This is a genomic window from Ruegeria atlantica, assembly GCF_013032005.1.
GTDB lineage: Bacteria > Pseudomonadota > Alphaproteobacteria > Rhodobacterales > Rhodobacteraceae > Ruegeria > Ruegeria atlantica_A.
On sequence record NZ_WQBE01000001.1, the window covers coordinates 111620 to 169290 of the forward strand.

Below are 57671 nucleotides of genomic sequence, written 5' to 3' on the forward strand. Positions count from 1 at the left end.
AAACCCGGGCAGGATCGCCGTGTTTGTGTCCGAGTGCACCCTTGCGCTTGGATAACGTGACTTTAATACTGCGAGAGGCGCCAAGCCACCTATTCTGCCGTCTAGAACATAAAGCGCGAAGTCGTTGTGACTGTGAAAGGCATCTTCGATGATCCAGCGGGCAGAAAATATGTCGCCGCCATCATCCGTCATGAACAACAAATTCCAGCGCGCTCGGCTTGCCTTCGTCCCCGTTGACTGGAGTGATATCTTGCGGGCAGGCCGACATCACGGTGTAGACTGGCATCTCAGCTTTGAAGGTCATGCTATCCCCCGGTTTTGACACTGGGGTAGCCCAGGAAAGGCTGCCATCAGGGTGAACTGGTACGTTCATCCACAGATTGAAGGGCGCTGGCACATGCGGTGCTTTTTTCCCGATAGCAAGCAAGGCCTGCCTCAAGTTGTCGGCGCAATTGTCGTGGTAATCAGTGACGCCCAATTGCTTGTACCGGTTGGCATCGCAAGCGGCGATCGTTGTGTCATGAACACCCGGCGATGTGTCTTGGGTCAGCGTCAGAAGAGGATTGCGCAGATTGCTGACCAACCTGTCACCGATCTTTGGGAAAACAGACAGAAGATCCGTATGCACATGCGGCATGGACAAATATTCATTCAGCTCTGCCGCATTGAACGCCCAGAAATCGCAGACTTGCCAGCCGGTCGGATTGGTGATGGTCAAAGTTTGTCCGGCTGTCAAACGCACCGCGACACCACAACGTGCTGGCACTGTATACCGTTCTGCAATGACCGGGACGCCGTCGCTAGAGACCGTGCTGTCGAGAGTTTGATTGAAACCATCGGGTTGGGAAGGGTCAAAACTATGCATGCGCAAGAACTCCTGGTTAGGGGTTCAGAAACGCATGCTTCTCGGCAATTTAGAAATGACAAAAATTCAAGCGACGGATTAGATCGTTGCAGACGCGCTATTCTTCAAAAAACCTTTGACCGACGACGCTGTCGCGAAACTCATCTGCTTGGTCCAATAGCCATTCCCGGAACACACGAACGCGTGCACGATTGGCGTAAGTTTCCGGGCAGACGAGAAAATAGCTCTTGTTCTTCAATGCCGCGTCAAAGGGGGCGACCAGCATATTGCGTTCCAGAAAACGCGCGGCGGCCAAAAGGCTGACCAGGGCCACACCATGACCATCGCTTGCCGTCAGCAAGCAGATGTGTTCCTCGGAATAGGTGACATAGGGCTCGACGTCACTAGTTTGCAAGCCAGCCGCGTCCATCCATCGCTCCCAACTCGGATCCGCATCAGAAAACCCGCTCCATTGGTATTCGATCAGACGAGACTTCAGAAGATCTTCGGGGGAACCCAGTGACTTCGCCTTTTCCACGCTACAGACAGGGGCTACCCAGTCATTCAAGACCCATGCCACATTGCTGTCAGGATAATCGCCAAAGCCATACCGAATGGCCACATCCACATCGCTGGATTTGAAATCCACCAGTTGATCGCTAGACAGAACCCTTACCGAGATCTCCGGGTATTTCTCGTAAAAGCCTCGCAGCCGCGGGCTAAGCCAATTGGCGGCAAAAGACCCGGTTGTTGAGATTGTCAATGTGCCCGCAAGGTCGTCTTCCTCCAGCGCGAGAGAGGCGGCTTCAATGTTCTTGAAGGCTTCAATGATGTGGGGCGCGTAGTTGGCCCCATCCTCCGTCAGTTTCAAGGCGCGGGTCAGCCGGTGAAACAGGGGCACCCCAAGTTGATCCTCCAGCGATTTGATCTGATGGGAAATGGCAGTCGGAGTGACGCATAGTTCATCGGCGGCATCCTTGAAACTCAGATGCCGGCAGGCCGCTTCGAAGGCCTGAATACTTTTCAACGACGGTATCTTCGCCATGACGCGCGGCTTTGCTCTCCTGATGCGATGCTAATTCGTCGCTCCACTCTAACCCGATTGCCAGCTCACATGTGGGCGAAATTCTCAGCTGTGAGGTGAAAACATCTAATTTGAGAAGATAGGGCATTCTCTCTTGAATTTGCGTGAAAGTTGGGAGGTTGTCTTGGATCCATTTTTGAAAGTCACCGGCATCGGCAAGTCGTTTGGCGCCGTTCGTGCATTGCACAATGTCAATCTGCTGGCCTCGAAGGGCGAGTGCATTGCGATTTTGGGCGAGAACGGAGCAGGTAAAACCACGTTCGCAAGCGTTTTGATCGGCCTGTATCAGCCCGATAACGGCGAAATCAAACTGGGCGGAACACCTGTTTCGGTGACCAGCCCAGCAAAAGCTATTGAGCATGGGATCGGCATGATCCACCAGCATTTCAGCCTGGTCGGCGCGATGAACGCCGAAGAGAACATTCTGATCGGCTTGCCCAGCACAAAGCGGGGTGCCGAAGCGCGGGCGCGCATTCGGCAGCTTTGCAACGACTTTGACTTTAACGTCGATTTCGACATCCGTGTCACGGAAATGCCTGTGGGCATGAAGCAAAGGGTGGAAATCCTTAAGGCGCTGTTTCGCGATGTATCGATCCTGATATTGGATGAACCCACCAGCGTTCTTGCCCCGACCGAAGTCGCGCCATTTCTCAAAGGAGTGCGCAAGTTGGTGGCCAACGGCTGCCTTGTCTTTTTCATCAGCCACAAGCTCGATGAAATCCGCGAAATTGCCGATCGCGTCATGATAATGCGCCATGGGCGTGTCGAGGGAGTTCTTCCGGTTGCGACCACGCCCATGGCGCAGATGTCAGCGCTTATGATGGGAGACAAGCCGACCGGCGAAACGGTCGAGACGCTCAAGGCCAAAAAGGCGCGCAATGACACCAGCTCAGCACCGGACGCTCTGGTTGTCTCTGATGTCTGCCTGATCGATCCAGGCGGGGCGGAAATCCTGCAGGATCTGACCCTCTCCGTGAAGGCTGGCGAAATTCTTGGAATCGCTGGGATCGACGGCAATGGCCAGACGGAGTTGAGCGAGGTGATCACCGGCCTCAAAAGGCAAACCAGCGGCGCCATCCACCTTAATGGCACGGAGATATCAAGCGCCTCCATCGCTTCGCGCATAGCAGATGGCATAGGCTTCGTGCCCGAGGACCGCCATGCCGAAGGCTTGGTCCTGTCACTCAGTGTCGAAGAAAATATGGCCTTTCGATCGATTGGCGAAGACAGGTTCATGTCTGGCGGTCTGATTTCCCGGCGCGCGATGCACGAGATCGCAAGCAACGTGGTCGCGGCCTTTGACATTAGGCCCCCTGACCCAAAATTGAACGCTTCGGCTCTATCCGGTGGCAATCAACAAAAAATCGTTTTGGCCCGTGAAGTGGCCCGGGCGCGCAATCTTTTGGTCGTCGTACAGCCGACTAAAGGGCTTGATGTCGGCGCAACGGAATTTGTTCAGAACCAGATCCGCGCCGTCGCCCAAAGCGGCGTGGGGGTTCTCTATATCTCCACTGAACTTGAACATGTGCTCGACATCTCTGACCGCGTCGCCGTGATGGCCTTTGGGCGGATCACGGGTGTTGTCGATCCAGAAAACACAACTCTTCAAGACATTGGGCTCTTGATGACCGCAGCGCCGGAGGAGGTAAAATGAACAGATTTACCATGCAACGCCGGATTGCGATTGCTTTACTTTTAGCGCTGAGCGTTGGCGGCGTGCTGATCCTGCTCGACGGGCACAACCCGTTTGAGGCCTATAAGGTTCTGTTTCTGGAATCCTTCCTGAATTACTGGGGTTTCTCCAATACGCTGGTCAAAGCCTCACCGATGCTTCTGGCGGGGCTGGCCGTAATCATTCCGATGCGCGCCGGTGTGTTCAACATCGGTGGCGAGGGGCAGATCTATATTGGTGGGTTGTTCGGCGCCGTCTTCGCTTTGGCGATCCCCGATCTGCCCGGTCTATTTGGCGTGCCGCTGATATTTGTCGCCGCCGCCGCCGGCGGGGCGTTCTGGGCGGCAATTCCTGCGTATCTCAAAGCCTATCGGGGCACGAATGAGGTCATTGTCACGCTGCTGATGAACTTCATTGCAATCCACATAGTCAGCTACGCCGTGGCAGGGCCGCTATTGGCCGAAGGCGCGCCATATCCTTATTCGGAGGAAGTCTCAGAAGCCTATCGCCTGCCTATTCTGATGTCGCGATCTGATACCCATGTGGGCTTTGTATTCGGGCTGGCCATGACGGTCATCTTGTATTTCTGGCTGCGCTTCACGCCATCGGGCTTCCAACTGGACCTTGTGGGGCGCAATGCCCGCGCTGCGGCCTATGCCGGTGTGGACCAGAAAAAGACCGTCATCCGCGCCATGTTGATTGGCGGCAGCCTTGCAGGCATGGCCGGCGCAATCGAGGTGATCGGGTTGAAGTACCGCCTGTTCCACTTGTTTAGCGATGGCTACGGCTATGACGGAATTGTCGTCGCCTTCCTTGCGGCTCTTAACCCAATTGTCGCGCCTTTGACCGCGCTGTTCCTTGCCGGGCTTTCTGCCGGCGCGGGAACGATGCAACGTGCCGTCGGGGTCGACAGTTCCGTCATCGAAGTGGTCGAGGGGCTTGTTGTGGTTCTGGTCGCCGCCGCCCTCGTGACACCGCGAATCAGGTCAACATCCGTTCTGAAACCCCTGGCAAAAAACCTGCGGCTGCGCCGCCAAACACAACGCCAAAAGAAAGAGGCATAGGCTATGATTGATCTTGTTTTGCTGGGCGACGTCCTTGCCGGAACCGCCCGATTGGGTACGCCAATTGCCTTTGCTGCCCTTGGCGGGGTGATTGCAGAACGTGGCGGGCTGTACAACATCGGCCTCGAAGGTCAGATCCTCGCCGGTGCGCTTGGCGCCGCTGCTGGTTCTTTCGCAACGGGCTCCGCCATGATCGGGCTCGGATGCGGGATCATTTGCGGCCTGATCTCAGGCCTGCTGCTTGGGTATATGTCGATCCGGCTGCGCATCAACCAGCTGGTTGGCGGTATCGCGCTCAACCTGCTGCTGGCTGGACTCACAGCTTTTCTGTCCCGTCAGATATTTGGAGCTCAGGCCGGAGGGGCGCGGGTAAACGGGTTCTCGCAGATCGATATTCCCTACTTGTCAGATCTTCCCGTAGTTGGCCCGTCCCTGTTTGCCCAGGATCCGCTGTTCTACCTTTTGATCGGATTGGCAATAGCCGCCTGGTTCTGGCTGATGAAATCCCACAAGGGTCTGGACCTTCGCGCCGTTGGCGAAAACCCGAAGGCCGCGGACTTGGCTGGGGTTCCTGTCTTTCGCATGCAATATCTCTCAATTGCAGTCAGCGGTGCCCTCGCGGCACTTGCTGGGGTGCATCTGGTCTTATCGCAAGTCTATGTGTTTGCGGAAGGCATGAGTGCGGGCAAAGGCTTCATTGCGCTTGCGGCAATCATCTTAGGACGTTGGTCGCCCATCGGCGCGATCTGCGCGGCGCTTTTCTTCGGCTTCTGTGATGCGGTGCAATTCAAACTGCAATTCACCTCGCCAGAGGTTCCCTATCAGCTCTTCCTGATCTTGCCTTACCTCGCATCGCTCATCGCACTTGTGGTCCTCGGCGCCAAGGCCAGCGCACCTGCAAGCGTTGGACTCCCCTACGACCGGGAGCATCGATAAATCTCAGCCGTGACGTGAGAAACCATCGTTTTTCACGTCGCGATCCTCCCGTCACCCTGACAACACATATCCAATATGGGAGAACAACAATGCAATTGAAGTCCAAACTATTGGCGGGGCTTGCGGCACTGATGTTGGCCGGGCCTGCGGTCGCTGACGGGATCGAACGCGCCGCGATCGTTATGCCCGGATCGATTTCTGATAATGGCTGGAACCAAGCCGGATTCGAAGGTCTCACCAAGGCAGGTGAAGTGCTTGGCTTTGAAGCCGCTTTTTCCGAAAGCGTGCATCAGCCGGAACAAATCGAAGTCCTGAGCGACTACGCACGCAGGGGGTATGACCTTGTGATCGGTCACGGCGGAGAATTCCAGGACGCAGTGGAACGCGTCGCAGCACGCTTCCCGGAAACCATGTTCATGGTGAACAACGGATTGGGCACAAAAGACAACATTGCCAACGCGGATTTCTACTTCAGCCAAATCGCTTATCTAATGGGCTACGTCGCGGGCGCCATGTCAGACACAGGCACCATCGGCATCATCGCGGCGCAACAGTTCAAATTCACGACCGACACGGTTGCTGGATATGAAGCGGGGGCCAAAGCGGCCAATCCGGACATCAGAGTTTTGGTTACCTGGACCGGCGACTGGGATGACATCGCCAAGGGCAAAGAAGCTGCTTTGAACCAAATTTCCCAAGGCGCCGATGTCGTCTGGCCGACAATGGACAGCGCGACGCTGGGCTCCATGCAGGCCGTTCAGGAAAAAGGCGTCTATGGCATCGGCATCTATCGTGATGCGATCAACGAATGGCCGGAAATCCTACAGTCCGCTATTCTGGATGTCCGAGGCAACATGCGGTCCTACCTGGAACTGGCAGCTGCTGGCAAACTGGAAGGTGCGCTCTACCGGGCGGATATGGGCAATGAACTGGCCATGCGGATCGGGTCGTTCCACCCAGACATCCCAGTGGACGTTGTCGATGAAGTTAACAAACTGATCGACGCCATGAATTCCGGTACTTTGGTTGTGAATCCACAATAAGGCATCTCTTGTAATCGCTCCTCTTATAACTCTCGCCCCCAAGTCTGGGGGCATTTTTTATTGTTAGAGAAATCAATGATTGAAGCCTTTCGCTTGTACCGCGTGGGATTGCGTTACCCCCAATTTCGCCGGATTCGCTATGCTTTCTATTCCTGTTTATTAGGTCGACAACACCCGAAAATGAACAAATCCAGGACTGCCTAAGATCCAACCATGCAAAACGCTCAATCAACATCATCCTTGCAAAATCTATGACCAGACATCTATGCGCATTGCAGCATCGGTCGAACTGGGCTCACGGCAGACACTGGATCGATTTGATTTATCGCTTAAACAAGGTCTCTTGCGACTGCTTGTCACGATTATCTCCACGCAATTCGGCATGCAGTGCGCGACCGGCTTGGACGCCGGGACGGGCACTGACCGTCTCCAGCCAGCGGGTAAAGTGCGGCTTGTCCTCTAACACCTGCTGCTGGCCTTCCCATAGGCTGGCCCAGCCCCAGATTGACATGTCGGCAATGGAATAGAAGTCGCCCGCGACATATTCGTTGTCGGCCAGCCGTCGATCCAGCACGCCGTACAAACGCCCGACCTCGGTGCGGTAGCGGTCTTTTGCATAGGGCAGGTCCTGCGGTGGGTCCATGTAGGGTGCGTATTTCAGGAAGTGATGCGCCTGACCGGCCATCGGGCCAACGCCGCCCATCTGCCACATCAGCCATTCTTCGACCGCGATCCGGTCACGCTCGGTATTGCCATAAAACCGCCCGGTTTTGCGAGCCAGATACATCAGGATTGCCCCGCTTTCGAACACGGAAACCGGCGCGCCGTCGGGCCCGTCAGGGTCAAAGATTGCAGGCATACGGTTGTTGGGCGAAATCTTCAGGAACTCGGGGTCGAACTGATCGCCCTTGCCGATGTTGATCAGATGCGTGGAATAGGGCAACTCCATCTCTTCTAACGCGATGGATACCTTCCACCCGTTGGGGGTAGGCCAAAAATACAGATCAATCGGGTCCGCCATATGCCCTCCTTTTGTTGAATGGATCATGCGGGTTTCTGACGGGGCGGCAAGGGCCGATTACGCAACCGTGACCGGGGGAACGCCGGGCTTGACGGCAAACCGCCCGAAGCGTATTGCCTCTCGCAGAGCTACGTGGCGATTTGTTACCGGATTGCGGGCCACGCTAAACAACACCGCTAAAAGGTCAGGATGAAAGGCCCCTTTCGCTTGACCGCGTCTGGGGTTTTTTTGATGCCTTTGCCGGGCAAAGGTCGAGAGGAATGACATGAGCGAAAGCTGGAACAAACGCACTCAAGCCGTCCATGGCGGCATCCGCCGCAGCCAATACAATGAGGTTAGCGAGGCGATCTTTCTAACCCAGGGGTTCGTCTATGAGAATGCCGAACAGGCCGAGGCCCGTTTTCTGGAATGTGGCCCGGATGAGTTCATCTATGCCCGCTATGGCAACCCCACCGTGTCGATGTTCGAGCAGCGTATCGCGGCGCTTGAGGGGGGCGAGGATGCTTTCGCCACAGCTTCGGGCATGGCGGCTGTCAACGGCGCGCTGACCTCGATGCTGAAGGCAGGCGACCACATCGTTTCGGCTAAGGCGCTGTTCGGCTCATGCTTGTATATTGTCGAGAATATCCTGACCCGGTTTGGTGTAGATGTAACTTTCGTAGACGGCACCAATCTGGACGAATGGAAAGCGGCGATCCGGCCCGACACAAAGGCTGTGTTCTTTGAATCCATGTCGAACCCGACGCTTGAGGTGATCGACATCTCGGCCGTAGCCGAACTGGCCCACGCAGTTGGTGCGATGGTGGTCGTGGACAATGTGTTCTCGACCCCAGTGTTTTCGCGTGCGATCGAGCAGGGTGCGGATGTTGTGATCTATTCGGCGACCAAACATATCGACGGGCAGGGGCGTGCGCTGGGCGGCGTAATCATCGGCACCAAGGACTTCATCCGCGGCACCGTTGAGCCTTATCTGAAGCACACCGGTGGGGCGCTGAGCCCGTTTAACGCCTGGATCATGTTGAAAGGTCTGGAAACGATGACCCTGCGTGTCAATGCTCAGGCTGAGACGGCCCAGATCGTGGCTGAGGCACTGGAGGGTCACGCCGCGTTGGAACGCACATTGTATCCGGGGCTAAAGACGCATCCGCAGAATGCGCTGGTTCAATCACAGTTGGGCGGTAAGGGCGGCACCGTTCTGTCGCTGGATATCAAGGGCGGAAAGGAGGCTGCGTTTGCGTTCCTCAACGCGATGACGATTCCGGTGATTTCGAACAACCTGGGCGACGCCAAGTCGATTGCGACCCATCCGGCGACCACGACCCACCAACGGCTGAGCGATGAGCAGAAAGACGAGTTGGGCATTACTCCCGGCCTGATCCGCCTGTCCATCGGTCTGGAGGATGCGGGCGACCTGCTTGCCGATATTAAGCGCGCTTTGGACGTTTCTCAGCGCTAACTACGCTCTATATCCTGTTATGCCTTGGGTGAAACTGCGTAAACGCGGCGTAACTCCCGCGATGTTTGCGGATTTTCATCCGGGCCGTACTTTAATGCGTATACGGTTAAACTGGAAAAAGCGTCGAACCTGTATATAGTCCGGCGACCAACCGAGGAACCCCGTTCGATGAATGTGTACCCCCGCACCATTGAAGACGCACCTGACAATGAAGACGCCGCCGCCGCGCTTAGAACGCTGCGCAAATGGGCCGAGTCCGCGAGTGAAGCTGAGATCAGCCAGCTTGATCCTGCAATTGCGCGCCTCGTGCCTGGACTGGTTCCGGTGAATTATCCTTCGCTGTCGCGAGAATATGCCGAAGACTTCACAGTTGACGCGGCCTATCGGGCATCGTTGCCGGACCTTCAAAACGGACCGTCCAGTCTGATCCGCGGGGCCATGCAACAAATTCAGCATGTGGGCATTTCTAATTTCCGTTTGCCGATTCGGTTCCACCGTAAACATGGTGAGGATCTCACGCTTGAAACCTCGGTCACCGGAACGGTCAGCCTTGATGCCGAAAAGAAGGGCATCAACATGTCCCGCATCATGCGCTCGTTCTACAAACATGCCGAGCGTACGTTCAGTTTTGAGGTCATGGAGGCTGCGCTGGACGATTATATGACCGATCTGGACAGTTTCGATGCGCGTATCCAGATGCGGTTTTCCTACCCGGACCGGGTGGAAAGCCTGCGATCGGGTTTGCAAGGGTATCAGTATTATGACATCGCGTTGGAACTGGTCGAACAAAACGGCGTACGTCAGAAGATCATCCATCTGGACTATGTCTATTCGTCCACCTGTCCATGTTCGCTTGAGCTGAGCGAACATGCGCGGTCCACACGGGGGCAACTGGCGACACCGCATTCCCAACGTTCTGTTGCGCGGATTTCCGTTGTTGTTGATTGCAAAGCAGATTGCCTGTGGTTCGAAGATCTGATTGCCCTGTGCCGCCGCGCCGTACCGACCGAAACGCAAGTGATGGTCAAGCGCGAGGACGAACAGGCCTTTGCCGAGTTGAATGCCGCGAACCCAATCTTTGTCGAAGACGCCGCGCGCTTGTTTTGTGCCGAGCTTCTGGCCGATCATCATGTCGGTGATTTCCGTGTTGTGGCCAGCCATCAGGAAAGCCTGCACAGCCACGACGCAGTGTCGGTGCTGACCGAAGGGCCAACCTTTGTTTCCGCCAGCTTGGATCCACGCTTGTTCTCGACCCTGTTTCACATCGGGTAGCTCGAAAAGAGCCTCCTGTTGTCTCATTTTGATCCAATTGGCGAAAAATTGCCGCATTGCAGCAATATTTCTGCACGAGCAGTGTGTTTCGCGTTAAACTATCCGTGAACGCAGCCATGGTGTGAGGGCGTGTCAGCCCTCGGGCCACTCTGAAAAGGAAGCCGCGACGTGCGATGTCCGGGGATTTCAGGCCTTGGTCACTCGCCCCTAATACCGGGGTGGGGCAGAGCGGTTCTTTTCTTGGAAGGTTGCTTCGTTTTTACAGGAGAAATGACTAATGAATCCGATTACCCAACCGCTTGAGTTTCAGGCGGCGGCCATTCGACTGGCCGGTTATGCAGTCAGCAACCAACTGAAGATCATGCAGATTTTGGCGAATTCGGCCATGGAGCTGCCTTTCGTTCCTGTTCACGCTCTGCACGCGTCTTCGTCGGTTCCTGCACCTGCCAAAAAGAAACCGGAATTCAAATCCAAGGCGGCAGCTGCCAAGCCTGTAGCCAAGGTCAAAACGACCGCCGCACCAAAGTCCAAGCCGCGCGTTCGGGCCAAGATGGCAGCGACCCCAAAAGCCGAATCACCTAAACCGGTTGTGGCAAATGCGGCCTCCCAGCCAGCAGTGGCCAAGGTTGCAGCGCCTAAACCTGCGGCCGTCAAGCCCGAGGCAAAGCCCGCCGCACCCAAACCTGCCGCAAAACGCGTGGCTCCAAAGGCAGTAGCGAAACCTGCGGCACCCAAGGCCACAGCCAAGCCAGCCGCGCCCAAAGTGCAGGCGGCGAAATCGGTCACGGCAAAACCAACGGCTGCACCTGCTGCCAAGCCTGTGGCCCCCAAAGCCGAAGCGAAGCCTGTGGCGCCCCTGGCGAATACAGCCAAGTCTGCGGCACCTCAGAACCGGACGCGCGCGCCTTCAAAACCGCCCGCAATGCCCACACCCGTCAGCAAAACCGACGAGTAAACGGGACATCCGCTTGACACAGTCGTGCAGGCGCGCCAACGCTGCGCCTCATGACGGATATGCGCCCGGTTGGATATGTGATTGGCCTGTTGGTCGCCATTCTTGGGGCGACCATGATGCTTCCCATGCTTGCGGATTTCATCGAAGGCCGGGGCGAATGGCCTGTTTTTCTGGGAAGCGGCGTCATCACCATGCTGACGGGCGTTATCCTGTCCATCAGTTGTTCGAACGGAGTGGGCGAAGGTCTGACGATCCGTCAGACCTTTTTGCTGACCACCGGCGTTTGGGTGGCGCTGCCCTTTTTCGGCGCAATCCCGTTTTTATTCGGCGAGACCGAGCTGCGCTTTGTCGATGCTTATTTTGAGGCAATGTCGGGGCTGACCACTACTGGTTCGACTGTCATTTCCGGGCTTGATAATCTGCCACAGGGTTTGCTGTTGTGGCGCGGATTGCTGCAATGGTTGGGCGGCATTGGGATTATTGTAGTCGCCATGGTGTTCCTGCCCGAACTTCGCGTGGGGGGGATGCAGATCTTCCGCTCGGAAGGGTTTGAAACCATGGGGAAAATCCTACCGCGCGCGCAAGAGATCGCAGGGCAGATTTCCCTGATCTATGTCTTTTTGACCTTTGTCTGCGCGCTTGTCTACGCCGGTTTGGGGATGGGTTTTTTCGATGCCGTCGTGCATGCGATGACAACCATCGCGACCGGAGGGTTCTCGAACTACGACACGTCCTTCGGCAGTTTCTCGGGGCCGACCGAGTATGCGGCTGCGGTCTTTATGATCCTCGCGGCGCTGCCCTTCGTGCGCTATGTTCAATTCGCCAATGGTAACACGAACTCACTGTGGCAGGACAGCCAGATACAGACATTCCTGGCGACAATCCTGGTGCTGGTCGTGGTCATGGCGGTGTTCCTAACCGTAGTCTTTCCACATCATTGGGAACAAGCGTTCCGGGAATCGCTGTTCAACATCACCTCGATCATTTCGGGTACGGGTTATGCCAGCGTTGATTACATGACGTGGGGCAGTTTCCCGGTCATGCTGTTCTTTCTGATCGGTCTGATCGGCGGATGCGCGGGCTCGACCGCCTGTTCGATCAAGATTTTCCGGTATCAGCTGCTGTTTGCGTCGATCAAAACGCAAATTCGCCGTATCCGCTCACCGCATGGCGTTTTTGCCCCGCGATATGGCGGGCGCACGATCGGGACGGATGTCCTGACTTCGGTGATGAGTTTTTTCATGTTCTTCGTGCTGTCGCTGGGTGTGCTGGCCTGGGCGTTGGCGCTGACGGGGTTGGACTTCATCACTTCGGTCTCGGGGGCTGCGACCGCACTGGCCAATGTGGGGCCGGGACTGGGCAGCCAGATCGGTCCGGCAGGAAATTTCGCCGGGCTGAATGACACCGCCAAATGGTTGTTGTCCATCGGCATGTTGGTCGGGCGGCTGGAACTGCTGGCCGTCTACGCGTTGTTCACCGTCCAATTCTGGAGAAACTGATGAAAAGACCCTTGGGGGCCCAGATTTCGCATATGTTGAAAGATCGGGGCGTTGACGTGATTTTTGGCATTCCGGGTGTTCACAATCAGGAAATGTATCGCGGCATCGAAGAAGCTGGCATCACACATGTGTTAGCCCGGCATGAACAGGGGGCCGGGTTCATGGCCGATGGCTATGCCCGCGCGACCGGCAGGCCGGGCGTGGCCTATGTGATCACCGGGCCGGGGCTGTGCAATATCATGACACCGATGGGGCAGGCCTATACGGATTCGGTGCCACTGCTGGTGATGTCTTCTTGTCTGGATGAAACGCAAGCGGTGCATGGGCAATTGCATCAGATGAAGGATCAGCTTGGGGCGGCTGAAACCGTGACTGACTGGTCGCGGCAGGCCAATTCCGCACAGGCCGCCTATGGTCTGGTCGAGCGTGCTTTTGAAGAGTTCGAACTGTCCCGACCGCGCCCCAAACATATTCAGGTGCCGATTGCCCAGCTTGAGGCCGATGCCGACCCCGCGCCGTTTCCCAATCAGCCGGGGCTGCGCACCAAGGTTTTGCCGCCCGATATTGCTCCGGTCATGTCTTTGTTGAATATCGCGCGCAGGCCGTTGTTCATTTTGGGCGGTGGCGCGCGGTCTAATCTGTGGCGGCAGATATTGACGGAACTGGGAGCGGCCTGCTTCACAACTTTTGCTGGGCGTGGGATGGCCGGGCAGGGCTATGCGTTGGACTTTGGTGCCATGCTGACACGCCCTGGCAGCGCCGAGGTGATTGGGTCCGCTGACCTTGTTGTCGCCGTAGGTACCGAACTGGGCGAGGTCGATCTGTGGCGCGACAACCTGGGGCACAGCGCTCATCTGGTGCGGGTCGATCTTGATCCCAGGGTTCTGTCCGATCAGCATCGTGCGGGCGTCAAGCTGCAGGCTGATGGGGAAAGCTTTGCGCATGCCTTATGGGGTGCGATTGACAAGGTGAAACCTGCAACGGGTTGGACGCCGGAAGAAATCACAGAGGCGCGCAGGCGCTGGCGCGCCGAGGTCGATGCCGAGCGGCCGGGGATCGTTCCGGTGCTTGATGCTCTGCGCGATGCCATGCCAGCGGATACGATGATCTATTCCGACATGACCCAAATCGCCTATGCCGGGAAAGAGGTCTGGGATATGGCCTATCCCTATCACTGGCATCACCCGACCGGCTTTGGCACGCTGGGATATGGCTTGCCGGCTGGTATTGGCGGTGCGGTTGCGCGTCGGGGCAAACCAACAGCCGTGATCGCCGGGGATTACGGGTTTCACTATACGATGATGGAACTTGGGGTAGCGGTCGAGCTGGGCCTTTCACTGCCCATTATCCTATGGGACAACGGCAAGCTGAAAGAGATCGAGGACAGTATGGTCCGAGGTCAGATCGCGCCGAACGCGGTGATCGCCCACAACCCGGATTTCTGCAAACTGGCTGAGGCTTTTGGGGCCCTGTCTGCCGCGCCCACTAGCTTGGCGGAGATGCAGACTGCAGTGCGCGCGGCCTTTGACGCGCCGGTTCCAACCTTGATCCGCGTAACGCCTGATATCGTGTAAACAAAAAAAACGCCGCCCAAAGGGGCGGCGTTCCACATTTGGGGATCAAATTAATCCCAACAATGCACCAGAACAGTCATTCCATTGGCTCTGCGGCTAAGTTCGTTGGGTGAGATCTCGGCAGTCGATTGACCCGGTTGGCCCGAGACGCCTGCCTGTTCAAGCGCCGCGTTCAACCGCTCAGCCGTGGCTGCCAGACTGACCGAGGCGGGTAGGGTGCGCCCATCGGACGGAGTGGGTAGCAACATGCCGACAACCTGACCGGCGTCATCGAAAACAGGTCCGCCAGCATCGCCCGGCTGGGCGGCCATCGCCAGACGTTTCACTCCGTCTTCTCCGTTCAGGCCGCGCACGTCAGTAATCTGGCCATAGGTCAGCGTCGGCGCCCCCAATGCGCCCTGATACGAAAAGCCCGACACTGCGACCTCGGATTGGATGCGCGGTTGATCGGTGCCGAATTCCGCGACGCTGATCGGCGCAAGGTTGTTCCGGGGCCGCAGAACGGCCACACCCAGATCAGCATCGGCCCAGGCGACCTGAACTTCCTGATCGTCGTTCAGGGTGATCCGGGTGCAGCTGTCGGTGGCCTCGGATACCGTCAGGATTGTACCGCTAGCATCGGTGAAAAAGCCGGACCGGGACAGGCGCGGCTTGCGGATTTGCAGGCCGGAAACAAGATCGATCCGTTGCTCGGCATTTGCACCGGCCCCTGCGTCTAGAACGGCGCTGTTTGTGGTGAAGCTGGCCTTGAGCGCGGCCAGAACCCGTGCCCGGCGGGCTTCATCCCCTTCGGGCCAGACCAGCGTGAAGCCTTTGATCTGGCCGTCCTTCAGCGCGGCCTGGGTGTACGAGACAACCCCGTTCCCGCGACCTTCCAGTGTAAAGCGATCACCGCGCAATTGTCGGGGGCCGTCCAGTGGGACGATCTCTAGCGACTGCATCACCTCGTAGAGCGCGCGCAGGGTGGCCTTGTCGCCTTTCTGACTGATCAGCAGCGCCTTAGCATCCAAGTCAGTGGTGCCTTTGAAATGCGCAAATGGGGCCTCATAGCGATCAAAGGCAATAGCATCCAATGGCAGATCCAGATCAATCCCGGCCTGCGGGTCTGAATAACGCGCCATGCCGACGCTGATCAGCGGCGCGTTATAGTCATCCATCAGCGACTTGCGCTGCGCTGTGGTCAGAACGCCGGTGGCTTCAAAACCGTTGAATCGTTGCCAGTCACCCATCGATCGGCGCGTGCCTTGACCAAACGCGCCGTCGATAGTGGCGTTGTAAAACCCTGCGGCCTGCAAGGCTGTCTGCAGATCCCGACGCTCTTGCGCAGTGAGCAGGCGTTCGGACTGTAGGGCTTGCGAGCGGGTTTCATCTGCGGGCTCAGCCGACAACCCCGAAACGGTCGCTTCCGGTTGTGGAGTGTTTTCGACGGGCGGTGTCACCACGCCCCGGTTCAGGATATTCGCACCGACTGGCCAGAACTGCTGACCCAGAGAGCTGGTGAAGGCTATGTAACTGTCAGCTGGTATCTGCCTTTCGGCCCGGTAAACGTCCAGAACCTGTTCAGCGTCACTGCGCAAATAAGGCCCGATAACAATGGCATACCAGCCAGAGTTCAGGCGAAACCCGTTTACGTCTGGCAAGAGGCTTGAATAAGCCTGCGCGCGCTCTTGTGCCTCGCGCAGCGAAGGGCGCGCCTCGACCTGGACCCAAACGCCGGCGTCTTGTTGCGCTGATACGGCACTTGCGCCCATTGAAAATAGAAACAGAATTGCAGTGAATATGCGTGTCATTGTCTGCCCGTGTTCGCAGTGTTTTAGCTTTGCGGCAGACTACGCGAATTGAACCGCAGAAAGCCATGCCTGGAATACGGGGAATTTCCAGTGTGGCGGTGCAGTGACAGCCCAACCCGATTGGCCCGTTGACGCCCCTTGGCCCCTTGCATAGGAAGGACAAAACCGACCGGAACCGGGCGCAGGGGCGTCCAAAGGGAATGTCATGACCGAACCGTCCAGCGCACCACGTTCTTTTCAGGAAATTATCCTGCGACTTCAGACCTATTGGGCCTCGAAAGGCTGCGCGATCCTGCAGCCCTATGACATGGAGGTCGGTGCAGGTACGTTCCACCCGGCCACCACGCTGCGCGCTTTGGGGTCAAAGCCGTGGGCGGCGGCCTATGTGCAACCCTCGCGCCGTCCAACCGACGGGCGATACGGTGAAAACCCCAACCGGTTGCAGCACTATTACCAGTATCAGGTGCTGATCAAACCCAGCCCGCCGGATCTACAAGAGCTGTATCTGGGCAGCCTACAGGCCATCGGTATAGATATGGACCTGCATGACATCCGCTTTGTTGAAGATGACTGGGAAAGCCCCACACTGGGCGCCTGGGGTCTGGGTTGGGAGGTCTGGTGTGACGGCATGGAAGTCAGCCAATTCACCTATTTTCAGCAAGTCGGCGGCCATGACTGCACACCCGTTTCGGGCGAACTGACCTATGGTCTGGAGCGTCTGGCAATGTATGTGCTGGGCATTGATCACGTGATGGACATGCCCTTTAATGATCCGCAATCACCCAGCCCGCTGACCTATGGCGACATCTTCAAACAGACCGAAGAGGAATACGCCCGCTGGAACTTTGACGTTGCCAATACCGAAGTTCTGCTGCGTCATTTTGAAGAGGCCGAGGCCGAATGCGCCGCCATTCTGGCGCAGGAGCATGACGACCCAAAAACCGGCAAGCGTATCATCATGGCGCACCCGGCCTATGATCAGTGCATCAAGGCCAGCCACATGTTCAACTTATTGGACGCACGGGGGGTGATCTCGGTCACGGAACGGCAGGCCTATATTGGTCGCGTGCGGGCGCTGGCCAAGCAATGTGCCGATGCGTTTGTACAGACCGGGGCAGCCGGGTTCGAGGCCTGATGGCGCGCTCAGGCCAATCCCGGCAACAGCACTTTCAGGCCATCCGCGATCATGCTGATCGCGATGGCCGACAGGATCATGCCCATGAAACGGCTCATGATTACGCGCGCGTTGTCGGACAGGCGTTTGGCCAGGGCCGAAGCGTTCCAGAAGGTGATGAACAACAAAAACAGAACCACCAGAAACACGCCCGCATAGATGATGGCGTCCATGGGCTTGGAAATATGGTGAGCGTACAGGATCAACGTTGTGATCGTGCCGGGCCCGACCAGAATGGGGAAGGCCAGCGGGTAAAACGCCACCGTCGCGGGTTCGGGGTAGGCTTGCTTTTCCCCCTTGGTTCCGTGGTGCGAGGTGCTTTCGTTGCCGTTCAGCATGTTCAGGCCAATCATAAGAACGACCAGACCACCCGCGACACGCAGATCGTCGACACTGATCCCAAACAGGCCAAGCGTCTGGTTGCCGATAGCTGCGAAGGCGCCGCCCAGGATCAGGCAATACGTGGCTGTTTTCGCCGCGACTTTGCGCTGATCAGCGGGCGTCAGGCCGTCGGTAACGCTCAGGAAGACGGGCAGATTTGTAATCGGGTTCATGATCGCAAACAGCGCGCCGAAGAACCCAACGGCAAGGGTCATGTCCATTCGAATAGCCTCGTTCCGACCTGTATCAGTTTGGAAACTGGCCTATTTTCCGCCAAGTTGAAAGAGGCCGCGTGATCGGGATGTTGAGAAGATGACCGGAAAACTGCTTGCAATCATCCTTATTGTTTCTGCGGCTTTGGCCGGGGTGGGCATGTATTACCTTCAGGTGTACGGGTTCTACTATGACGTCGCGCCCCAGCCAGGGAAGGACGTGGAATTGCTTGTAGAGGGGGCAGAGGAACCCCAGCCGATCCCGTACACGGCGTTTCAGGCGATTGATGCGGACAGCTCTCCGATCCGATACCGGGCGTGTTTTGAGACCGAGATGACGAGCGATGATCTTGCGGCTTTTCAGCCGGTCGAAAACCCCGAACCGCTGACCGCGCCGGGCTGGTTTGACTGCTACGACGCGGTTGCCATTGCCGAGGCTCTAAAGTCTGGACAGGCGCAAGCTTTTATGGGGGCCAAGAACATACACTATGGCGTGGATCGTATCGTCGCGGTGACCACTGACGGCAAGGGCTATGTCTGGCACGCGCTGAACAATTGCGGTGAAAAGGCATATGACGGAACGGTGGTGGGCGAGGAATGCCCGCCACGGCCGGGGGACTGAGATGCCCGAAGTCGAGGAAATGCTTCACATTCCCAATTTTCTGACCGCCACGCTTGGCATTGCGGTCTATCTGATTGGGGCCGAGATCAACTCTCGGGTCGCTCCGCTGCGTCAATTCAATATCCCTGAGCCTGTCACCGGCGGGTTGCTGGCGTCTCTTGTATTGCTGATTCTGTATGTCGTGGCAGGGCTTGAGCTGACGTTCGACCTTGCCTCGCGGGATTTTCTGCTGATCGTGTTCTTTGCCGGAATTGGGTTGAATGCGCGGCTTGCCGATTTGATTTCCGGCGGCAAGCCGTTGTTCCTGCTGCTCATTCTGACGTTGGTGACAATCGTTGCCCAGAATGCCGTCGGTGCCGCCGGAGCAGTTGCCTTTGGCTATCCGGCCCAAGCTGGGGTTCTCTTTGGCTCTGCGTCTCTGATTGGTGGGCATGGTACCGCCATCGCGTGGGCCCCCGAGGTTGGCACAGTCACCGGGCTTGAGGGCGCGACTGAACTCGGCGTGGCCGTGGCGACGCTTGGCCTTGTGTTGGCTGCGCTGGTGGGCGGGCCGATTGCCCGTCTATTGGTCGAAGGCAAGAAGTTGACCCCGGAACGCCCGGACGAAGAACACACAGTTGGGCTGCCGGATGATGCCACCGAGGCCGAGACCATGATCGACCACCTGACCATCATGCGCGTGTTGCTCTATCTGAATCTGGCGATCATCTTCGGATATTTTTTGAGCGAGGCAATCGCGGCTACCGGGTTGAAACTGCCCTTGTTCGTGCCCTGCCTGATCATGGGGATCGTCATTGCCAATGTTCGCGCAGCTCTGGCCCCCAACGCGCCGCCGGTGTCCCGGACTCCCTCGCTGGCGCTGATATCCGAGTTTTCGCTGGGCGCGTTTCTGGCCATGTCGCTGATGAGCCTTCAGCTTTGGACCATTGCCGAACTGGGGTTGGCCATTGTCGTTATCATGGGTGCGCAGACCCTGTTTGCCGTGGCGTTCGTGATCTGGGTGTTGTTCCCGGTGATGGGCGGCAACTATCGCGCCGCCGTACTGTCTGCGGGGTTTGGCGGTTTTGCACTGGGCGCGACCCCGACCGCTATCGCCAATATGACCGCAGTTACCAAACGATATGGCCCGTCGCCTATTGCCTTTATCGTGCTGCCCCTTGTATCCGCCTTCTTTGTGGATATCGCCAATGCCATCGTCATTCAGACGATCGTTAATTTCTAAGGACCGAAAATGCCCGACCTGCTGATCGAACTGTTTTCCGAGGAAATCCCCGCCCGCATGCAGACCCGCGCCGGTGAGGACCTGAAAAAACGGATGACCGACGGTTTGGTTGAGGCCGGTCTGACCTATGCCGGGGCTGCCGCCCTGACCACGCCGCGTCGCCTGACGCTGGCGATCGAAGGTCTTCTGACTGAGAGCCCAACGATCCGCGAAGAGCGCAAAGGGCCGAAAGTCGGCGCACCGGACAAAGCCATCGAAGGCTTCCTGCGCGGTGCGGGCCTGACCCGCGATCAGTTGGAAGAACGCGATACACCCAAAGGCGCGGTCTATTTCGCGACTATCGAAAAAGCCGGACGCCCCGCGGCCGAGATTGTGGCCGAGGTGCTTGAAACCACCATTCGAAACTTTCCCTGGCCCAAGTCTATGCGCTGGGGCGGCGGTTCGCTGCGCTGGGTGCGCCCGTTGCACTCAATCTTGTGCATTCTGTCCGATGAGGCTGGCGCGCAAGTCGTGCCGCTTGAGGTCGAAGGGATCAAAGCGGGCGACACCACTGCGGGTCACCGCTTTATGGCGCCAGATCGCTTCGCGGTCACGTCGTTCGATGACTACGCTGCCAAACTGAAACGCGCCTTTGTGGTGCTGAACCCCTCTGACCGCGCTGAACATATCTGGAACGACGCCCAGAACATGGCCTTTGCCGCCGGTCTGGAAGTGGTCGATGACAAGGGCCTGCTGGCCGAGGTCGCTGGTCTGGTCGAATGGCCCGTGGTGCTGATGGGCAAGATTAATCAGGAATTCCTCGACCTGCCGCCCGAGGTGCTGCAGACCTCTATGAAGGAACACCAGAAATTCTTCTCGGTTCGCAATCCGAAAACGGGCCGGATCGAGCGGTTCATTACCGTCGCCAACCGCGAAACCGCCGACAATGGCGCGACCATTCTGGCGGGGAACCAAAAGGTGCTGTCGGCGCGTCTGGCGGATGCCAAGTTCTTCTGGGAAAACGACCTGCGCGTCGCCAAATCGGACATCGCCCAATGGACCCGCGCGCTGGAGAATGTGACCTTCCACAACAAGCTGGGCACACAGGCCGAGCGGATCGACCGCATCGCGGCATTGGCTCGCGAACTGTCCCCGGTGACGGGCGCGGATGCGGATCAGGCTGAGAAAGCCGCGCGTCTGGCCAAGGCTGATCTGAACTCGGAAATGGTTTATGAATTCCCCGAACTTCAGGGGCTTATGGGGCGGTATTACATCGAAGCCGCAGGCGAAGACGCCGCCGTTGCCGCCGTGGCGCAAGAGCATTACTCACCGCTTGGTCCGTCAGATGACGTGCCGACCGCGCCGCTGTCGGTGGCCGTGGCACTGGCCGACAAGCTGGACACGCTGACCGGGTTCTGGGCGATTGATGAGAAGCCGACCGGGTCGAAAGATCCGTTTGCCCTGCGCCGTGCGGCGTTGGGGGTTATTCGGTTGGTCTTGGAGAATGATCTGCGTTTGCCGATTAACGGTGTCGTAGACCGCCAATTGCTGTCATATGAACTTGAGGGTCTTCGGGTATCTGGCGATGAACAAGACCTATTCACACTTGAAAGTACGCTTCAGGAGATCGCTAAGTACGGGGTATTTCAGGCGGCGTTCAAATCAGTGATTGGGCAAATTCCTGAAAGCGCCGATAATCCATTTGAACCGGATGTGAGTGATGGTTCCATCCTTCAAGGAATCTCGAAGAAGATTAGCAACGCGTCGTCCTCCATCCTCTCCTTCTTCCACGACCGCCTCAAAGTCTTCCTGCGCGACGAGGGTATCCGTCACGACATCATCGACGCCTGTATCGCAATGGACGGCAATGATGACCTGAACCTGCTGGTCAAACGCGCCCGTGCGCTGAATGCGGTGATTGCGACCGAGGATGGCGAGAACCTTGTGCAGGGCTTCAAGCGCGCCAACAACATCCTGACGCAGGCCGAGGAAAAGGACGGCGTCGAATACTCTTATGGCGCGGATGTGAAATTCGCGGAGACGGACAGCGAAAAGGCTCTGTTTGCCGCTTTGGATCAGGCGCAGGGCAAGATCGAACCGGCGCTCAAGGCCGAAGATTTCCCCAAGGCGATGACGACAATGGCTGAGCTGCGTGGGCCGGTCGATGCTTTTTTTGACGAAGTTCAGGTGAATACGGACAACGACATTTTGCGCCGCAACCGTCTGAACCTGTTGAGCCAAATCCGTCAGGTCTGCTCCTCCGTGGCGGACCTCAGCAAGATCGAAGGTTAATCCAGAACGCCCTTGCGCCATTGGTGCAAGGGCTTATGCTGCGGTGAAACCAAAAGGTGCTGCAGTGCAGAATAATCCGCATACCACTCTGATAACGACCGAAGCGCCCGTGGCCGCCAATACACACGGCGGGCGAGCGAAATGTCTGCAACGTCTAGTCCGTTTGGACCTTCCGGTGCCGCGAACGGTGGCGCTGTCCTTTGACGCGGTACATCGGATTGCCGAAGGGCAGGTACCGGATATCGCCGCAGTTCTGGAGCAGTTTGAACAGACGGCGTTGCTGTGCGTCCGGCCTAGTTCCGAAGACCCCGATTGGGGTGGCCCCGGTGCGATCTTGAACATCGGTATGAACGACGCGCGCTATGTGGACCTGTCGGATTCGATGGGCGCCGAGGCCGCCGCCGCGCTGTACCTGCGCTTTGTTCAAAGCTACGCTATTCATGTGGCCCGTTTGGACGCGGATGTTTTCGACGATATCAGCGCGGATGGCAGCGAAGGGCTGAGCCAATCCTTGCGCGCTTATGAGGATGAAACGGACGAGGCATTTCCCCAAGACCGGGGCGAGCAGCTGATTGCCGTCCTACGATCGATGGCGCGGGCGTGGGATGGAACCTCGGCCCGGTTGCTGCGACAGGCCAAGGGGGCGCCGGCGGATGCCGGGTTGGGCTTGGTCATTCAGGAAATGATCCCCGGCGTGGGGCAGGGCGAGTGCGGCTCGGGTGTGTTGCAACTGATTGATCCTGCAACTGGGTTGCCGCAAATCACCGGTCGTTATCTCAGTCAAAGCCAAGGCCGCGATGCGCTGGGTGCGGATGTGGCAGCGCTGTATCTGGAAAAAGACCCGCGCGGGAAATCACTGGAAGAAGTCGCCCCAAAGGCATTTGCCGAACTCAAGGCCCACGCAGCCTTGATGCGCGCCAAGCTGCGCGAGGAAATGCAGGTCGAGTTCGTGATCGAGAATGGCCACGTGCATATTCTGGACGGCGTCCGCGTACAGCGTAGCGCACGGGCGGCGATGCGGATCGCGGTTCGATTGGCCGAAGATGGCATCATTCCGCCTCAAGAAGCGGTGATGCGGGTCGATCCGCATTCCCTGAATGAGATGCTGCACCGGCAGGTTCACCCCGAAGCAGAGCGGGATGTTCTGACCACCGGTATTGCCGCCAGCCCGGGGGCTGCGACCGGCAAAATCGTGTTCACCGCCGCCGAGGCTCAGGCCAGCGCTGCGCGGGGTGAGCCGTGTATTCTGGTGCGCCGCGAAACCTCGCCCGAAGATGTGCGCGGGATGCATGCAGCGGTTGCCGTACTGACCGAAAAGGGCGGTATGACCAGCCACGCCGCTGTGATCGGCCGCGGGTTGGGTTTGCCCTGCATCGTCGGCGCGTCCGAGATGCGGTTTCAGACCAAGAAACGGCTGCTGTCTGCCCCCGATGGGCGGGTGTTCAAGACCGGCGACGTTTTAACGATCGACGGGTCCTCGGGTCAGGTTCTGGCCGGACAGCCCGCGATGCTTGAGGCGGCTTTGGACGATTGTTTTCAAACGCTTATGGGCTGGGCGGATGATGAACGCGACATCGCCATCCGCGCCAACGCGGATACACCGGCCGACGCTCAGACGGCTCGGAACTTTCTGGCGCAGGGGATCGGCCTGTGTCGGACCGAGCATATGTTCTTTGATCCCGGTCGCCTGATCGTGATGCGCGAGATGATTTTTGCGCAAACTTCATCGGGTCGCGCGGCGGTTCTGGAGCGTCTGCTGCCCATGCAGCGCGAGGATTTCGTTCAGCTGTTCCGTATCATGGAAGGTCAGCCCGTCTGTATCCGCCTGTTCGACCCGCCTTTGCACGAATTTTTGCCGACCACGCGCAGTGGACAGCGCGAGCTGGCCGAGGCGCTGGATTTGCCTGTGTCGGATGTCGAACGGCGTGTTGCGGCGATGACTGAATACAACCCGATGCTGGGTCTGCGCGGTGTGCGTTTGGGGGTGACAGTGCCCGAAATCTACGACATGCAGGCCCGCGCTATCTTTGAAGCGACGCTTGAGGCCAGCAAGGACGGCGCCCCCGTCGTGCCCGAGGTGATGATCCCGTTGGTTTCGGCCAAGCGCGAAGTTGAGCTGGTCAAATCCCGCATCGATACGGTCGCGGCCTCGGTTGCAACCGAACAAGGGCAAGAGTTCGAATACCGCCTGGGTGTCATGGTTGAAACGCCTCGGGCTTGTCTGCGAGCGGATGAAATTGCACCTCAGACCGCGTTCTTGAGTTTTGGTACCAACGACCTGACACAAATGACCTATGGCCTGTCCCGCGATGATGCGGGTCGGTTCATGTCTGACTATGTTCGTCAGGGCGTTTTTGTCGAGGACCCGTTCCATGTGCTTGACCCCGACGGGGTCGGGGAATTGCTGAAACTCGGCGCGGAACGTGGACGTCAGGCCCAGCCGGATGTTACCCTTTCAGTATGCGGCGAGCATGGCGGCAACCCCGAATCAATCGCCATCTGCCGCGATCTGGGGTTTGACTATGTGTCATGCTCTCCGTTCCGGGTGCCTGTCGCTCGGCTGGCTTCCGCTCAGCTGGCGATTTCGTCCAGACTTGGGGGTTGACACAGGCTGTTTGCCCTAGGATTAGTGCTTTTTAAGCAACCTTGTGGCAGAATTAATTTTCGCCACGGGCGATTTTCCACTTGCGTTTTCTTCTGATCTGGACGTCTGCGCCGGACTGCGCTAAATGCCTCGTCGCGCCCGCCGGGGGAGGGTACGGCGCGATATGTGCCTGTGCGAGGTTATCTGATGCTACGATACATACTGGCTGCTGCCACGTTGGCGGCAACCATGCTGCCAAGTGTGTCTTTCGCTGAAAAGAAAGCCACCGATACTGCCGAACGCGAGCTTGTCACCCGGACCGAAGTGCCTGGGCAGAATTTTCGCGACTATCTGACTCTGTTCAAGCCCCGAAAAGAGCTTGAGCCTCAAAAAATGTCGTACTCGAAGGATTGGCTGGACCAACAGCCCAAGGCAACCGGGGACGAAAATTTTAAGTGTCTAGCTGAGGCGCTGTACTTTGAAGCACGTGGTGAAAGCGTGCGCGGACAGTTTGCCGTGGCCGAGGTTATCCTGAATCGCGTGGACAGTGGCCGGTTCCCGGACTCGCTGTGCGGCGTGATCAAGCAGGGAACCGGTAAGAAATACCAGTGCCAGTTCACTTACACCTGTGATGGCCAAAAGGAAGTGATCCGAGAAAAGAAGGCGTATGAGCGCGTAGCTAAAGTTGCGCGTGCGGCCATCGACGGTGTCACCAAAGAGCTGACCGAAGGTGCCACACACTATCACACCACGGCGGTTCGTCCGTCCTGGTCGCGTGTGTATAAAGAAACCGCGCGGATCGGAGTTCATATTTTCTACAGGCATAATTATCGAACAGCGAGCAACTGATTGACGCACCCGCGCTGGAACCTTGCTGGCGCGGGGCGTTTTATAACCTATGTTGCGGGCCAGGAGGCCCGCAATGACGTTTACACGCAGACAATTTCTGCAATCAGCAGCCGCACTGGCGGTACTGCCACACTCGGCCCGCGCATCAAGCTCTGATCTGATCGCACAGACCGCGATGCAGCAGATCGCCCCGAATGGTTTTCCCCAAACGCCTGTTTGGTCCTATGGCGGTGGTGTACCTGGTGCCGAAATCCGTTTGCCTCAGGGCGCGCGGGTTCAGCGCAGGTTGGTGAACGAGCTGCCTCAGCCAACAACAGTGCACTGGCATGGCATCCGGATCGACAACGCGATGGACGGTGTGCCGGGCCTGACGCAAGATGTGATCGCACCGGGCGAGGGGTTCGATTATGACTTTGTCGTCCCGGACGCGGGAACCTATTGGTATCACGCGCATAACCGCTCGGTCGAGCAGGTGGCGCGCGGCTTATACGGCCCGCTGATCGTTGAAGAGGCTACAGGGCCAGATGTCGACCAAGACCTGACACTGATGCTGGACGATTGGCGACTGGACCCAGACACCGGACATATCGTTGAGGATTTCGACAACGGTCATGATCAAAGCCATGCCGGGCGGTTGGGGAACTTGATCTCGGTCAACGGCCAGTTTGATCCTGTTTTTCCCGCGCGCCGCCACGAGCGTTTGCGCCTGCGGCTGATCAATGCCTCCAACGCGCGAATCTACGATCTGGCTCTGGATGGGGTGGCAGGATGGATCGTTGCGCTGGACGGAATGCCGCTTGAAAGCCCGTTAGAGGTTGAGGACGGTTTTCCACTCGCCCCGGCTCAACGCGCGGACTTGATTGTGGACGTAACAGCGGAATCTGACACCGTCGCCGGGCTGATCAGTCGCGAGCGGGACGGGGGCTTTGGTCTGGTGCGGTTCCCGGTTTCCGGTAATTCGGCAACGACTGCCCGGTCAGGCGTTGTGCCCTTGCCCGCGAATCCATTGGCACAGGTGGTGTTGGACGGCGCCTCGGTTCATCGGATGACGTTGCAGGGTGGTGCGATGCGGTGGCTGGAATCCGCGCAGCTTGGCGACACGCAGCTTTCTGGCCGCGAATTGGCGCAACTGGGCCGGTTCTGGGCTTTGAACGGGTATGCTGAACGCCCGTTGGACCCTTTTCTGGATGCGCAGCGCGGTAGTGCCCATCGGATCGAATTCGTCAACGAAACCGCTTTTCCGCATGCTATGCACCTACATGGGCACCATTTTCGGCTAATCCTGCCCGACGGCAGCCTTGGCCCATGGCGCGATACGGTGCTGGTGGAGCGCGGACAAACCCGTGAAATTGTCCTAGTGGCCGACAATCCGGGCGACTGGTTGCTGCATTGCCATATGCTGGGGCACGCCGCATCCGGGATGATGAGCTGGTTTCGCGTAACCTGACGCCGCAATCAACGACTAGAATGGCGTTTGTTGCGATGCTATATGCGCGCGCATCCTATAAATTTGGTAGACTAGTTTACCAAGCCCGAAAAGGTTCGCCGAATGAGCTCTGAAATCCGCCTTGCCTTTGCGCACCCGTCTGAACGGTCAGAAGCGACCGCGACGCGCGGCCCGCTGGATCGCATCTCGCTCAGGGATCATACCGTTGAAGTTGAGATCGGTGCCTTTCAGGCCGAACGTGGCACCACACAGCGTATCTGCTTCAACATTGTTGTAGAGGTTCGGCCGCTGACCGATCCGATTGACGATGATGTTGATCGCATTCTGTCATACGACCGAGTGACCGAGGCGATTGCCCATGAACTGGCCGCTGAACGTCTGAACCTGCTTGAGACGTTGGCGGATCGCGTGGCAGAGCGCATTTTGCTTGAGCCTCAGGCTGTAAGAGCTTTTGTTCGCATCGAAAAACTTGATCGTGGACCGGGCGCGCTGGGTGTCGAAATCGTGCGCGGCAAGGACACGCTCCACCACGATGTGGTCGAAGAAGAACGCCCCCATCCGCGGTTGGTATTCCTGTCGAACGAGGCCATTTCATCCGCCAACCTGACGGGTTGGATTGATCAGTTGGAGAACCGTCAGCGCCCGCTGATCCTGTGTGTTGGCGCATCGGAACTGACGCTGCCACAGACTGGTCACGCGATGACCCAACGCCGGATTGATCTGCTGGCTATCGAGCAAAACGCCTGGGTTCTGGCCGCACGGGATCATCGCTGTGTGGTGGTGTCGACGCGGACGGAATTGGATTGGGCAATGAAGAATGGGCAGATTTGTGTCTGGGCTCCGTCCAAGATTGTGCTGGATGCGGTTGATGGCCCTTCGGCGGCGCCTTCGGACGCTGTAGCCTTGGCAGCCTGGTTTGCGGCCACTTTTGAAGCCAGCGAAATGATGGTGATCGGCGGTGCCTTGCCGAACGCTCCAAAGACGCCTCTGCGCGCTATTCCAGTGGATCAGGCGCAACTGTGACTGCGTATTTTCGACCGCTGGTGCAGCACGGGTCTGCACGCCCGGACGGGGCGGTTTCTCTTGCCGGGCAGGAATTGTGGTTCACACATGCAGAACGGCTGTCCCGCACGGATGCGCCGACGATTGTCACGGCGCGGGATATTCCAGCCGATGCACTGAACCGTCTGACGCGCCCACGCGCAGAGATTGCTGGTGTGGCGATGGATCGCCCGCAGATCATGGGAATTCTCAACGCCACGCCCGATAGCTTCTCGGACGGCGGGGCGCACAACTCGGTTGAAACGGCAGTGTCCGCTGCTGAGCGGATGGTGGAGCATGGTGCCAGTATTCTGGATATCGGCGGTGAATCGACCCGACCGGGGGCTACCTATGTGCCAGAGGATGAGGAAATCGCCCGGACGAAACCCCTGATCGAAGCCATTCGCGCCAAGACGAGCGCCCTGATTTCCATCGATACCCGCAAGGCCAGCGTGGCGCGGGCTGCGTGGACGACGGGTGCGGGGCTGATCAATGACGTATCGGGCTTTACCTTTGATCCGCAGCTCGCGCCGTTCTGCGCCGAGGTTAACGCGCCTGTCTGTGTGATGCATATGCAGGGCGATCCAACTGTGATGCAGGACGATCCGCAATATGATGACGTGTCGCTGGACGTTTATGATTTCCTTGAAGGTCAGGTTGAAAAGCTGGAGCAGATTGGGCTGAGCCGCGATCAGATCTTGGTCGATCCGGGTATCGGGTTCGGTAAAACCCAGGCGCATAATTTGACATTGTTGAAAAATCTTAGCCTTTTCCATGGCTTGGGATGCCCGGTTCTGCTGGGCGTCTCGCGCAAGGGCTTTATCGGGCAAATCGGGCAAGAGCCGCGCAAGGATGCCCGCGCGCCGGGATCAATCGCTGTAGCGCTGGCCGGATTGTCGCAAGGCATGCAGATCGTGCGTGTTCATGACGTGGCTCAAACCGCTCAGGCCTTGCGTCTGTGGGCCGCCGTCCGGTAATCCCGTCCTAGACGAGTAACTACGGAGTTAGACAATGCGCAAGCTGTTCGGAACCGATGGGGTGCGGGGTACCGCCAATACTCATCCGATTACGGCCGAAATGGCCCTGCGCATTGGGGCTGCCGTGGGGCGGTATTTCCGTCGCGATCGATCCGGTGCGCACCGGGTTGTGATCGGCAAGGATACGCGCTTGTCCGGGTATATGCTGGAAAACGCGCTGACTGCTGGGTTGACCTCGACAGGGATGAACGTGCTGCTGTTGGGTCCTGTACCGACACCGGCGGTAGGGTTGATGACCCGCTCGATGCGCGCGGATCTGGGGGTGATGATCTCGGCCAGCCACAACCCGGCTGAGGATAACGGTATCAAGTTCTTTGGCCCCGACGGGTACAAGCTGTCCGATCAGGCTGAGCTGGAGATTGAACGTCTGATCGAAGAGGGTGTCAAACCGGCGCAAGCACAGAACATTGGCCGTGCCCGGCGGGTGGATGATGCACGGTTCCGATATGGTGAGCGGGTAAAATCCTCGCTGTCCCGCGATCTGCGTCTGGACGGGCTGAAAGTAGTGGTCGATTGCGCCAACGGTGCGGCCCACCGCACGGCGCCCGAGGTTTTGTGGGAGCTTGGCGCAGATGTCATTCCGGTCGGAATCGCGCCGAACGGTAAGAATATCAACCTGAATTGCGGCTCGACCAAACCTCAGCTGGCGGCCGAGACGGTTGTCGCGCACGGCGCGGATGTGGGTATCTGTCTGGACGGTGACGCCGACCGCGTGGTGATGGTTGACGAAAACGGGCAGGTGGCTGACGGAGATCAGCTAATGGCGTTGCTGGCGACCTGTTGGGCCAAGGCGGATCGTCTTGAAGGTGGCGCGCTGGTTGCGACGGTCATGTCGAACCTTGGGTTGGAACGGCACCTTGCCGCGCAAGGGCTGCGTCTGGAACGAACAGCCGTTGGTGACCGCTATGTCGTCGAAAGGATGCGCGAAGGCGGGTTCAACTTGGGCGGTGAGCAGTCAGGCCACATCGTCATGAGCGATTATGCCACCACCGGTGACGGCCTGATGGCCGGTCTGCATTTCCTGGCCGAGATGGTGCATTCTGGTCGCAAGGCGTCCGAGCTGTCGGTCCAATTCGAAACCGTTCCACAACTGCTTAAAAACGTGCGTTACGGCGAGGGGCAAACCCCACTGGAAACCAGTGCCGTGAAAGCGGCCATTGCGGATGCCGAGGCGCGCCTGAACGGGCAAGGCCGGCTGCTGATCCGCAAGTCGGGGACGGAACCCCTGATTCGCGTGATGGCAGAATGCGAGGATGATGCCCTGTTGACACAAGTCGTCGACGGTATCGTGGCCGAGGTCGAGGCGGTCGCCGGTTAACGCCCGATCAGCATCTTGCGCAGGCTGAACCATTGGCTGATGGCCAGCCCGGTCAGAATCATGGTTAGCGCGATGTAAAAGCGCAGGGGCAGGGCCTCGGACAAGATCCAGGCGCCGAAAACCATCGACCAGATTGGCACCTGATAATTGACCAGCGTCAGAAAGACGGACCCGGCGCTGCGAATGATCGATACGCGCAGCAAGGTGGCAAAGGCGGTCGGCACCAGCCCTAGCGCCACAATGGCTAGACCGGGGCGCGTTCCTTCCCAACGTGGAAGGCCTTCGGTCACCAGCATGATGGGTAACAAAAGAACGGCGCCCACCACCAAGGACAGCGCCGCCAGCACCACAGGATCAATCGGCGGGCAACGCCGTGTGAAGATAGACGCGCAGGAGTAACACAAAGCCGCGCCGATGCAGGCCAGCTGCGCCAACGGCTCAGCCCCTTGTCCGATCTGCGCCAAACCCGGCCCGATCAACACCAATGCACCGCAAAATCCCAGTGAGACTCCAAGGAACCTGCGGGCATTCAGCGGCTCGTCTGAAAAGAAATGGGCCAATGGCAGAACCATCAGCGGAATTGCCGCCATCGACAGCCCGGCAAAGGCCGAGGCCACATATTGTTGCCCCCAGCTGAGCAACATGAAGGGCAGGGCGGTAGACAGCAGACCGATAATGGCGATGAACACCCACAAGTTCAGATCGCCCGTCGGCAGCTTGCGACCCGTCAACGCCATCATCCCAAGTAATGTCACGGCACCCAGCGTCGTGCGCGCCGTAGCGACTGTCACTGGCCCGTATCCCTCAAGCGCCATTGCGACGACCATAAACGTGCCGCCCCATATGAGGCCCAGAGCGATCACGCCGCTCCAATCGCGGGACGTGGGTTGGTCAATCATATAGCGCCTTGGGGTCAAAAGCGGTTGTGACGAAAAAGGGCGGCCACTTGGCCGCCCCTTCGATTAGAACAGTCAGGATCAGTTCTTTTCCTGATCTACCAGCTTGCCAGCAGAAATCCACGGCATCATGTCGCGCAGTTTCTTACCAACCTGCTCGATCTGATGTTCGTCATTGTGGCGGCGTGCCGCTTTGATGGTTGGCTGACCAACCGCGTTTTCCAGCATGAAGTCACGCACAAACTTACCGGTTTGGATGTCCGACAGGGTCTCTTTCATCGCCTTCTTGGTCTGCTCATAGGGCAGAATGCGCGGGCCGGTGACGTACTGACCGTATTCGGCAGTGTTCGAGATCGAGTAATCCATATTGGCGATGCCGCCTTCATAGATCAGGTCAACGATCAGCTTGGTCTCGTGCAGACATTCGAAATAGGCCATTTCAGGCGCATAGCCCGCTTCGACCAGAGTCTCAAAACCGCAGCGGATCAGCTCAACGATACCGCCGCACAGAACGGCCTGCTCGCCGAACAGGTCGGTTTCGCACTCTTCGCGGAAGTTGGTCTCAATGATGCCCGAACGGCCGCCACCGATGGCCGAGCAATAGGACAGGCCGATTTCCAGCGCCTTGCCGGTTGCGTCGCTATCCACGGCCACCAGGCAGGGTACGCCGCCGCCTTTGACGTATTCGCCACGCACGGTGTGGCCGGGGCCTTTTGGGGCCATCATGATGACGTCGACACCTTCTTTCGGCTCGATCAGGCCAAAGTGGACGTTGAGGCCGTGGGCAAAGGCAATGGCCGAGCCCGGCTTGATGTTGTCATGCACGTATTTCTTGTAGGTTTCGGCCTGCAGTTCGTCGGGCATGGTGAACATGATGACGTCACACCAGGCCGCCGCTTCGGCGATGCCCATGACGGTCAGGCCTTCGGCTTCTGCTTTCTTGGCGGATGCCGACCCTTCGCGCAGAGCGACAACCAGGTTCTTGGCGCCCGAGTCGCGCAGGTTCAGCGCATGAGCGTGACCTTGCGAGCCATAGCCCAGGATCGCTACTTTTTTGTCTTTGATCAGGTTGATGTCGCAATCGCGATCGTAATAGACGCGCATGTTTTAGGTCCTTTCATATGCGGTTGCTGCGGTTCTAATAGGGTCCAAAGCTATTGGCGAGCGCTTTACAATCGACTATTGAAGCGAAATGCGAAAATTTATGCGCGATATCTGACTTAACCGGAAAAATCATGCTGGATGATATGGACAGGCGCATTCTGCGTCACTTACAGGCCGAACCGACCCTGACCATGGCCGAATTGGCCGAGCGTTGCGGGATCAGTCAGGGAGTGTGCTGGCGCCGGGTTGAAAAGATGCAGGCCTCGGGTGTCATTCTAGGGCAAGAGGTTGTTATTGATTGGCCGGCGATGGGATATGCGGTCGAGGTTTCACTGCGCGTGACGCTGGACAAAACCCAGCCGCGCGCGTTTGACGAATTCACTGTTGCCGCGCGAAGTGTTTCGGAAGCTATTGAAATTCAGACGTTTTTGGGGCGTGTGGACGTGAGGTTGTCGGTGATTGCACGCGACATGACGCACTATCAGCAAATCTATCGCGATCGTATTCTAACCCTGCCGCACATAGCCGATATCGAAGCGCTGATGCATATCGCGCGGGTCAAGCGGAACGAGGTGTTGCCGGTATGATCGAACTGGACGAAACCGACCGGACCATCCTGCGTGCGCTGGTACAGGATGCCACGCAAAGCGCCGGGGCGTTGGGGCGCAAGCTGGGTCTGTCCCAACCGGCAACCTGGCGGCGCATCCGCCGGCTGGAATCAGCAGGGGTCATCAAGGGCCGTCGCCTGCGTCTTAATGCCGAGGCGTTGGGGTTCGGCGTGACCGTGTTTCTGGGCGTCAAGCTGGCGCGCAAGGGACAGGTCAGCCTTGAGGACTTTGAGCGCGCCGTCAGCGCCATCCCCGAGGTGCAGACGGTCGAACATGTGTTGGGTCTTTACGACTATCGCCTGAGGGTAGTTGCACGTGATCTGTCCGATTTCGAACGAGTGCTGCGACGGCGGATCATGACCTTACCCGGCGCGGGTGAGGTCGAGGCAAACGTATTGCTGAGCGAAGAGCGCTTGCCCGGCCCAATCGGCTAAGCCGGGTCAATATTTGGTACGGATGCAATAGCCGGGGTGATGCGTCATCCGGGCAAAGGTCATCGGAACACCATCTTTCCAAGTAGTGCGTTCCAATTGAATCATCGACGTTCCGGCAGTGGTGCCCATGAATTCTGCCAGCCTCCCGTCGGCGGAAATTGCGCAGAATGCAACCTCAGCCTCGGTAAAGGGGGCAACGTTCAGCAGCCACTCGTGGGGACCCCGCGTGTTGAGATCCGCATGCTCAACGTCAGGTACTGTGTCGATGTTGATCCAGCGCTCCTCTAGCTGAAAGGGGCGGTTGTCCGCATAGTGCATGCAGATCACATGCAGCACCCGCGCGTCGGGCGAAACGCTGAGTTGCGAGGCCAGCCAACCGGGGCTGGATACGACATTCCGTTCAACAAGTGCATAGCGATAGATTGAGTTTTGATTCTCAACCGATTGACGGGCCAGAGAAAACTCCAGCTTGGCGTGTTTGCTGGGCTCCTTTTTTACCCGCGTGCCGCTTTTGCGTTTGCGTTCTACGAACCCTTGCTCGGCGAGCTCGCGCAGGGCGCGGTTTACCGTTGCACGCGCGCAATTGAATTCTTCAGCAAGCTGCGTTTCTGTCGGCAGCAGAGATCCTTGTGGCCAAATCCGGCTTTCAATACGCCGCTTAACTTCGTCACGTACGACCTGAAAACTGATCCGCTTTTGAGCAGTCACGAGAAGCAATACCTTTCTTGTACAAAGTGTATGTATCTGTTCAGAAACACCTCTGGGTGTAAAGGGGTGGTGACACTATTTGGCGTCAGCGAGTTGTTCAATTAGAGGTTTTCGTGGTTAATTTTTTGTTAGGATTTTGACTTCCGTTGCGTCAATTATCAGCACGAGACTGGGGCTGTACCATTCTCGAAAAAGGCCTCAAAATTCTGAAGGACAGTTTGAAAGGACACATCATGCCCGCGCTTTTGGAAAGTATCGACCCGAACGGGCTCGAAGAGTTTTCGGTTGTTTTTACGGATCGGTCGCTGAACCACATGTCAGCCCGGTTTCAGACTGTCATGCGCGATGTTTCGTCCATCTTGTGTGATGTTTACAACGCCGATGGCGTTGCGGTGATCCCTGGTGGCGGTACTTATGGGATGGAAGCTGTGGCGCGCCAATTCGCGCGTAACGCCAACGTTCTGGTCGTGCGCAACGGGTGGTTTTCTTATCGTTGGAGCCAGATAATCGAATCTGCGGATTTGACGGCATCGGCGACCGTACTCAAGGCGCGGCAAACCGGAAACTCCAGCCCATCTCCATTTGCGCCGGCACCGATTGAAGAGGTGGTGTCAACAATTCGCGAGCAACGCCCCGATGTTGTATTTGCACCGCATGTGGAAACATCCGCAGGCCTCATATTGCCGAACGATTACGTGACTGCCATGGCGGAGGCCGCGCATGAGGTTGGCGCATTGATGGTGCTGGATTGCATCGCTTCGGGCTGTGCCTGGATTGATATGAAGGCCACCGGCGTGGATGTTCTGATATCGGCCCCTCAGAAAGGGTGGAGCGCCTCGCCTTGCGCCGGTCTGGTCATGCTGTCCGAACGAGCCGAAGCGCGGCTGGAGGAGACAACGTCTGACAGTTTCGCTGTAGATCTGAAGAAATGGCGACAGATTATGCAGGCGTATGAGAACGGGGGGCACGCGTATCACGCGACCATGCCAACCGACGCGCTGCAAGCGTTCCGGGATACCATGGTTGAAACCCGTGATTACGGTTTTGAAAAGTTGCGGGACGCTCAGTGGGCCTTGGGCAACGGGGTGCGAGCGATGCTGAAAGACAAAGGGCTGATCTCGGTCGCGGCCGACGGGTTCGGCGCGCCGGGGGTTGTGGTCACTTACACGTCGGACCCCGAAGTTCAGAATGGCAAGAAATTCGCCGCTTTGGGTATGCAGATCGCGGCAGGTGTTCCGCTGCAATGTGATGAGCCCGAAGGGTTCAGCACGTTCCGGTTGGGTCTGTTCGGGTTGGACAAGCTTTATGACGTTGATGGCACAATCGCGCGGCTCAAGCGTGTGCTGGATCAGGTTCTTTGATTGCGGAGCCTCAGCGTACGCCGAGGCCCATCTGCATCAATGTCTTTCGTACGGGCGGTAGGGAATAGAGCGCGCTCAACCCCATCGCCCGTGCATCCCGCAGTGGACGCGCCTCGATCATCGAGGCGCGGTTCAGCAGGTCGATACCTTTGACACGCATCTCGATTTCGGTGTGGCGGGCCTTGTGATAAGCGTCCAACATCTGAGCATCGCCCAGACTTTCGGGTCGTGCTTGTGCCAGATCCAGCAAGGTACGCAGATCACCCAGTGACATGTTCAATCCCTGCGCGCCGATGGGGGGCACCACATGGGCAGCCTCGGCCATTAGGGCAACCCTTTCGCCCGCTAGCCGTTCTGCCGACTGGCTGATGATTGGCCAGATGGTCCGGCGTGAGGCCAATTTCAGGGGCCCGAACAACCCGCAAGAGCGCTCGGTCATCAGCGTCTCGAACGCCTCGGGGTCGGTGTTCAGCAACTCGACCGCCCGTGGGCCGCGCTCCATCCACACAATCGCCGATGAGGGCTGCCCTTGCCAGTCCGGCAGGGGGACCAGAGTGAACGGCCCGCCGGAACGGTGAATCTCGGTAGAGACATTGTCGTGCGGAATCGGATGTGTGACGGCAAAGGCCAGTGCTTTTTGGCCATACCGGGTGGTGTGGACGTTGATTCCCGCGGCCTCGCGCATCGGGGAATTGCGCCCGTCTGCGGCGATCACCAGCTTGCAGCGTATACGGCTGCCATCGCTCAGCCCCACACGGGCTTCGGCGGTGCGCGTAAACAGGCTGACGGTACCGGTGCCGGGGCGGAAATCGACATTGGGAAGTTCGGCCAGGCGGGTCACCATCTCGCGCCGAAGCAACCAGTTGGGCAGGTTCCAACCAAAGGGTTGGTCCGAAATATCGACAGCGTTGAAATCGCGCACTACGCGGGGTTCGGGAACATCGCCTCCTGCATCCACGATTCGCATGATCTGAAGGGGTGCCGCGTATTCGTCCAGCCGTTGCCACAGCCCGCATTGCGCCAACAACCCATGCGCAGGTTGCAAAAAGGCGGTGGTCCGCAGGTCGGATCCGTCCACATCTCGTTCGGTAATCGGTGGCGCGGGGTCGACGCAAACCACGTCGAACCCGGCAGTTCCAAAGACCGCCGCAACGGTCAGTCCGGCGATTCCTCCGCCAGAAATCAGGATATCACAGCTGTCAGTCATGGCTTTGGTCTCCGAGTCTTGGGTAGAACCTAGTTCGGTTCCAAGGCCGGTGCCAAGTGACATCCTGTCCCGTGTGTCAGCCGCGCGAGATCAGGATGAGCAGGATGAACATCATCGGCACCATCATGACGGCCGGGATGTAAAGCCCAGGCAGGCCGAAGAGCAGCGCCGAACATCCCCACATGCTGAAAATGGCGGCTGCCGTGTAATACCAATCCTCGGCCGTTCCATTGGCGGCATCGCGGGCCAGCCAGCCGAAAACGGGGATTGCAAACAACAGGCGCTGCCAAATAGGCAGGCGCCGAGGCATCTCGATCGCGCTCATGGGGTCTCCGATTCTGTTCGTCGCTGAGGCGCATATAGGATCGATTTCGCACCTGCAGAATGTGCGGATCGTCGCAGTGTGACAGCCTATCGCAGGCGAGCCAGAAAGGCGGTCAAATCGTCGGTGTGATGGTGGATATGGTCCGCCTCGTGCGGCTCGGGCGCGACGTGGACGGTGCGCATTCCCATTGCATGCGGGGCGGCCAGATTGCGCGGGTCATCCTCGAACATGGCGGCCTGCGCAGCATCGATTCCGTCTTGCGCAAAGATAGCCTCAAACGCTGCCTGTTCGGGCTTGGGGCGATAACCGGCGTGTTCGACCCCGTAGATCGCATCGAACAGACCGTTCAGGCCGCGCGCCTCAAGTACACGTTCCGCATAGGGCGCGCTGCCGTTGGTATACACGATCCGACGACCGGGCAGGGATTGGATGTGATCGGCCAGTTCGGCATCGGGGTCCATGTGGCTCATGTCGACCTGATGGACGGCGTGCAGATAGGGATCGGGATCCAGATCATGCTCGGCCATCAGCCCAGCCAGCGTAGTTCCGTATTGCCGCCAGTAATGTGAGCGCAGCCGATCCGCTTCGGCCCGGTCAACGCCGATAGCCTGTACCACGTAATCCGTCATCAACACCTCGATCTGATCGAACAGGCGCATATGCGGCGGGTAGAGCGTGTTGTCGAGGTCGAACACCCATTGGGTGACGTGAGCAAAAGCTGGTTTGACCATGGGGTTTGTTTAGGCCGCAAAGGCACGGTTTTCAATGCTGCTCTTGATCCACAGGGCAAGTGACGGATAGACATATCCGAACGAGGAGACAAACCACCATATGCCCCAGTCCAGACAGCCGTCCAAAGACGCCTATAGCCTAATTCTCGAAGCGATCGACGTAGGCGTTTACAAGCCTGGCGACCGTCTGGTCGAAAGCGAGCTTGCCGAACGGTTCGGTGTATCGCGCACACCTATTCGCGAAGCTCTGCAGCGACTTGAAACGCAATCCCTCTTGGAGCGGGACGGGCGGTCACTGATCGTGGCCTCGCTGAACCACAACCAGATGGCCGAGTTGTACGTCGTACGACGCGAGTTGGAAGGGTTAGCGGCCAAGCTGGCCGCAAAGCACGCCACCGAAGAAGAAATCAAAGTGCTGCAGGAAATGGTGACCGAGGATGACGCGCTGGTCGACGACCCTCAGGCTTTGTCTCGGGCGAACCGCCGGTTTCACGAGCAGATACATCTGGCCTCGCACAACCGCTATCTGGTGCAGCAGCTGGATCTTGTGCATCGCACCATGGCGCTGATGGCCACGACGTCGCTGGCGGTGCAAGGGCGCGGTGAGATTGCGCAGAGCGAACATAAGGGAATTGTCGAAGCCATCGCTGCGCGCGACGAAGAGGCCGCGGCACGCGCGCTCAAGGATCACATTTCTGTGGCGTTCATGACGCGGCTGAAACAGGACGCGGTTCTGCGCGAGAACTGATCACGCGGGCGGCAGGCTTTCTTCACTGGCCTGCCCATGTTGCGTTTTGTCCCAGAAGAACGGGTTCAGCACCAATTCCCATAAAGCTTTATAGGCCGCCAGAACACCCAATGGGAAATACAGCGGCATGGTCGGCACCCATGGCAATAGAAACCGTCTTTCACGCGCTGAAACGGCGATGGTGCCAACTGCAATATTGGTGATCTCGGCGCTTAGAAAAAGGCCGATCAGTGCTGCCAGAACGGCGTCAGAGAGAATAGAGTCTAATGGGCTGGCCAAGCCAAAGCTTGACAGCCAGAACAGCCACAGAACCGGTGCCAGCAGGAATTGCCCGACAGTTCCCAGGAAAAAGGCCTGCACGCCTAAAAACCGAAATAGCCCCAGATCTTGAAGCAGCCCCGTGGGGGCCCGCATGTGAACCAAGTAGGTCACCATGAACCCTTTTAGCCACCGTGATCTTTGTCGTACCCAGGGCCAAGCGCGGAAATTGGCCTCTTCATAGGTGGCGGTGTCCACCATTTCGGTGCGATAGCCCGCGCGCGAAAGGCGCACACCAAGATCGGCGTCCTCGGTGACGTTGTGGGCGTCCCAGCCGCCCAACTCCAACAGCTTGTCGCGGCGGAAAAAGAACGTGGTTCCGCCCAAGGGCACAACAAGCCCAAGCCGCGCGACGCCCTGAAGGACGACCCGAAACCAGCTGTTGTATTCAATGGTAAAACAGCGGGACCGCCAATTGGTGCGAGGGTTGTAGTAGTCCAATACGCCCTGCAAGCAGACAACATCTTCGTCCGTCTGCGCGAAATGGCGGACGACACGTTCGATCTGATCAGGCTGCGGCGCGTCCTCGGCATCCCAGACACCCAGAATATCGCCGCGGCAGAAATCCAGCGCATAGTTCATGGCGCGGGGTTTGGTGGTCAGACCGTTCAGCTCGGGCACTTCGACGGTTCTGATCCAACTGGGCAGAGCAACCTGGGCAAGAGTGGCGCGTGTTACCTCGTCGGTTTCCTCAAGTACCAGAATAATATCCAGTAGCGCCTTGGGGTAAGTAAGCCGTTGCAACCGATGAATGAGCGCATCGGCGACTTCACGTTCCTTATAAAGCGGCACCATGATCGACACACAAGGCAACGCTTGTGGCGGGGCTGCAGGGTTTGCCCTGGGCCGGTGTTTTGCCGAATGCCAGACAAAGGCCAGCAGCCCGGCAAGGCGCAGGCACAAAAAAAGGACCAGGCTGATCACGGCGGCGGCGACTAGAACGGTCAGCCCTGTCGTGGGGAAAGCAGCAAACAGCCCCGTAAGCCCTGTTAGGGCAAGGGCGGGTCCTATATGAGATTTCGGGGTCCATGATCGGCAACTTTGATCCAGCTCCACGCGCGTCTCGGCCGATTGGGCAAGCGGAGAGGCGTAAATGCGCGCGATGGTGTTGTCGATCTGATCGGCACCGGCGAGTACCGGCATGACGGTGTAACCGGCATCCTCAAACCCGCGGCGCACGGCGGGGAACAGATCGGGTCGCGCAGTTGCCACAAGCAGGATTGGACCCAGGCGGCGCCAGGGAATGACGTTATGTTTCAGCCAGAATTCAACTGGTTTAAATTGACACAGTTCCAGGGGCGGGGGCGAACTGTTGATATCGGCAATCTGTAGACCGGTTTGTTCGGACAGCGCGTAGAGAATATCCTGACGGGTGACCCAATCTTCGGCCACCAGAATTTCGCCCAGCGGTGCCTGTTGCCAGGATTGCAGAAACAACGCCTCGTCCAGTTGTGACCGGGTGATCAGACCTCGATCAATCAGACACGCCCCCAATGGCTTACGGTCTTGCGCAGGGATCGGTGCGGCCCGCGCGAAATTCTGCAGGTTTAATTCGACCATAATGAAACAACCCTGACGCGGTTACCAGACGTCAGGGTTGCGCAATTTAGGTTAACACCAGGTTAACCATGATCGAACTGGCGATTATGCCTGTGCTTTCTGGGCTGCCATTGCCTCAGCAAAGCGTTCAAACAGATAATAACTGTCCTGTGGGCCGGGCGAGGCCTCGGGGTGGTGCTGTACCGAATAAACCGGACGGTCGGTCATGCGGATACCGCAGTTTGACCCGTCAAACAGCGAGCGGTGCGTTTCCACCACGCCGTCGGGCAAGGATTGTGCATCCACCGCAAAGCCATGGTTCATCGAGGTGATCTCGACCTTGCCAGTGTCCATATCCTTGACCGGGTGGTTGGCGCCGTGGTGGCCGTGGTTCATCTTGACGGTCTGACCACCAAGGGCCAGCGCCAGCATCTGGTGGCCAAGGCAGATGCCAAAGACCGGCAGTTCGGTGGTGTCCAGAACCTCTTTGATCATTGGTACGGCGTATTCGCCCGTTGCAGCAGGGTCGCCGGGGCCGTTGGACAGGAATACTCCGTCAGGATTGTGGGCCAGTACCTCGGCCGCTGTCGCGGTGGCGGGCAATACGGTTACATCGCATCCAGCCGACGCCAGGCAACGCAAGATGTTGCGCTTGGCACCGTAATCGATGGCGACAACCTTGTGCACGGGGGCTTCCTGACGGGTGTATCCGTCGGGCCAGGCCCAACGCATCTCATCCCAGCGATAGCTTTGGGCGCAGGTGACCTCTTTGGCCAAATCCATGCCTTCAAGCCCAGCAAAACCCCGCGCAGCGGCAATCAGCGCAGCGATGTCGAAATTGCCCTCGGGGTCATGGGCCAGCGCCACATGCGGCGCGCCTTGCTGCCGGATGGCGCGCGTCAGGCGGCGGGTGTCCACACCGCCGATAGCGATGCGGCCACGGCTGGCCAGCCAGGTCTTCAACTCTTCAGTTGCGCGCCAGTTGGACGCATCGGTCGGGTCCCATTTGACCACCATCCCGGCAGCAACCGGATCGCCGGTTTCGTCATCCTCGGGGTTTACACCGACGTTGCCGATATGGGGGAAAGTAAAGGTCACGATCTGACCGGCATAAGAGGGATCGGTCATGATCTCCTGATATCCGGTCATGGCAGTGTTAAAGCACAACTCGGCCACGGTTTGGCCGGTGGCACCGAAGCCCATCCCGTAGAACAATGTTCCGTCGGCCAAAGCCAGACATGCGGTGGGCTTGGACGGGGCGTTCTGGGCCATGGGGCGACTCTCCTGCTGGGTAAATCGGCGCATACCTAAGGGGGTTGTGGCGCTGGGTCAAGTCTGTTCAAAATTTGGGCTATTGTGAAAAATCAATTACTTAGCGATATTCACCCCCTGTTGTATCACGCTTTTTGTTTCGATATGGTCAGGGTTCCTTTTCCATGGGGATGGACAGAACATATGGATATGCGATCACGGGTGAACTCAGCCCTGAAGCAAGCAATGAAAGACAAGAATGCCGAGCGTCTGTCGACGCTGCGCTTGATCAATGCCGCAATCAAGGACCGCGATATTGCCTCGCGGGCTGCAGAAAACGAAGAGGCCAAGGGCTGCGGCGATACCGAGGTCCTTGAAATTCTTGGTAAAATGACCAAACAGCGCAAGGAAAGCGCGCGCGCCTATGAAGAAGGCGGACGGCTGGACTTGGCCGAGCGCGAGTTGCGTGAGGTTGAAGTCATCGAGGAGTTTCTGCCCAAGCAATTGGACGATGACGAGGTTTCCAAGGCCATTCAAACGGCAATCACTGCGACAGGTGCGGGTTCGATCCGCGACATGGGCAAAGTGATGGGAGAACTTAAGACCCGGTACACCGGCCAGATGGATTTTGGCAAAGTCGGGCCGATGGTCAAAGATCAGCTTTGCGCGGCAACAGGCGGCGGTTGCTGATCCTTCTTTCAGTCTGAAACGGCTTTTACTGCGCGACCGGTTCGCGCAGTTTTTGTATCAGGTCGTCGTATAGCGCGATGCGTTCTTCCTCGGACAGAAATGACCCGATTTCAACTTCGCGCCCATCTCCGGTCAGCGTCACGTAATTCGGGACCGGCCCACCGCGTTTATGCATTTCGGGGCGGGCCCAATAACGGTTGCAGGTCCATTCCTGCTGGCCGCTGCGCGGGTCATGGTGGACGAGGTGCGCCCGTGTGCCGGTCAGTGTCAGAATCTCGAACACGCTGCGCGCGCGATAGTTGGTCTGGATCGCCAGCCACAGTCCCAGAACGGTTATCAGCAGGAAAGGCAAAAGCCCCCAAAGGATGATCGACCCAAGCACTGCCAACAGGGGGATCAGTCCAAACAGAAACACGGACAGAATCACGATCATCGCCCCGCGTGGAGGCAGTGAATTATGCGGCCAGAGGCGCAATTCCTGTTCAGTTTCAGACGTTTTTGTCCATCGGTAGGGCATGGCTGATATGTAGCGCAATGCTGTGGCGTTTCGAAGGGAAATGATTACGCAACGTGGCCAACACGCACCCAGGACAGCGCGTCGTCCAGTCGGTCATCTCCCCAGAAAACCTCGCCGCGGACGACAAGGCTGGGGGCGCCGAAAACACCCAGCTTGGCGGCCCGTTCGGTTTCCGCTTCAAGTGCGGCCACGGTATCAGGGCTGCGAGCGCGGGACAGTACCAGGCGCGGGTCCTGCTGGCATCTGTGCAGCGCTTCTGAGATCGCGGTTTCGCTGCCGGCTTCGATATTTTCTTCGAACCAAATGCGATACAGGGCCAACGTGAAATTCTTACCCCAGCCATCGCCCATACCCAGCAAGGCAACCTGATTGGCAAGCGCCAGGTCCGAGATCGGGTAGGGTACAGGCAGCTTGGCGTGGATGTGATATTTTGCGGCCCGACGTTCGATATCGCGCCACATATATGCGGACTTCACCGGTTTACCTGCAAAGGGAATATTCTTCTGATCCGCCATGACCGTGCGTACGTTGAAGGGCCGCCAAGTTACGGCAACGTCATGTTCGTCGCACCAATCATCCAGCCGCATGATCGTCAGGAAGCTGTAGGTGCTGCCAATGGAATACCAAAAATCAATTTCGGGCATGTAATCACTCCGATCTCAGAGTTCCTTCACCTATCATACCCTAAAATGGTCGGATTTTCGAATTTTGCCTGAAACACGCGGTTCACCAGCGTGGTGGCACGTTGTTCAAAACAGGGCTTTTTCGACAGGTTGCGCGGGTTGGGGCGCAACACCGCAGCCGGTCATCTGACGCATATCAATCTCGATTGTTCGGCACAGCGCCGAGATTGGCACGTCGGTGACATCCCCTTCGAACGGATCCTCCATCGAGGCACTGACGCGCTCGGTCACAAAGAAGATCCAGCAAACCAGCGCGCCGACAGGGGCAAAGGTCATCCAGTCGAACAGCACTGTTCTTATCATCGAGGCATCGGTGCCCACCATGATGGAACGTTCGTCGTTGAAGGCCAGAGGCAACAGGAAAATGAATATCCAGCTGAACAGGCGGCCGACCTCGGCAACCTGACGCGGGAATGGAGTGTTTTTGATCCGCTCGCACTGGCCTTGCGCCGTCGTAAACCGGGATAAGCGATCCATCAGCGCCACGTGCCAGAAGGGGTCGATCTTTCCCTGTTGCGCCATATCTGACAAACGACGGGCCTGCAGGTTGATAAGACAGGCCGCGCGGTTGGTCTTGTCCTCTAACAGCGGCAAATCCGCCTCAAGTTGACTACTCCGCCAGCTTTCGGGATTTTGATGCAGGTCTTCGTGGCCTGATACGGGCTTGTGGCCGAACATCCATGGCCTGCGTTTGCGACCGGTAATTGCAGGTTGGCGCAGCTGATAGGCCAGCATGTTTATCCAGGCGATGTGCCGCTCGATCAGTTCATCGCGCAGGTCTTCTTCAATCACTGAGCCATTTGGTTGAACCAAGGTACTGATCGTATTGCCCCAGTCCCGGCTTGTATTGGCGATATCACCCCAAACCCCGCGGGCTTCGGTCCAGCGGCCATAGGTGGAAGTGTTCTTGAAGCCCAGAAAAAACGCCACTGCCAAACCCAACATCGCTACTGGTGGGCTGGGATTCGAAATCAGGTCAATCGGCGTCAGTTCATCGATCACCTGAACCAGTAAAATCCAGGCCAGAACGATACCGATAAAACCGACCGAACCTTTGAGCAGTTTTCTAATCGAAATGCCATCATGAAGTATCATGGTTTGCGTGTCTTCCGCCGGGGCGCCCTGAATTCCTGTTTTTGAATACTATTCCCATGGTGCTGGATGTGTCTATGCACGTGCCGGACAGGGTGCAGAGACCGGACACAAAAAAAAGCCCCGCTCAAGGCGGGGCTTTAATGGGTTTATCGGACTGCGGGATCAGTGCGCGTGGCCTTTGTCCCAGTCTTCCTGCTTTGGCAGCTGCTCGAACGTATGCTCAGGCGGCGGCGAGGGCAGGGTCCATTCCAGCGTGTCCGCGTATTCGTTCCAAGGGTTCGGACGGGTCTCTTTCGCGCCACGCAGCAGGGCATAGATCACGATGCCGAAGAACAGCAGGAACGAAGCGAAGGAAATAAACGCACCAATCGACGATACAAAGTTCCACTGGGCGAAAGCCTCAGGATAGTCGATGTAGCGGCGGGGCATGCCCTGACGGCCCAGGAAGTGCTGCGGGAAGAAGGTCAGGTTGGCGCCGATGAAGAACAGCCAGAAGTGAACCTTGCCCCAGAACTCTGAGTACTGACGACCAGTCATCTTTGAGAAGTAGAAGTAGACACCGGCAAAGATTGCAAAAACAGCACCCAGCGACATTACATAGTGGAAGTGCGCAACGACATAGTAGGTGTCATGATAGGCGCGGTCGATACCTGCCTGCGACAGTACAACGCCGGTCACACCACCAACGGTGAACAGGAACAGGAAGCCGAAGGCAAACAGCATCGGCGTCTTGAACTCGATGGAACCGCCCCACATTGTGGCAATCCATGAGAAGACCTTGACGCCTGTCGGCACCGCGATGACCATTGTGGCCAACATGAAGTACGCCTGCTGACGCAGCGACATGCCAACGGTGTACATGTGGTGCGCCCATACGACGAAGCCCAGAACGCCAATTGCGATAATCGCCCAGACCATTGGCAGGTAACCGAAGATCGGCTTGCGTGCGAAGGTCGCAATCACGTGGCTGATGATGCCGAAGCCGGGCAGGATCACGATGTACACTTCCGGGTGGCCAAAGAACCACAGGATGTGCTGATACAGGATCGGGTCACCGCCACCTGCCGGGTCAAAGAAGGTGAAGCCAAAGTTGCGGTCCATCAGCAACATGGTGATCGCGCCGGCCAGAACCGGCAGCGACAGAAGAATCAGCCACGAAGTGACGAAGATCGACCAACTGAATAGCGGCACCTTAAACAGCGTCATGCCAGGGGCACGCATGTTCAGGAAGGTGGTGATCATGTTGATCGCGCCGAGGATCGAGGAGGCGCCCGATACGTGTACGGCGAAGATCGCAAGGTCCATGGACATGCCGCCCTCGGTCGTGGACAGCGGCGGGTATAGAACCCATCCGACACCCGAACCAAGCTGGTCGTTCCCACCGGGGCTCAGCAACGAAGCCACGCCCAGCGAGGTACCGGCGACGTACAGCCAGAAGGACAGGTTGTTCATCCGCGGGAACGCCATATCCGGCGCGCCGATCTGCAACGGCATGAAATAGTTGCCAAATCCGCCGAAAAGAGCCGGGATGACAACGAAGAACATCATCAGAACACCATGGTAGGTGATCATCACGTTCCACAGGTGTCCGTTCGGGGTACACGGGTCGGCCATGAAGCCTTCCAGGCACATGAACTGCACACCGGGGTGCATCAGCTCGAGCCGCATGTAAACGGTCATCAGAACCGAGATCAGACCGGCTAGTGCCGAGACGATCAGGTACAGAATCCCGATGTCCTTGTGGTTGGTCGACATGAACCAGCGGGTAAAGAATCCGCGATTATCTTCATGCTCGTGACCATGAATGGCTGCGTCTGCCATTTAGGTGCCTCCTGTTGCAACTGCACCGCGCAGCCAGACCTCTCTGGCGCGCGGGATTCCTGCTGGTTTTAGAGGGCGAAGGGGGCACCTTCAATGGCCGAGTTTGATCTGGATCAAGAATAATTGTCGCGGGTGGGAGGAAATCCCGCGAATTCTTGGTCTCAGTCAGGCCCTATCTGGCGATGGCTGTCAAAATTTCAAGGGTCCGCTTCTGCCCATTCGTGCGGCGTGGCAGAGTTCCGCCTTGACCCCCGGTTGTGTGGGTCGCAGTACTATCCCCAATTCCCGAAACCGGAGACAAGATATGGCCGCTTACGATCCCGACAACATCTTTGCCAAGATCCTGCGCGGGGAAATTCCCGCGACCCGCGTGTACGAGGATGACGAAACGCTGGCTTTTATGGATATCATGCCGCGGTCCGACGGGCATCTGTTGGTGATCCCCAAAACACCCTGCCGGAACCTGCTGGACGCATCACCTGCGCAACTGGCTGCCGTGACGGCAACCGTGCAGAAGCTGGCGAACGCTGTGGTCAAGGCGTTTGACGCAGACGGGGTCACCGTTCAGCAATTTAACGAGGCCGCAGGCGGACAAGAGGTGTTTCACCTGCATGTCCACATCCTGCCGCGTCAGGAAGGTGTTGCCATGCGGCCTCCGGGCAAGATGGGTGACTTCGACCTGATCGCCCAGCATGCGGACAAGATCAAAGCAGCGCTGGTCTGATCACCCCTTGCCGTCGTGCGGCCCAAGGCACGCGCTGTGGTCGCCGAACGTGTGGAGCACGGCGCAAACATGGTCGTGCCCACCGTCACAAGCCGAGGCGATACGGGTCAGTTCCGCCTCAAGCCTGACCAATTGGGCGACACGCTCGCGTACATCCGCCAATTGACGTTCGGCGATTTCATGTGCCCGGTTCAAATCATCGCCATGCGCGCCTTCCAAGGATAACAGTGCCTCAATATCGCTCAAAGGCAGGCCAAGGTCTCGCCCGTGGCGAATGAACTGCAACCGATTTAATACGGTAGTGACATACCGGCGCTGATTTCCAGCCGTTCTTTCCGGCTTTGGCAGCAACCCTTTGTCTTCGTAGAACCGGATTGTGGGCACTTTGACGCCGGTTCGCCGGGAAAGCTCTCCGATCGAGTACATTTTTCGGCTTTCCTCTCTTGAACCTTTAGTGACTAGAGGAATTACATGTGCCGTGCAGCCAAAACAAGGAACACCGGCACCATGGCACATCATCACGGCCACGAGGGACATAACCATCACCATATCGACCCGGACGCAGGCGATATGCGCGTCGCAGGGGCGATAGGGGTGAACATGCTGCTGACCCTGGCGCAAGTCATCGGCGGCATCCTTTCCGGGTCTCTGGCACTGATTGCAGACGCATTGCACAATTTTTCGGACGCTATCGCCCTGATCATCGCTTTTTTCGCACGTAAGATTGCCCGTCGCCCCGCCGATCCGCGTATGAGTTTTGGCTATGGCCGGGCTGAGGTGGTCGCGGCGCTGGTCAATTACACCACACTGATCGTGTTGTCGGTGTATCTGTTGTACGAAGGTGTCATGCGGTTTTTCCAGCCCGAGCCTGTCAACGGCTGGATGGTTGTCTGGATCGCCGCGCTTGCCTTGGTCGTCGACCTTATCACCGCTGCGCTGACCTATTCGATGTCGAAGGACAGCATGAACATCCGTGCGGCCTTTATCCACAATGTCGCTGACGCCCTTGGATCGGTTGCCGTCATTGTCGCAGGTGCGGCCGTCATACTGTTTGGCTGGACCTGGGTCGACCCTGCGGTGACGATCCTGATCTCGGTCTACATCCTGTGGCACGTGAAATCTGAGATCGGAGAAACGATCCGGGTGCTGATGCTGGGCGCGCCGCCCAATCTGTCGCCCGAGGATGTGGCCACCGCGATCGAAGCCACTGAAGGAGTGGCCGGTGTCCACCATATCCACCTTTGGAGCATGCAGGAGCAGGAACCAGCCCTGACCGCGCATCTTGAGATCGACGCCCAAAGCTGGACAGACGCGGAAACCATAAGATTGTTGGTGAAAGAAACCCTGAGGTCGCGGTTCGCAATCGGGCATGTCACATTGGAGTTAGAGCGCGCGGGCAAAACGCATGCAGCATTGCCCCGGTTTGGACATGACAATTTGCAAGGGTCCTGAAAAGGAATTGCCGTTCCGATTTTGGGGTCGGAACGGCAGACTCGTAAACAAACACTTTTTCCGACACCCAGGTCTTCCGGGATCACCGGTTTAACACACCACTCACTCTAGAACGGTAAAGTTAGACTACCCGTTAACGCGCAATTTGTATCGTTCTGAGTGAGCTTTCCGCCAAATAAACTCAAAATTAACGGGCTAAATGGCAGATTGCATACGGGTTCGGAAACAAAGAGAATTCTGGGGGGGAATTGTCAATTCGCCTTGCCGCGTTTGGCGATTCGAATTCAGGCTATGCGATGGCCGTTTCGAAACTATCTGCAAAGGTTTTTTGCAAGGCAGCGTCCACGTCGGCCATCGTTACAGGCAAGCCTAGATCGACCAGAGACGTCACACCATGCTCGCTGATTCCACAGGGGACGATGCCGGAAAAATGCTCAAGATCAGGTTCAACATTGATTGAGATACCGTGAAAGCTGACCCATTTGCGCAGGCGCAATCCAATGGCTGCGATCTTGTCTTCGGCTGGCTGGCCGGTCACCGTAAGCGGCTTGTCATCACGTTGCACCCACACGCCGACACGGCCGTCGCGAATTTCGCCTTTAACGTTGAACTCGGCCAAGGCTGCGATCACCCAAGTCTCAAGCTTTTTGACAAAGCCCCGCACGTCCTTACCGCGTTTGTTCAGGTCCAGCATGACATAAGCCACGCGCTGACCGGGGCCGTGATAAGTATACTCTCCACCACGCTTTGCTTCATAGACCGGAAAGCGATCTGGATCCGTCAGATCCTCGGACCGGGCCGAGGTGCCTGCCGTATAGAGCGGCGGGTGTTCCAGCAGCCAGACACACTCGTCCGCCTCGCCCGCAGCGATGGCCGCGACGCGCGCCTCCATAAAGGCGACGGCTTCAGTGTAATCAGTTAACCCGTCGGTGATCTTCCATTCCATGGCGGTTCCATATCGCGCAGGTGCGGCAAGGGGAAGGGGTCAGGCGGCCTCGGCCAGGCACCTTTGCAGAATCTTGGCATAGGTGTCTGTACCCTGTGCCCCAGTCACCAGATATTTGCCGCCGAACACCATCGACGGGACACCGGAAATACTCCGGCTGGTCCAGAACTCTTGCTTCTTACGTACTGCGGCGACATGCGCACCGGATTCCAGCGCAGATCGCGCCGCATCAACGGGCAGACCGGCCTCGGCAACCGCTTCAAGCAACACATCAACCTTCGACACATCCTTCTGGTCGGTGAAATACGCCTTGAACAGGGCCAGTTTCAGCGGATGCTGGCGGCCCTGAGCTTCGGCCCAGTCCAACAGTTGGTGGGCCGCAAAGGTGTTCACCATTCGGCTGTCTTCATTGAAATTGAACGCAAACCCCAGTTCGACTCCAAGCTGCGTCAGCCGATCTCGATTCTGTTGGCTTTGTTCCGCGGTCGAGCCGTATTTCTCCATGATATGCTCGCGTAGGTTCTGACCATCGGGCGGCATATTGGGGTTCAGTTCAAACGGATGCCATCTGAGGCGCGCCAGAACATTTTCCTGCTTCAAGGCCAGATCAAGCTGTTGAAATCCAACAATACACCAGGGGCAGACAATGTCTGAAATGATGTTGATCTGAAGCACGGGGCGGGGATCTGCGGTAGTCATGTTCAGACTCCTGAGCGGAAGATGAAGGATACGTTGACGATACAGATATGAATGCAGGCGGGGAATTCAAACTGGCGTGTTTTTGTCTCTTCACATCCTGATCATCTGCGTCTATACGCGCCTCTACCAAGTCACTGGCAGTGCGGTCGTGGCGGAATTGGTAGACGCGCAGCGTTGAGGTCGCTGTGGGGTAACACCCGTGGAAGTTCGAGTCTTCTCGACCGCACCATACAATTCATCTCGTTGTGTAATTTCAATTTATCATGTTGGCGTGAACGATCTTGGTCCACCTAAAGGCTTGTGATTTGGTCATCGGCGCAACGTAGTCGCTTTCGCTGCTTCTGCACGCGTGCGCTGATGCCTCCGATCGTCGAGTAGAGTGCCCGACAACCGATCAAGTACATCAATGGCTTCCACCAACTACTGTTTATCGAGGGTGAATCTCCACTGCTGGTTAAAAGGCTGTATGAGTGCGTCAACGTAATTAGCTGCCGCACCTGTGAAGGCTGATTAGCCGCGAATATAGAAGTAAACGTGCAATACGGGCTTAAGAACTGTGACGACCATACAATCAGAGTTGGGCGTCAAAACTTGAGTGAATTAGTTCAAATAGAGTGCGCCCAATCGATGAAGAAGCTGAATATGTTGACAGTCCGGCGGTCATTGGCTTTTTTGTTTCCGGTTTACATCAGTTAGAACAACTAAAACGAACAAAACACGAGAATTTCTCGGTGCTTGGACAGCTCATCCCTTATGATGTTCGTTGAAATATCGCGGCCTGCAAGTAGTAGGCCTATTTGCCGAAAGTTGTGAATCTACTGCATCTTCGGAATTGTACCTGGTAACGAGTTTGCTGTTCCGATCTCATGACCGGAACAGCATTTTCTTTTTTTGGAGTTGCATTGGCAATATGCAGGCTCCCTCATTTTACCGCAGGCGGTTTCGAGCTTGTCATGAGGTCATGTAGTTTTGGCGTTAACTTTACTGCGAAGAATCCGCTCTGAAACCATGGGATTCCTTCGAAAAAGCATGGTGACCTGCTTAGTGGGATTCGGCTAAAGTTGCTTGGATTGCACGGCGCAGGGTAGTGAGGTGTGCTCGGCTCCGGCGGAACCTACCTCGTGCCCGCTTATCGCGGGAAACATAACAAAGAACTCTGTGCCTTCACCAAGTTTGCTTCTGTAGTCTATTGTACCGCCAAAATGCTCAACAATTTCCTTTGAAATGTGCATCCCGAGTCCGGTACCGCCTGCGTGACGTTCATCGGAGGAGTCTATCTGGGAAAAGCGATCGAAAACTTTGTCATGGAACCCCTCAGGTATCCCGATGCCATGGTCTTTGACGAAGAGGCGAATATTCCCGCCGACTTTCTCGCATCCGACGGTTATCTCGCCTCCATCAAGGGAGAATTTAGCTGCGTTGGAGATAATGTTGGCCAACACCTGAAGAAGGCGGGAGGCATCACCTTTAACGTACAGATCATTGTTTCCCCTTAAGTCTTCTACAATTTCTACGTTGTGAGCACTGGTGTATCCCATGTTACAGGCAATCGCTTCCTGAATCAGCGCATGTACATCAACAGTTCCTTCACGGTAGTTCATCTCGCCCGCTTCCATTTTTTGAATGTCCAGCACATCATTGATTAGGGATGCGAGCCGTTCGCAGTTTTTACCTGCTAAATGAATGAGGCTTTGCATTGATTCTGGAGCTTCACCCAATGCGCCTGTGTTGATTAGGTCAAGTGATCCCTTGATCGAAGTGAGAGGCGTACGCAGTTCATGGCTAACTGTCGATATGAACTGAGTTTTCGCAATGTAGGCCGCTTTTGTCCTTTCGTGCTCTGCTTTGAGCTTTTCGAGTTGTTCCAAATTCCTGCGGTAGAGCTTCAGAAACACCATCGAACAGTCAATCAGAAAGTACATTACAAAGATAACGGTGAAGAAGTGCAGCCAGAGTTCAGATGAAAGCTCGGGGCGTTCGGTCCAGATATCTTTGACGACAATCAACATGAACGATACGCCGTACATGGTCAGACGGACAATCATTGCCCACAGAAACTGATGGTTGTTCATTGCAGCAAACAACGCGGCAGCAAACAAGAAGAACATTGGAGTAAAGTGACCGCCGGCGGGTTGTGCGAAAGCAACTGAAACAGCATACAGGCAGATTGCGGTTGAGCTGAGGATCGTGTTCAACAGAATCCAAGCAACCATCATACTAATTGCTTTGTGCTGGTCTGGCTTTAAGCGCGGTACGCGTTTGGCCAGCAATAAGTCTTGCGCTTCGCATATGAGGATCGTCCCATAGAACAGCATGGCGTTAACGGGATCGAAGAAGAACGCAGTCAAAATGGTCGTGGCCAGATAAATAGCCTGCCGCTGCCACAGAAGCGCAAAGCTCATGGCAGTATAATCTATTATGTTTTGCAGAAGCCGGTTTTCCGTTTCACCAGAATCCCGGTCCGGCAGATTGGCGTCGATGGCTGTCATCTAGATGTCTTCGTTTTTCGCGCTTGGACAGTACCATTAGCGGCATAATGAGGACTTAGTTGGTCTGAATTGGGTTCACAGTTTGGCGCTAATCCTTTGAAGGCCACCGTGATTGTTGGCGTTTCACGCAAGATTCTGATGTGAGAGGTTGAAAAATTTTTGTTGCGCAAATGCAGTGTGGGGCGCCCAGAATTGACGATCTCGTTGCTAAGTGCAATTTTTTTTATCTTAATGTGCCATAAAGAAGGAGAAAATCTAAAAGGGTTGGGGTTTGACTGCAGTTGAATTTACGAAGTTGGGGCAGGGCGCTGTCGCTCCTGTTTCGGCTAGGCTTGCAAAAAAGCCGGTGACACTGCTTCAGTTTGCAAGGTCCGCTGGTCGAAACATGTTTGAAGTCATCCCGGCCGAAACTCTGCGTGAAACTTATGTTCGTGGGCCTTTAAACATACACTATATCTGCGATCCTGAAATAATAACCGAGCTACTTGTCGGGCAGGGCCGTTCGTTTCCCAAAGCCAAGTTCACTAAAGACATTATTGGATCGGCTGTAGGCAACGGGTTGATACTCTCTGAAGGGGAAAAATGGCGTCAGCAGCGGCGTAGGTATTCTCCACTATTCGCCGCCAGGAACCTCCCGGTTCTGGCTCGGCATTTTGCAGAGACTGGTGTCGAGATTGCAGATTCATTGGCGGAACACGAAGGCCCCGTAGATGTTGCACAAATTGCACCTGCATCAACGTTGACGAATATTTCCAGGGTGATTTTTTCGGGTAACAAGAAAGTCAGTTCAGAGCAAATACGCGTGGGGCTGATCAAGTATTTTGAGTACATTTCTGATTTGTCTCTTTTCGATTTAATGGGTTTGCCAAAGTGGGTGCCGCGCAAGAATTGGCTACGCAGCCTGGCCCCGGTGACTAATATGCGGAACCTTGCCAGACAGGTTATTGATCAGCGTCGCTCCGAATGCCGCAGCGAGCCACAGGATTTCCTCGATTTCATGATTGAGGCGTTGAAAACAGATTTCGAGGATGAAGCGACAACCGTTGACAACCTTTTAACCTTTGTCGTCGCTGGTCATGAAACTTCCGCCAACGCTCTGGCCTGGGGGTATTATCTGCTGGCGTTGCACCAAGATATGCAAGCTAAGGTTAGACAAGAAATTCGGTCGGTTCGCCCCAAAGGTCCAATGGAGTTTTCTGACCTGGAGGCAATGCCACTCCTGCGCGCCCATGTAAAAGAGACGCTGCGGCTTTACCCTTCAGCCTCGTTCTTTGCTAGAGACGCAACTGCCGACCTTGAAATCAAAGGGGTAAAGATTGCAAATGGTGACGCGCTGTTCTTCCCAGTTTACTCTTTGCACAGAAACGAAAAACTATGGGATGCTCCTGACCACTATCGACCGGAACGGTTCTTGGGATCTACACTACCTCGAGGTCAGTACATTCCATTTGGAGATGGTCCCAGAATCTGCATTGGTGCTCAGTACGCTGAAACTGAAATCATGGTACTTATGGCTTCGGTGCTCCGTCGAATAAATTTTTCGATTACAGAGTCTGAATTACCGGAACCAGTTTTGACATTCACCATGCGTACCAGTGGCCCACTCATCCTCAATGCCGAACGGGTTCGCGAATAAAGTTGATATCTAAACTCCAGGGCCTGACCTTTGATCGACGTCAGGCCTAGCGATAGAATTAGCTTACTGCCGGCGAGTGAGGTAAGTGTTATCGCCGTACAGCTCACGCAAGACTACATCAAACAATCTATCGTTGACCATTTCTTTGCGATGCGGTGTGGGCTCTGAAAATGTGGAAGAGGTTGTAACCAGACCCTTTCTGAGATTGGCCTCACGATGATTCACTTTTTTGATAGCCATGTCCAAAGAGGCGAATGCTCCAACCTTCGTAAAAGAACGAAGCGATACCGGTGTACCTTTCACCACTTTAAGATGGACAGATGCGCAGCGGTTGCTGAGAACAGTCCCTAGTTCTTGGTTTAGGAAAGCTTCGGTCGGAATATTCAGGGTGCGTTCCCGCCCATGTGTAACAACGAGAAATGCGCCACTCCCGCGATAGGAATAGATTCCTCCAGCAGCCTGTGTTGTTCTTTCAATGCAGAATCCAATGTCGGAAACAGATCGCCGAAAATCACCAAAATTCTTCAGATCAAAGTGATACTCGGCGTCACGAAATTTGATTGCGGTGACCCAGGTGTCAAATCGACGCCTCCGTGAAAGCTGCTCGACATAGTTATCGAATTCGACATACCCCAAGCATTGTTCCTGCTCGTCGATAGACAAAGGATCCTTGAAATTGAATTTCTGGTTGAAATCCAATTCACTGCGAAGATTTTCTATCGACGCCGATGAGGATTGGGTTTTCCTTCTTTCCATCATCAGAAGGTGAGCAGCGTTCATACGGCTGCGCAATTCAAAGAAGTCGAAGGGTTTAGTTACATAATCAAACGCGCCTTCTAAAAATGCCTTCTCGATGTTGTGCCTGTCATCCAGTGCAGTCAGCATTATGACAGGTGTTTCCAGATTCTCCGGCAGGTTTCGGATTTGTGAAAGCAACTCTATCCCTGAGGTTCCAGGCATCTGAATGTCAACAAGCAGACAGTCGAACGGGGATTCTGCTGCTTCTATCATCCCAAGCGCTTCATCAGCTGAACTGGCAGCAGCCACATTGCAGTTTTCGAGTTCAGGAAGTGCTGACTGGAGCATTTTCAAAATGTCAGGATCATCATCAACCGCCAGTACAGTAAGTGCGGTCTTTCTTTGCGCTCGATGCTCTAAATTTCTTTGGAACCGATCACTGCCAAATGTGGAATGTCTCATAACTGGTGAACCGTCGATATCCTCATAACGGGATAAACTTATGAGGAGAGTGGGCCGAAACAGCGGCAAAAATGGAGAAAGTCTTCGTAGAAAGGGGCTTTTTCTTGACCTTTATTTGGCGCCAACGGCCTCAATAACGAATTGCCAGTTATTGTTGTGAACTAGCGTCGCTTTCTCTTAACGTTATTTTTTCGGCAATCTGTTGGCGCTAAAGGGCAGTCTACGATCGCAAAACTACGGAAATGAACAACGGTTGGAAGTCTAAGCACCGACTCTGGAAACCCCACGAAAATGCAATACAGCCGAGTTTTCCCAATAGTCTTAAAATCAACCTTAGTTGCAATGAAATATGCGTCGGGCGTCCAAGAGTAAATAAGACAATCTAGTGGGTGAGGTGTTCCATTTACTTGTGGATGTTGAATAAAACCGACTGACTGATGGTGCCATCGATGGAAAACTTTGCGCCGACAGGCGAGGCATTGATGCCCAGTCGCCGTGACCACCGTGCCCAGACTGAGGGGACGATGCCCAGGATGCTGGTCGCACCACCTTCCATCGCGACAGTAGTCATCTGGTGAAACAACTCCTGTTGAACCGAAAGCCTGCGCGACGATGCAACATCCTTTGCCACGAAGAAACGGGATGCTTCCCAAACAGAGCGCTTTACCGGGGCGTCAATAAATAGAACGTCAGTTGGTATTCCTTTAAGGATACCTCTTTGCGCGTCGCGCAGCATATAACTGTATACCCCGCACTCTGCAGTCGTGGGTAGAAGTCGCACACCTCCTAAGACCTCACCGAATTCATGCAACACAACCCATCGACAGGCTGGCGTGTCGTATTGGTCAAATTCCATCCCGTCAGCTTCACCAACTTGCCACTTTAACTGGTCAATGAAAATTGACTTTCTGGTTTCAAGGTATTTTGTCAGAAGGGTGCCATGCTCGGAAATATTGCGAAAATTAAGTGTAGTCGCGCGAATATGGCCAATGTTGCCACGTGGCATTGGCGGACTGCTATTGGCAGCAAATATTTCTAGTCGCGCCAAAGTATTTGGTGCGCCTGAAGTGCCGTTAGCAGGTGTCAGTTCCGGAAGCTCCTCCGGGACCGGGTATGTCTGCTTATACCTGAGTGGTTGGTCCATATTTTACTCATATTTCTGACACACTTATGGCAAGATTCAACTCAGCAAGTCCACAACCCTATGCGGTAGTTGCCCGAATAGATGGATAGGTGTGTCTAAATCTCCTCCCTTCCTTTGGTTACCTTCGCTAATTGACCAAAAACTTTAGAAAGTTCTTGGCTTCTATTTTCTCCCGCAGGTTCCACTTTTTTCCCCATGTCTGGCAACATTTTGAAAAAATTAGCTTCTCTTATGTATTCCTTTCAAATTCTCGATGGATCAGGTGCGGTTTCGCTATCCGATAGTGTTTCGAGGCGGTCGTGACGGCTGATAGGAGCAAAGTTAAAATGGCATCAAGAATTGGAGGGATTTGCTTTTCAGTATGCGCTCTAGCACGGGAAGAATTGCGCAAGTTAAAAAAAATGCACAGACATAAGGAAGCCCACCTTGTGTCACCGTTTTGCCGTCTTCGTAAGAGAGGATGAGAAAACCCTGAGTGTATCATGCGCGAGCCAACCGTTGCCTGAAGTCTGCAATGCCCAACGTTTGGTGAGGTGTAAAAGGTTGGTGAAAAGTTATGCGTATTCTTGCTGTAGACGACGATCCTAGCATCCTGGAGTTGCTAGATAGAGTTCTAGACGCGTTCGGTTATAAAGACGTCGTCACCGCCAGAAGTGGGCGAGAGGCCATTGAAATACTGTCACGACCTAACGAAGCGTTCGACTGCTTGCTACTGGATGTGCAGATGCCGCAAATGAACGGCATAACTCTTTGCGAAGAAGTGCGAAAATTACCAGATTACACTTACACGCCTATTATCATGGTGACCGCCATGGTGCAAAAAGAGTACATCGACGAAGCATTCGGAGTTGGGGCGACGGACTACGTTACAAAGCCTTTTGAGTTCTCTGATCTGAAGCAGAGGTTGTCTGACGCCTATAGAATGGCAGCGGAACGCAGAGCGGCAATCGAAGTGCTGGAAGCTGAAGCGGATTTTG

The 57671-nt window shown here is 56.6% G+C and carries 52 protein-coding genes, 1 tRNA gene and 1 riboswitch (2 of these 54 running past the window's edge); of the genes, 29 read left to right on the forward strand and 24 right to left on the reverse strand.

Going from position 1 to position 57671, the window contains the following annotated elements:
* The 3 genes from GOX21_RS00595 to gcvA form a co-directional block, all read right to left on the reverse strand.
* Positions 1–192, reverse strand: the beginning of a protein-coding gene (locus tag GOX21_RS00595) for an amidohydrolase family protein (RefSeq protein WP_170374782.1). 1320 nt of this gene lie to the left of the window's left edge; only the first 192 of its 1512 coding nucleotides appear in the window; the start codon lies at positions 190–192; its stop codon lies beyond the left edge, outside the window.
* Positions 182–865 (reverse strand): DUF1989 domain-containing protein, encoded by a 684-nt coding sequence (locus GOX21_RS00600; RefSeq protein WP_170374784.1) that lies wholly within the window; start codon positions 863–865, stop codon positions 182–184. The genes GOX21_RS00595 and GOX21_RS00600 overlap by 11 nt, the downstream gene beginning before the upstream one ends.
* 97 nt (positions 866–962) lie before the next feature.
* A complete protein-coding gene (gcvA, locus tag GOX21_RS00605) occupies positions 963–1889 on the reverse strand; it encodes a transcriptional regulator GcvA (RefSeq protein ID WP_170374786.1) in 927 nt (308 codons plus the stop codon).
* A 163-nt stretch (positions 1890–2052) separates the two neighbouring features.
* Here gcvA and GOX21_RS00610 point away from each other — a divergent pair, with 163 nt between their 5' ends.
* The 4 genes from GOX21_RS00610 (at position 2053) to GOX21_RS00625 (ending at position 6643) form a co-directional block, all read left to right on the forward strand.
* Entirely contained in the window at positions 2053–3582 is a 1530-nt protein-coding gene (locus tag GOX21_RS00610; RefSeq protein WP_170374789.1) for an ABC transporter ATP-binding protein, read from the forward strand.
* Positions 3579–4664 (forward strand): ABC transporter permease, encoded by a 1086-nt coding sequence (locus GOX21_RS00615; RefSeq protein WP_170374791.1) that lies wholly within the window; start codon positions 3579–3581, stop codon positions 4662–4664. Before GOX21_RS00610 ends, GOX21_RS00615 begins: the two co-directional genes overlap by 4 nt.
* 3 nt (positions 4665–4667) lie before the next feature.
* A complete protein-coding gene (locus GOX21_RS00620) occupies positions 4668–5600 on the forward strand; it encodes an ABC transporter permease (RefSeq protein WP_170374793.1) in 933 nt (310 codons plus the stop codon).
* An 89-nt stretch (positions 5601–5689) separates the two neighbouring features.
* Positions 5690–6643, forward strand: a complete 954-nt coding sequence (locus GOX21_RS00625) for a BMP family protein (protein WP_170374795.1) — start codon at positions 5690–5692, stop codon at positions 6641–6643.
* A gap of 322 nt (positions 6644–6965) precedes the next feature.
* Here GOX21_RS00625 and GOX21_RS00630 read toward each other — a convergent pair whose 3' ends face one another.
* Positions 6966–7664 (reverse strand): glutathione S-transferase N-terminal domain-containing protein, encoded by a 699-nt coding sequence (locus tag GOX21_RS00630; RefSeq protein ID WP_170374797.1) that lies wholly within the window; start codon positions 7662–7664, stop codon positions 6966–6968.
* A gap of 122 nt (positions 7665–7786) precedes the next feature.
* Positions 7787–7864, forward strand: a riboswitch (SAM riboswitch).
* Between the two features lie 65 nt (positions 7865–7929).
* On the opposite strand from GOX21_RS00630, the gene metZ reads away from it, so the two are divergent.
* The 5 genes from metZ (at position 7930) to GOX21_RS00655 (ending at position 14420) form a co-directional block, all read left to right on the forward strand.
* The gene (metZ, locus tag GOX21_RS00635; RefSeq protein ID WP_170374799.1) at positions 7930–9120 is read left to right on the forward strand and encodes an O-succinylhomoserine sulfhydrylase; all 1191 of its coding nucleotides are present in this window, start codon (positions 7930–7932) and stop codon (positions 9118–9120) included.
* A 168-nt stretch (positions 9121–9288) separates the two neighbouring features.
* On the forward strand, positions 9289–10392 hold the full coding sequence (gene folE2, locus GOX21_RS00640; protein ID WP_170374801.1) for a GTP cyclohydrolase FolE2: 1104 nt from the start codon (positions 9289–9291) through the stop codon (positions 10390–10392).
* 277 nt (positions 10393–10669) lie between these two features.
* Positions 10670–11347 (forward strand): hypothetical protein, encoded by a 678-nt coding sequence (locus GOX21_RS00645; protein ID WP_170374803.1) that lies wholly within the window; start codon positions 10670–10672, stop codon positions 11345–11347.
* A gap of 50 nt (positions 11348–11397) precedes the next feature.
* Positions 11398–12846 (forward strand): TrkH family potassium uptake protein, encoded by a 1449-nt coding sequence (locus GOX21_RS00650; RefSeq protein WP_170348324.1) that lies wholly within the window; start codon positions 11398–11400, stop codon positions 12844–12846.
* A complete protein-coding gene (locus GOX21_RS00655) occupies positions 12846–14420 on the forward strand; it encodes a thiamine pyrophosphate-binding protein (RefSeq protein ID WP_170374805.1) in 1575 nt (524 codons plus the stop codon). The genes GOX21_RS00650 and GOX21_RS00655 overlap by 1 nt, the downstream gene beginning before the upstream one ends.
* A gap of 50 nt (positions 14421–14470) precedes the next feature.
* Here the strand turns inward: GOX21_RS00655 and GOX21_RS00660 are convergent, their stop codons facing one another.
* Positions 14471–16210 (reverse strand): serine protease, encoded by a 1740-nt coding sequence (locus tag GOX21_RS00660; RefSeq protein WP_170374807.1) that lies wholly within the window; start codon positions 16208–16210, stop codon positions 14471–14473.
* 205 nt (positions 16211–16415) lie between these two features.
* Here GOX21_RS00660 and GOX21_RS00665 point away from each other — a divergent pair, with 205 nt between their 5' ends.
* On the forward strand, positions 16416–17345 hold the full coding sequence (locus GOX21_RS00665) for a glycine--tRNA ligase subunit alpha (RefSeq protein ID WP_170348327.1): 930 nt from the start codon (positions 16416–16418) through the stop codon (positions 17343–17345).
* A gap of 8 nt (positions 17346–17353) precedes the next feature.
* On the opposite strand, the gene GOX21_RS00670 is transcribed toward GOX21_RS00665, so the two are convergent.
* The gene (locus GOX21_RS00670; RefSeq protein WP_170348328.1) at positions 17354–17986 is read right to left on the reverse strand and encodes a MarC family protein; all 633 of its coding nucleotides are present in this window, start codon (positions 17984–17986) and stop codon (positions 17354–17356) included.
* A 91-nt stretch (positions 17987–18077) separates the two neighbouring features.
* Between GOX21_RS00670 and GOX21_RS00675 the strand changes: the two genes are divergently transcribed.
* The 9 genes from GOX21_RS00675 to glmM all read left to right on the forward strand — a co-directional run bounded on the left by GOX21_RS00675 (position 18078) and on the right by glmM (position 30368).
* Positions 18078–18599, forward strand: a complete 522-nt coding sequence (locus GOX21_RS00675) for a DUF6446 family protein (RefSeq protein ID WP_170374809.1) — start codon at positions 18078–18080, stop codon at positions 18597–18599.
* Position 18600: 1 nt separating this feature from the next.
* Positions 18601–19821 carry a sodium/glutamate symporter gene (gltS, locus tag GOX21_RS00680; protein WP_170374811.1) on the forward strand — a complete coding sequence of 407 codons (1221 nt, stop codon included), beginning with the start codon at positions 18601–18603 and terminating at the stop codon, positions 19819–19821.
* A gap of 9 nt (positions 19822–19830) precedes the next feature.
* Positions 19831–22092, forward strand: coding sequence for a glycine--tRNA ligase subunit beta (glyS, locus tag GOX21_RS00685; RefSeq protein ID WP_170374813.1), 2262 nt, complete (start codon positions 19831–19833; stop codon positions 22090–22092).
* Positions 22093–22135: 43 nt separating this feature from the next.
* On the forward strand, positions 22136–24697 hold the full coding sequence (locus GOX21_RS00690) for a putative PEP-binding protein (protein ID WP_170374814.1): 2562 nt from the start codon (positions 22136–22138) through the stop codon (positions 24695–24697).
* A 186-nt stretch (positions 24698–24883) separates the two neighbouring features.
* On the forward strand, positions 24884–25525 hold the full coding sequence (locus GOX21_RS00695) for a cell wall hydrolase (RefSeq protein ID WP_170357870.1): 642 nt from the start codon (positions 24884–24886) through the stop codon (positions 25523–25525).
* Between the two features lie 73 nt (positions 25526–25598).
* Positions 25599–26972, forward strand: coding sequence for a multicopper oxidase family protein (locus tag GOX21_RS00700; protein WP_170374815.1), 1374 nt, complete (start codon positions 25599–25601; stop codon positions 26970–26972).
* 102 nt (positions 26973–27074) lie between these two features.
* A complete protein-coding gene (locus GOX21_RS00705) occupies positions 27075–27995 on the forward strand; it encodes a dihydroneopterin aldolase (RefSeq protein WP_170357874.1) in 921 nt (306 codons plus the stop codon).
* Positions 27992–28990 carry a dihydropteroate synthase gene (folP, locus tag GOX21_RS00710; protein ID WP_170374816.1) on the forward strand — a complete coding sequence of 333 codons (999 nt, stop codon included), beginning with the start codon at positions 27992–27994 and terminating at the stop codon, positions 28988–28990. Before GOX21_RS00705 ends, folP begins: the two co-directional genes overlap by 4 nt.
* Positions 28991–29024: 34 nt before the next feature.
* Positions 29025–30368, forward strand: a complete 1344-nt coding sequence (gene glmM / locus GOX21_RS00715; RefSeq protein ID WP_170348337.1) for a phosphoglucosamine mutase — start codon at positions 29025–29027, stop codon at positions 30366–30368.
* On the opposite strand, the gene GOX21_RS00720 is transcribed toward glmM, so the two are convergent.
* Positions 30365–31267 carry a DMT family transporter gene (locus tag GOX21_RS00720; RefSeq protein ID WP_170374817.1) on the reverse strand — a complete coding sequence of 301 codons (903 nt, stop codon included), beginning with the start codon at positions 31265–31267 and terminating at the stop codon, positions 30365–30367. The two genes, glmM and GOX21_RS00720, sit on opposite strands and share 4 nt — an antisense overlap.
* Positions 31268–31345: 78 nt before the next feature.
* Positions 31346–32368 carry a ketol-acid reductoisomerase gene (gene ilvC / locus GOX21_RS00725; protein WP_170357880.1) on the reverse strand — a complete coding sequence of 341 codons (1023 nt, stop codon included), beginning with the start codon at positions 32366–32368 and terminating at the stop codon, positions 31346–31348.
* Positions 32369–32499: 131 nt separating this feature from the next.
* Between ilvC and GOX21_RS00730 the strand changes: the two genes are divergently transcribed.
* Together GOX21_RS00730 and GOX21_RS00735 are read left to right on the forward strand one after the other, a co-directional pair.
* The gene (locus tag GOX21_RS00730; RefSeq protein WP_170374818.1) at positions 32500–32955 is read left to right on the forward strand and encodes an Lrp/AsnC family transcriptional regulator; all 456 of its coding nucleotides are present in this window, start codon (positions 32500–32502) and stop codon (positions 32953–32955) included.
* Complete coding sequence (locus GOX21_RS00735; RefSeq protein ID WP_170374819.1) at positions 32952–33410, forward strand: Lrp/AsnC family transcriptional regulator; 459 nt, start codon at positions 32952–32954, stop codon at positions 33408–33410. Before GOX21_RS00730 ends, GOX21_RS00735 begins: the two co-directional genes overlap by 4 nt.
* Positions 33411–33416: 6 nt before the next feature.
* Here GOX21_RS00735 and GOX21_RS00740 read toward each other — a convergent pair whose 3' ends face one another.
* Complete coding sequence (locus GOX21_RS00740; RefSeq protein WP_170357886.1) at positions 33417–34118, reverse strand: GntR family transcriptional regulator; 702 nt, start codon at positions 34116–34118, stop codon at positions 33417–33419.
* 233 nt (positions 34119–34351) lie between these two features.
* Here GOX21_RS00740 and GOX21_RS00745 point away from each other — a divergent pair, with 233 nt between their 5' ends.
* Positions 34352–35479 carry an aminotransferase class V-fold PLP-dependent enzyme gene (locus tag GOX21_RS00745; protein WP_170374820.1) on the forward strand — a complete coding sequence of 376 codons (1128 nt, stop codon included), beginning with the start codon at positions 34352–34354 and terminating at the stop codon, positions 35477–35479.
* Positions 35480–35489: 10 nt separating this feature from the next.
* On the opposite strand, the gene GOX21_RS00750 is transcribed toward GOX21_RS00745, so the two are convergent.
* The 3 genes from GOX21_RS00750 to GOX21_RS00760 form a co-directional block, all read right to left on the reverse strand.
* Positions 35490–36686 carry a UbiH/UbiF family hydroxylase gene (locus tag GOX21_RS00750; protein ID WP_170357890.1) on the reverse strand — a complete coding sequence of 399 codons (1197 nt, stop codon included), beginning with the start codon at positions 36684–36686 and terminating at the stop codon, positions 35490–35492.
* A gap of 76 nt (positions 36687–36762) precedes the next feature.
* Complete coding sequence (locus GOX21_RS00755) at positions 36763–37011, reverse strand: hypothetical protein (RefSeq protein WP_170348344.1); 249 nt, start codon at positions 37009–37011, stop codon at positions 36763–36765.
* Positions 37012–37097: 86 nt separating this feature from the next.
* Positions 37098–37742, reverse strand: coding sequence for a pyrimidine 5'-nucleotidase (locus GOX21_RS00760; RefSeq protein ID WP_170348345.1), 645 nt, complete (start codon positions 37740–37742; stop codon positions 37098–37100).
* Between the two features lie 100 nt (positions 37743–37842).
* Here GOX21_RS00760 and GOX21_RS00765 point away from each other — a divergent pair, with 100 nt between their 5' ends.
* Entirely contained in the window at positions 37843–38490 is a 648-nt protein-coding gene (locus GOX21_RS00765; RefSeq protein ID WP_170348346.1) for a GntR family transcriptional regulator, read from the forward strand.
* Here the strand turns inward: GOX21_RS00765 and GOX21_RS00770 are convergent, their stop codons facing one another.
* Positions 38491–40368: a glycosyltransferase gene (locus GOX21_RS00770; protein ID WP_170374821.1), complete on the reverse strand. Its 1878-nt coding sequence runs from the start codon at positions 40366–40368 to the stop codon at positions 38491–38493.
* A gap of 84 nt (positions 40369–40452) precedes the next feature.
* Positions 40453–41619 (reverse strand): glutamine-hydrolyzing carbamoyl-phosphate synthase small subunit, encoded by a 1167-nt coding sequence (carA, locus tag GOX21_RS00775; protein ID WP_170348348.1) that lies wholly within the window; start codon positions 41617–41619, stop codon positions 40453–40455.
* A gap of 183 nt (positions 41620–41802) precedes the next feature.
* Here carA and GOX21_RS00780 point away from each other — a divergent pair, with 183 nt between their 5' ends.
* A complete protein-coding gene (locus GOX21_RS00780) occupies positions 41803–42288 on the forward strand; it encodes a GatB/YqeY domain-containing protein (protein WP_170348349.1) in 486 nt (161 codons plus the stop codon).
* A 25-nt stretch (positions 42289–42313) separates the two neighbouring features.
* Here the strand turns inward: GOX21_RS00780 and GOX21_RS00785 are convergent, their stop codons facing one another.
* From GOX21_RS00785 to ctaD, 4 genes are all read right to left on the reverse strand, one after another.
* The gene (locus GOX21_RS00785; protein WP_170374822.1) at positions 42314–42805 is read right to left on the reverse strand and encodes a DUF2244 domain-containing protein; all 492 of its coding nucleotides are present in this window, start codon (positions 42803–42805) and stop codon (positions 42314–42316) included.
* Positions 42806–42849: 44 nt separating this feature from the next.
* Positions 42850–43449 carry a 2-hydroxychromene-2-carboxylate isomerase gene (locus GOX21_RS00790; RefSeq protein WP_170348351.1) on the reverse strand — a complete coding sequence of 200 codons (600 nt, stop codon included), beginning with the start codon at positions 43447–43449 and terminating at the stop codon, positions 42850–42852.
* Between the two features lie 105 nt (positions 43450–43554).
* Positions 43555–44583, reverse strand: coding sequence for a bestrophin family protein (locus tag GOX21_RS00795; protein WP_170374823.1), 1029 nt, complete (start codon positions 44581–44583; stop codon positions 43555–43557).
* A 162-nt stretch (positions 44584–44745) separates the two neighbouring features.
* A complete protein-coding gene (ctaD, locus tag GOX21_RS00800; RefSeq protein ID WP_170348353.1) occupies positions 44746–46404 on the reverse strand; it encodes a cytochrome c oxidase subunit I in 1659 nt (552 codons plus the stop codon).
* A gap of 304 nt (positions 46405–46708) precedes the next feature.
* Here ctaD and GOX21_RS00805 point away from each other — a divergent pair, with 304 nt between their 5' ends.
* Positions 46709–47128, forward strand: a complete 420-nt coding sequence (locus GOX21_RS00805; RefSeq protein WP_170348354.1) for an HIT family protein — start codon at positions 46709–46711, stop codon at positions 47126–47128.
* On the opposite strand, the gene GOX21_RS00810 is transcribed toward GOX21_RS00805, so the two are convergent.
* A complete protein-coding gene (locus tag GOX21_RS00810; protein ID WP_170374824.1) occupies positions 47129–47554 on the reverse strand; it encodes a MerR family transcriptional regulator in 426 nt (141 codons plus the stop codon). It abuts the gene before it with no gap.
* 81 nt (positions 47555–47635) lie between these two features.
* Between GOX21_RS00810 and GOX21_RS00815 the strand changes: the two genes are divergently transcribed.
* Complete coding sequence (locus GOX21_RS00815; protein WP_170374825.1) at positions 47636–48580, forward strand: cation diffusion facilitator family transporter; 945 nt, start codon at positions 47636–47638, stop codon at positions 48578–48580.
* Positions 48581–48869: 289 nt separating this feature from the next.
* On the opposite strand, the gene lipB is transcribed toward GOX21_RS00815, so the two are convergent.
* A complete protein-coding gene (lipB, locus tag GOX21_RS00820) occupies positions 48870–49526 on the reverse strand; it encodes a lipoyl(octanoyl) transferase LipB (RefSeq protein WP_170374827.1) in 657 nt (218 codons plus the stop codon).
* Positions 49527–49565: 39 nt separating this feature from the next.
* The gene (locus GOX21_RS00825) at positions 49566–50225 is read right to left on the reverse strand and encodes a DsbA family oxidoreductase (protein ID WP_170374829.1); all 660 of its coding nucleotides are present in this window, start codon (positions 50223–50225) and stop codon (positions 49566–49568) included.
* A 142-nt stretch (positions 50226–50367) separates the two neighbouring features.
* On the opposite strand from GOX21_RS00825, the gene GOX21_RS00830 reads away from it, so the two are divergent.
* Positions 50368–50454 (forward strand) — tRNA-Leu (locus tag GOX21_RS00830).
* Positions 50455–51280: 826 nt separating this feature from the next.
* On the opposite strand, the gene GOX21_RS00835 is transcribed toward GOX21_RS00830, so the two are convergent.
* Positions 51281–52714 carry a sensor histidine kinase gene (locus GOX21_RS00835; protein ID WP_170374830.1) on the reverse strand — a complete coding sequence of 478 codons (1434 nt, stop codon included), beginning with the start codon at positions 52712–52714 and terminating at the stop codon, positions 51281–51283.
* Between the two features lie 271 nt (positions 52715–52985).
* Between GOX21_RS00835 and GOX21_RS00840 the strand changes: the two genes are divergently transcribed.
* Positions 52986–54350, forward strand: coding sequence for a cytochrome P450 (locus GOX21_RS00840; RefSeq protein ID WP_170374840.1), 1365 nt, complete (start codon positions 52986–52988; stop codon positions 54348–54350).
* Positions 54351–54413: 63 nt separating this feature from the next.
* Here GOX21_RS00840 and GOX21_RS00845 read toward each other — a convergent pair whose 3' ends face one another.
* Entirely contained in the window at positions 54414–55550 is a 1137-nt protein-coding gene (locus GOX21_RS00845) for a response regulator (RefSeq protein ID WP_170374842.1), read from the reverse strand.
* Between the two features lie 403 nt (positions 55551–55953).
* On the reverse strand, positions 55954–56694 hold the full coding sequence (locus GOX21_RS00850; RefSeq protein ID WP_226688584.1) for an acyl-homoserine-lactone synthase: 741 nt from the start codon (positions 56692–56694) through the stop codon (positions 55954–55956).
* Positions 56695–57250: 556 nt separating this feature from the next.
* Here GOX21_RS00850 and GOX21_RS00855 point away from each other — a divergent pair.
* A protein-coding gene (locus GOX21_RS00855) for a response regulator (protein WP_170348362.1) crosses the window boundary here: on the forward strand, positions 57251–57671 show its beginning. Its footprint extends 521 nt past the window's final position; 421 of the gene's 942 nt are visible here — the first part of the coding sequence; it begins with the start codon at positions 57251–57253; the stop codon falls past the right edge of the window.

Coding starts and splice junctions, on each gene's coding strand:
- GOX21_RS00705 (WP_170357874.1), top strand. CDS start 27,075: ATGAGCTCTGAAATCCGCCTTGCCTTTGCGCACCCGTCTGAACGGTCA.
- GOX21_RS00780 (WP_170348349.1), top strand. CDS start 41,803: ATGGATATGCGATCACGGGTGAACTCAGCCCTGAAGCAAGCAATGAAA.
- GOX21_RS00755 (WP_170348344.1), bottom strand. CDS start 37,011: ATGAGCGCGATCGAGATGCCTCGGCGCCTGCCTATTTGGCAGCGCCTG.
- GOX21_RS00805 (WP_170348354.1), top strand. CDS start 46,709: ATGGCCGCTTACGATCCCGACAACATCTTTGCCAAGATCCTGCGCGGG.
- GOX21_RS00650 (WP_170348324.1), top strand. CDS start 11,398: ATGACGGATATGCGCCCGGTTGGATATGTGATTGGCCTGTTGGTCGCC.
- GOX21_RS00765 (WP_170348346.1), top strand. CDS start 37,843: ATGCCCCAGTCCAGACAGCCGTCCAAAGACGCCTATAGCCTAATTCTC.
- GOX21_RS00620 (WP_170374793.1), top strand. CDS start 4,668: ATGATTGATCTTGTTTTGCTGGGCGACGTCCTTGCCGGAACCGCCCGA.
- GOX21_RS00600 (WP_170374784.1), bottom strand. CDS start 865: ATGCATAGTTTTGACCCTTCCCAACCCGATGGTTTCAATCAAACTCTC.
- gcvA (WP_170374786.1), bottom strand. CDS start 1,889: ATGGCGAAGATACCGTCGTTGAAAAGTATTCAGGCCTTCGAAGCGGCC.
- GOX21_RS00845 (WP_170374842.1), bottom strand. CDS start 55,550: ATGAGACATTCCACATTTGGCAGTGATCGGTTCCAAAGAAATTTAGAG.
- folE2 (WP_170374801.1), top strand. CDS start 9,289: ATGAATGTGTACCCCCGCACCATTGAAGACGCACCTGACAATGAAGAC.
- gltS (WP_170374811.1), top strand. CDS start 18,601: ATGCCCGAAGTCGAGGAAATGCTTCACATTCCCAATTTTCTGACCGCC.
- GOX21_RS00735 (WP_170374819.1), top strand. CDS start 32,952: ATGATCGAACTGGACGAAACCGACCGGACCATCCTGCGTGCGCTGGTA.
- ilvC (WP_170357880.1), bottom strand. CDS start 32,368: ATGCGCGTCTATTACGATCGCGATTGCGACATCAACCTGATCAAAGAC.
- GOX21_RS00750 (WP_170357890.1), bottom strand. CDS start 36,686: ATGACTGACAGCTGTGATATCCTGATTTCTGGCGGAGGAATCGCCGGA.
- GOX21_RS00665 (WP_170348327.1), top strand. CDS start 16,416: ATGACCGAACCGTCCAGCGCACCACGTTCTTTTCAGGAAATTATCCTG.
- metZ (WP_170374799.1), top strand. CDS start 7,930: ATGAGCGAAAGCTGGAACAAACGCACTCAAGCCGTCCATGGCGGCATC.
- GOX21_RS00695 (WP_170357870.1), top strand. CDS start 24,884: ATGCTACGATACATACTGGCTGCTGCCACGTTGGCGGCAACCATGCTG.
- GOX21_RS00760 (WP_170348345.1), bottom strand. CDS start 37,742: ATGGTCAAACCAGCTTTTGCTCACGTCACCCAATGGGTGTTCGACCTC.
- carA (WP_170348348.1), bottom strand. CDS start 41,619: ATGGCCCAGAACGCCCCGTCCAAGCCCACCGCATGTCTGGCTTTGGCC.
- GOX21_RS00745 (WP_170374820.1), top strand. CDS start 34,352: ATGCCCGCGCTTTTGGAAAGTATCGACCCGAACGGGCTCGAAGAGTTT.
- GOX21_RS00625 (WP_170374795.1), top strand. CDS start 5,690: ATGCAATTGAAGTCCAAACTATTGGCGGGGCTTGCGGCACTGATGTTG.
- GOX21_RS00670 (WP_170348328.1), bottom strand. CDS start 17,986: ATGGACATGACCCTTGCCGTTGGGTTCTTCGGCGCGCTGTTTGCGATC.
- GOX21_RS00770 (WP_170374821.1), bottom strand. CDS start 40,368: ATGGTCGAATTAAACCTGCAGAATTTCGCGCGGGCCGCACCGATCCCT.
- lipB (WP_170374827.1), bottom strand. CDS start 49,526: ATGGAATGGAAGATCACCGACGGGTTAACTGATTACACTGAAGCCGTC.
- glmM (WP_170348337.1), top strand. CDS start 29,025: ATGCGCAAGCTGTTCGGAACCGATGGGGTGCGGGGTACCGCCAATACT.
- glyS (WP_170374813.1), top strand. CDS start 19,831: ATGCCCGACCTGCTGATCGAACTGTTTTCCGAGGAAATCCCCGCCCGC.
- GOX21_RS00655 (WP_170374805.1), top strand. CDS start 12,846: ATGAAAAGACCCTTGGGGGCCCAGATTTCGCATATGTTGAAAGATCGG.
- GOX21_RS00850 (WP_226688584.1), bottom strand. CDS start 56,694: ATGGACCAACCACTCAGGTATAAGCAGACATACCCGGTCCCGGAGGAG.
- GOX21_RS00730 (WP_170374818.1), top strand. CDS start 32,500: ATGCTGGATGATATGGACAGGCGCATTCTGCGTCACTTACAGGCCGAA.
- GOX21_RS00700 (WP_170374815.1), top strand. CDS start 25,599: ATGACGTTTACACGCAGACAATTTCTGCAATCAGCAGCCGCACTGGCG.
- ctaD (WP_170348353.1), bottom strand. CDS start 46,404: ATGGCAGACGCAGCCATTCATGGTCACGAGCATGAAGATAATCGCGGA.
- GOX21_RS00810 (WP_170374824.1), bottom strand. CDS start 47,554: ATGTACTCGATCGGAGAGCTTTCCCGGCGAACCGGCGTCAAAGTGCCC.
- GOX21_RS00630 (WP_170374797.1), bottom strand. CDS start 7,664: ATGGCGGACCCGATTGATCTGTATTTTTGGCCTACCCCCAACGGGTGG.
- GOX21_RS00615 (WP_170374791.1), top strand. CDS start 3,579: ATGAACAGATTTACCATGCAACGCCGGATTGCGATTGCTTTACTTTTA.
- GOX21_RS00795 (WP_170374823.1), bottom strand. CDS start 44,583: ATGATACTTCATGATGGCATTTCGATTAGAAAACTGCTCAAAGGTTCG.
- GOX21_RS00815 (WP_170374825.1), top strand. CDS start 47,636: ATGGCACATCATCACGGCCACGAGGGACATAACCATCACCATATCGAC.
- GOX21_RS00720 (WP_170374817.1), bottom strand. CDS start 31,267: ATGATTGACCAACCCACGTCCCGCGATTGGAGCGGCGTGATCGCTCTG.
- GOX21_RS00790 (WP_170348351.1), bottom strand. CDS start 43,449: ATGCCCGAAATTGATTTTTGGTATTCCATTGGCAGCACCTACAGCTTC.
- GOX21_RS00645 (WP_170374803.1), top strand. CDS start 10,670: ATGAATCCGATTACCCAACCGCTTGAGTTTCAGGCGGCGGCCATTCGA.
- GOX21_RS00675 (WP_170374809.1), top strand. CDS start 18,078: ATGACCGGAAAACTGCTTGCAATCATCCTTATTGTTTCTGCGGCTTTG.
- GOX21_RS00835 (WP_170374830.1), bottom strand. CDS start 52,714: ATGACAGCCATCGACGCCAATCTGCCGGACCGGGATTCTGGTGAAACG.
- GOX21_RS00825 (WP_170374829.1), bottom strand. CDS start 50,225: ATGACTACCGCAGATCCCCGCCCCGTGCTTCAGATCAACATCATTTCA.
- GOX21_RS00660 (WP_170374807.1), bottom strand. CDS start 16,210: ATGACACGCATATTCACTGCAATTCTGTTTCTATTTTCAATGGGCGCA.
- GOX21_RS00785 (WP_170374822.1), bottom strand. CDS start 42,805: ATGCCCTACCGATGGACAAAAACGTCTGAAACTGAACAGGAATTGCGC.